Below are 57,409 nucleotides of genomic sequence, written 5' to 3'. Positions count from 1 at the left end.
CGCTCGCCCATACGAAACCTGTCATTGTCGTATCTCCGCTTGGAATCGGAAACAGGGAAGATCCAGCTCGCCTTGTGTTTGATGGAAAAGCAGGGGAAGGTGTTGTTGTTTCTATTGCTGATTTTGGGACTCATTTCAAATGGCTCATACAAGAAGTCGAAGCCTTTGAGCCGGAGGAAGCAGCACCTCATTTACCGGTTGCACGTGTGCTCTGGAAAATCAAGCCGAATTTTCGGGACGGCGTCAAAGCATGGATTAAGCAAGGCGGGGGTCATCATACAGTCGTATCCCTCAATTTAACGGTTGATCAAATTGTTCATTTTGCAAAGCTTGTGAGTGCAGAGTATGTGGTTTTATAGAAGGGTGAAAGGTCTTCTACTGAGTGCAGTAGAAGCACGGGATGAAATGAAAGCGGTTAATTAAGTGAGGGGGTCATCCACTTGGAGAAAAAAGTGTCAAGCAAATTTATCTTCTTTTTCGGGTCCTTTGCAGGCATCTTATTCGGATATGATATTGGTATTATTGCAGGGGCAGAAGGACATATTCAGCAAGAATTTCAGCTCAGCCCATTATGGCTTGGAATTGTCGTCTCTTCATTAATGGGTGGGGCGATTATCGGCTCCATTTTAAGCGGTCTGTTAGGGGATAAATTTGGCCGCAGAAAGCTTATTTTGGTCTCATCCGTTATCTTTTTTGTCGGAGCGATCGGATCAGCTATCGCACCAGAAGAGATTTCATTAACCATTGCACGTATCTTTTTAGGGACAGCCGTAGGAACAGCCTCATCTTTGGTGCCGGCATACATGTCTGAAATTGCTCCTGCTAAAATCCGCGGGAAATTGTCTGGGCTCAATCAGCTCATGATCGTAAGTGGACTATTGCTGAGCTATATTGTTGCATTTGTGTTTGAACCTGTTCCAGACAGCTGGCGCTGGATGCTCGGTAGTGCCGCTTTATTTGCCATCGTACTTTATATTGGTATGCTGAAGCTTCCTGAATCTCCGAGATATTTAATTAAACACGGAATGGCTCATAAAGCACGGGAAGTATTAGGATCACTGCGCTCTTCTGATGAGGAAATTGAAGCAGAGATGCAGGAAATTTTAGAAGTCGCGAAAGAAGAACGCTCTGGTATTCGCGAATTGTTCCAAAAGAAATTCAGAATGGCTCTTTTCATAGGGGTTGGGATGGCGACCCTTCAGCAAATTCAAGGGGCGAACTCCATTGTGTATTATGCAACGAGTATTGCTCGGAATGTAGGGCTTGCACCTCAGGTTGCCGCAGGTTTTACAGTCATTGTCGGTGTCATTTTTGTCGTCACCACCGTGATCTTTTTGCAATTTGTTGACCGGTTCGACCGCCGAGCGATTCTCACCGTAGGGGGAACGGGCATGGCCCTTTCTTTCTTTGCACCAGCCGCATTAGGTGCAGTTGGCGTGAGTGAAGGGATTTTAAACTGGGTGACATTGATTTCACTTTGCTGCTTTATCTTGTGCTACGCCTTCTCATGGGCACCGATCACGTGGATCATCATCGGCGAAATCTTCCCGCTTTCTGTCAGAGGTATCGGCGCAGGTATTTCATCTGCCTTTAACTGGACGGGATCGTTAGCCGTTGGACTCGTGTTCCCTATTCTGGCAGACCAATTCAGTTTTGGTGTCATTTTCTCCTCATTTGGTGTCATCTGCTTAATCGGACTATTGTTCACCCGCTTTGTACTAGTTGAAACAAAAGGAAGAAGTTTAGAGCAAATCGAAACCGATATGGCAGCACGAGTATAAAGAAAACCCTCGCATTCGTTGTCAGTCCTGCGTGCTGGTGCTCACGAATGTCGAATTCGCTCCGCGCCAGTACTCGTCCTTCCTAGGGCTGCAAAGGTTTTCTATCACGCTGAAAAGAAGACAAAGGGCTAAAATCAAGATCATTTTAGCCCTTTGTCAACAATCTGAAACCCACTATCCTATGGATAGTGGGTTTTTTACTCAAGCATCTGTTTTAGCTCATCTGGCAATAAATCAATCAATTGATCATAAGAAGATAAATCAAGCACTTCAAGCAGCGCATAATATTTTGCATAAACCTCACTCAGCTGATCAGGATGATTCGTTTCATATCGATTCAAATGCATTTGAGTCAGTTCAAGTGCAATGTCTAGCTTGTTTCGTTCGATTGGTTGTGTCGTATTGATCATATCGTTCACCTCGTGTTTGATGATGAGTGAAGGTTATGGGGCGGTACCGCAGCTAACCTTATATTCATTTTCCTCGACCTTTTTCGAATAGCAGACAGAAGGTGTCATCCCTGTTTCACTTTTCCAAGTCTGCCAGTAAACATCATAAAGCTGGCCATACTCAGGATCTTTGTACTTCGTTTTTTTCAAAATAGCAAAATAGCTTTGGTAAGGGTATCCTTCTTGGTAAATTGATTTCCGGATAGCGCCTTTTTCGGTTGAATTTGTGAAGATCATAGGTGATAGCATTGGAAGAGCAATGATGATGACAATAAATATCATGAATAAAAAGAGTTTATGTTTTGTTTTCATAGATGTCCTTTCTGCGCAAGATATCATTTGTATAATATGTTAAAAATGACCTTTTGTAAAGAAAGAGAAAACGAGATGAATAGTGGATTTTTTAAAAAATAGACAAGCATCTAATCACGAATGACGTTTCTTACATACGATAGAGTGTAAGTGAAAGACAAATTGAAGGGGTGTTGAGATGAGCCGGAATCGATTAGATGATTTTTTCTTTGGACCTCGCAGAGGAAACCATGGAGAAGATGAAACGGTTGTTTTCCCCACACGTCAAATTGTCAACACAAGAACGAATGAACAAACCATCAGAAAAATTCATCCAACGCATATCACAAACGTCAATAAAAACATCAAAAGAATTGAAAACTACTATCCTGTCACTGAGTCGACTCATAACGAGTATATCGTGAAAGAATACGATTGCGGCAGTGATATCAAAAACCCTTGCTGCCGTCCAGTGAAACGCTGTAAGTGGTAATGAAGGGGGCATCCTTTTATGGGATGCCTTTTTATTTTCAGGAGAAAAATTTTGATCAAAATCTCCTTTCAAGATAAAATTGGAAGTATCAATCATTCTGTTGGAGGCGATGTTCTGAATATTCGATTGTTAATTCCAGATGATGCTGAAGAATATGCCGCGTTGAGACTAGAAGCACTACGATTACATCCAGAGGACTTTGCGATGAGTTATGAAGAAGAGCAAATCGGTACAATAGAAAAATACGCAGCTCGTTTTGCTTCGGTACAATTTACGTGGACCTTTGGTGCCTTTGATCAAGGGAAGCTTGTGGGTATGGTCACGCTCATCCAAGAAAACTTACAGAAATTAAAGCACCGAGCGAATGTGGCGGCGATGTATGTTACAGCGGGTGCCCGCGGAAAAGGAGTAGGCAAGGCCTTGATAATGGAAGTTCTTTCATTCGCCGGAAAACGACACGACATCGAGCAAATGTATTTATCAGTCGTGACGACCAATCACTCAGCCAAACGCTTGTATCGCTCTATTGGATTTGAGTCATACGCACTTGAAGAAAAAGCACTAAAATGGCCTGATCATACATATGTAGATGAGGAAAAAATGGTTTTATTTTTATGATAGTCTGGAGGAGATAAAAGTGGATCAACAGACCATACGCATCATGTTAGCAGCAGGACCAAATAGTGAGCTGGAATCTTTTGCGCTGCGTGCAGCACTTGAAAACTTCGGCGTAAAAGTCGATATGCAATGGATCGGAAGACCAAATGACCTGATCAATGTGTTATCTGGAAAAAATAGAGGAGAAATCGATTACATTCTTCTATCGTTTCATGGGGAAGAAGGAGCATTTCTCATGCCAGAATTAGGGGAAGATGTATACGAAGATGGAGAGCCTAGAGGCGCTGCTTTTGGAGCGGATGAAATCAAGCAGTATGCTTCATTAAAAGGGGTTCACGTTATTTCTACAGGTTGCACACTAGGTGAGAAAAAATTAGCAGATGCCTTTTTAGAAGCAGGTGCCATGTCCTATATAGCGCCGGATGATTACATTGATGGAGATGCGGCATTTATCTTTGTATTGACCTTGCTTTATGAGCGCTTAAACAATACAAAGACGGTCAGAGCGGCTTTTGATCGAGCGAGTTCGATTGATGAAGAAACGAAATTATTTCAACTATATATGCAAAAATAATGTTAGGGCTGAGAAATCAAGCCCTTTTTCTATTCCTCTTTTAAATTGTGTCTAAAGTGTGACAAGTTTGTTTTATGAAAACTAAATTGGGTTCACGCAAAGTCTATCCTACAAACACACGTCATCAAGGCATGACGCCATCACGAGAGGGGAATTATTGTGTCAATGAAATGGAAAATCAGTCTCGTCCTATGCGGACTTGCAATCATCATCGGAATTGCTGCATTTTATCATAATCAGCAGGCAAGTGGGACGGAGAAGAAGAAGGTAGAACCAGATGCGAGCTATAAAGAAGTGGAAATAGTCACCCTCGTGAATGACGGGAGATACATGAGATATGCAGTCAACTATCCGGTGTTTCATCAAAAAAAGCTAGATCAAGAGATGAAAAGATTTGCAGAAACAGCGTTAGACAAATTCAAAACATCATTTAGCGAAGCGAGCGATGTCGATGAAGAGAATCGATACGAATTAAATATAGATTACGAGATTATTCATTATGCCAAGCAAACCGTTGCGATTAAATTCAATACATATGAATTGAAAGGCGGAGTAAAAGGCGCACATCAAACGAAGTTGTTCAATTTTGATTTCAAGAAACAGCATTTTTTATCAATAGATGATTTATTTTTATCAAAGAAAGAAAATCTGCAAAAACTGTCACATATGACATTTGATGAATTAAAAAAAGATCGCGCTCTTGCTGAAAATGAGCATTTGCTCAAACAAGGAACGTCTCCTGCGGCAGAGCATTATCAATATTTTGCCATCAAGGATCGTTTTATTGAATTCTACTTTCCAGCAGGGCAAATCGCACCAGACAAACAAGGCCCTCAAGTGCTGGCGATTAAAAAAACAGTGCTTAAAGGAATGTTAAAACCAGAATATATCAATAAAGAAAAGAACAAAAACGAGAAAAAAGAACCAATTCCAAAAAGAAAAATCGTAAAACTGCCAAAACAGTCAGCATTCAACCTAAATCAAAAAGCCATTGCCCTGACATTTGACGATGGACCAAATCCATCAACGACTTCAAAAATTTTAACAGCTTTAAAAGAAAACAAAGGACATGCGACATTTTTTGTATTAGGCAGCAGGGTTCAATATTACCCCGATATGCTAGGTGAGATCAGAAAGGGTGGGAATGAAATCGGAAATCATTCCTATAGCCATCCTTTACTCACAAGACTGCCATTAAAACAAGCCGTCAAACAAGTAGAAGAGACCCAGCAAATCATTGAAAAAGCTGGCGGGTTCACACCGACTCACTTTAGACCGCCATATGGAGGAACAAACGGGCAAATTAACGCGGCTGTCAACATGAAAGTCACGCTTTGGGACGTAGATCCTGAAGACTGGAAATATCGCAACAGCCAGTACGTCGCGAGTTACATTCTCACACATGCGTCTAGCGGAGAAACCGTCTTAATGCACGACATCTATGACACCTCGGCAAACGCAGCTGTCACGATTATCAAGGAATTAACCAAACAAGGATATCAATTATTAACAGTTTCAGAGCTTGAGCAGTGGAAGGAAGCCCGGGCGAAGAAAGGTGAATTGAATACGTAATGATCATGCGAATCTTAGTGGATTCGCATCTTTTTTTAAAGCCAATTATGAAAATAAAGGGAAATGATGTTAAAATGAGTGTGGAAAGGGAGGGCTTCGGATGGTATTGATGAGGTTGATCAGCCTATATATGCTGACAGCGTTTTGTTTGGGTTTTATCGTCAATTATGTACCTGGTTTGATGCTGCCCATTTATATTCTTGCGATGATCGGGCTCATTTTATGTCTCGTTCATATTGCGCTGCATTATATTCGTCGAATCAGATATATGTTGCTTCATGAAAAACGGTAAGAATTCTCTAATTGCTTTCTCTAAAAAACTTCCCTCTAAATGAGAGAAGTTTTTATTTTTTCGGTTTTTGATGTTCTAACAGTTGTATGATTTTCTCGTTTGACTCTTTCATTTGTCTTAATAAAGAAACGATATTCCCAGTAAACCCAATGAGGACAATAAGTAAAATGATGATGATCCACATGCTGTGGCCTCCAATCTGCCCACGAATGCTGTTTTGCCCCTTATCCATTATCTTATATCAAGGATACATTATAATGAATGTATTGAAATGAACAGTTCGTGCTATTTATTCGACAATTGATGTAAACAGAGAATGATTGGGGAGATTTCTTTGAAACGAGTAGACGTAGTATCAGCTATTATTTATGATGAGCAAGAAAATATGTTAATGGTCAAAAATGTAAAGGGATATTGGGAAGTTCCTGGTGGTGCTGTAGAAAAAGGAGAACACCTGCATCAAGCCGTGATCCGCGAGGTGAAAGAAGAGACAGGGTATGTTTGCAAAGTAAATGAACTTCATTCGGTTCGAGAAGCATACTTTCAAGACAAAAAGCATCATGCGCTGATGATCACCTTCTTTGCAGAAATCACCGGAGGACAAATGAGTATTCTCGATCCGGATGATGATATCGAAGAAGTAAAATGGGTCAGCAAGCAAACTTTTCAAAAGCTAAACCCCAAGCTATATAACTGGCTAAAATTAAACGAAGAACCACAAACTTTTTATCAATTTGAAGGGAATAGAACAGTTGGTTAACAAGCTGATATAGGTATGAAGGAGAGATATGGATGTTTTTATACTACGGCCCCACATGAGCTCCAGTAGAAAATCCGGGAGAAGAATTCATGAAAAGAATTTTCTTTCAGGAGGGTGAAGAGTATTGGAAACAAGGTAACGGGGAATCTTCCATTGAGATAGAAGAAGAGTGGGAATGTGAAAGTCTAGTTTTCTTTTATACGGAACCGTATGGTTTCTTGATCATGAGGTATCCAAATTTTTTGGTTCCTTTTAAAAAGGGAGAAAAAAATTGAAAATATCGAGCATTTGGTCGCAGGAGCACCATTGTATGTGCCGTCGTGCAGCTACATTAATCGGGATCAAGTATATCAAATCGTTCATCATTTTTTGACGACAAAAACGGTTCCTGATTTTGTTGAATGGGTCGAGTTGAGGGATATTGATTTTCAGAAGGATATGAAAAGTTAGGGGCGCAAGATGAAAGTGAGTACAGAAGAAAAATTACATAGTTTAGATGATACTATGCATTTACATGTAGGATATTATGAACATGGTTTTGATGATGAAGGCGTATTTTTTAAGAGTTTAGAAACAGGGAGATGGCTCTTGTTTTTTGATCAAAAAAGTTATGGGGTAACGCTTTTAAAGGAATATGAGAAATGGAATGATCTAGGGTTATTGATTGGAGAATATCTGATTGAAGATGACCAAATTAAGGAGGAAGGTCATAAGCTTTTTGAGCGTTTCTTAAAAGAAAACAGCATAGTGAAATAAATGAGGATAAAACATGACATAGTTTTCTTTTGTGTATGTGGGCTATATTGTGATGTTCAAATAAAAACAGACCCAACAAGGTCTGTTTTTATTAGTAGTTGGAAAAGTTCATTTCCCCTTCTCCCGCTTCCGTTTCTCCTTCTCCGCCCGGTAAAACTCATGAAACATCTTCATCAGCGCCCGCTTCTCAATACGAGACACATAGCTCCGCGATATCCCGAGCTCCTTCGCTATTTCCCGCTGCGTTTTTTCTTTCTTTAAATCAAGGCCGAACCGGCCGACGATCACTTCTTTTTCCCGGCCGTCGAGAATGTCGATATACTCCTTTACTTTTTCAAGCTCCATGTTGAGCTGAATCGTATCAATCACATCTTCATTTTCGGATTTTAAGACATCAATTAAAGAAATTTCATTGCCTTCTTTATCCTGACCAATGGGGTCATGCAAGGAGACATCCTTTTTTGTTTTTTTGAGCGCGCGTAAATGCATCAGAATTTCATTTTCAATACACCGTGCCGCATACGTTGCCAGCTTTGTTCCTTTTCCAGAGGAATAGCTTTCGATGGCTTTAATGAGTCCGATCGTCCCGATGGAGATGAGGTCTTCAGCGTCTTCCCCGGTATTTTCAAATTTCTTGACAATATGGGCGACGAGCCGAAGGTTATGTTCAATCAGCATATTTCTCGCGTGTTCATCGCCCTGTGCCATAAGGGCTAAGTATTTTTTTTCATCATCTCCCGAAAGGGGCTGTGGAAAGGCATTGTTTTTGACATAGGACACTAAGAACACCAATTCTTTGACCATCAATCCCATCGCTGTAAATACTCCTGCCACGATTTTCACCTCCACCATGTTTAGGCCACTGCCTATATCCTCAAATGTATGTGAAGGGGGGATTGTCTGTGTCTGTACGATGAAAAAATCATCTTTTTCGAAAAAAACGGGCTTCTGTTCGTCTGTTTTTGCTGCCTTGCTCATATGTTTGCGGTTTCTTTGCGGTGCTTGGCGGTCAAGAAGCGTGCTAAAATATGTAATATTAGACCGAAAAGGAAGGGGTTTTTTCGGAACATGGGGAAGGTTCTTTCTTCACATGTAGGTATGAAAATTAATGAATGGTATCGAATGATACGGCAGTTCAGTGTTCCAGATGCGGAAATCCTGAAAGCAGAAGTAGAAGCGGAAATTGAACGGATGGAAGAGGACCAGCATTTACTGATTTATTATCAGCTCATGTGTTTTCGGCACCAGATCATGCTTGACTATATACACCCTTCAAAATATCAACCTTTCTCAGTATCTAATCTTGTCGATAAAATCGAAAACTCCAATCATGAGTTATCTGATATGCTGCATTATTACCATGCATTTTTTCGTGGCATGCATGAGTTTAGTCAAAAAGAATATTTAGAAGCCGTCAAATATTACCGAGTGGCAGAAAAACAGCTGTCTATGGTATTTGATGATATTGAGCAGGCTGAGTTTCATTTTAAAGTAGCAGAAGCCTACTATATTATGAAGCAAACGCATGTCTCGATGCATCATATTTTAAAGGCGCTAGAAATATACGATCAGCATGATGCTTATTCTATTCGCATCATTCAGTGCCTGTTTGTGATCTCAGGAAACTACCAAGACTTAAAACGAAAAGATCGGGCACTGCCTCATTTAAAAAAGGCAAAACAGCTCGCATCACAAATTGATCACCCGCGGATATACAGTTCAGCGCTTTATAATTTAGGAAAATGTTATGGGGAGCTGGGCTACCTTGAGGAAGCACAACGCTATTTAACGGAATCGGCTGATATTGCCTGTAAAGAGCAGCTTCCCACGCTTCCGCATACGCTCTATACGCTCGCAAAACTGCTTTTTAGACAAAATGAACAAGAAGCAGCACGCCGCATATTAGAAGATGGAAAATTAGCTGCAAAGAAGCATGAAGACCAGCTGTTCTGTCATATGTTTGAGTATCTAGATGCTTTATATGTTCAAGGAATGAATGAAAAACAACTGCAAAAAACCATTGATTATTTGGAAAAACTTAGCCTATACTCTTATATAGAGGATATCTCACTAGAAATTGCGACAGCCTTAGAAGCCTCTCAACAATACCAGAAGTCCAACCAGTATTATCAGAAATTATTATGGGCTCAAAATCAAATTCAAGAAGGAGAGTGTCTGTATGAATTCTAAGCAACGTTCGACAGTTGAAGAGAGAAACCAAACGTGAAACAAAAAGCGGGCCCATATGGCCGGCTTTTTTTATGTAAAAAATGAAGTCAGGGAGGAGCAGGTATGATCATGAACCTTGAATGAATTCATCAGAAAGCGGGCAATTTAATCTGTAATGATGTTCTGTGGAGGCGGTCTGATGAAAGGGTTGCATATCTTTATGTGTGTATTGGTATTATGCGTTTTTGTTCCTAATGAAATAGAGGCACGAACATTAAAAAGAATCGACCTGGAAAAAACGGGACGAGCGTTTTGGGACATGAGAGAGGAACGGAAGAAGATTGCGATCACCTTTGATGATGGACCTCATCCAGTTTACACGAATCAAATATTGGATGTGCTGAAGCAGCATCAAGTAAATGCCAGCTTTTTTGTCGTAGGAAGCCGGGTTCACGCATATCCAAGGATCGCAGAACGGATTGTGGACGAAGGAAATGAGCTTGGCAATCACACGATGAATCATACGTATTTTGACCTGTTATCATCAAAGGAGATCAAGCAGGAGCTAAAAGAATCAGCGGCTCATATTGCTTCACTCCAGCCTGGCGGGCCCTTATTATTTCGTCCTCCTGGCGGCCGCTTGACGATGAAATCTTTCCGCATTTTGTCAAAGCAAGGATATGATGTGGTCATGTGGTCCTTTACGCAAGATCCGAAGGACTGGTCAAGACCAGGCGCGCATAAAATTGCGAGCCGCATTATTGCTCATATTCAAGGCGGCGATATCATTCTTTTGCATGATGGTGGGGGAAACCGGAAGCAGACGGTCGAAGCACTGAAACAAGTGATACCTGAATTAAAGGATCGAGGATATGAATTTGTCAAAGTGAGCGAACTGCTGCATCATGACAAAGCGTATGTACCAGTTCAACTGCAATAGGAAGTATTCGTCAAAAACAGTCATTCATTGAAACCAAAAGTCTTGTCGTTTACTATATGAAGAGGGCTTTTGGAGGTGAATGTTGTGAAGAAATATGTTGTCCTTTTCATCCTGCTTTGTGTCGCTGCTGGGTGCTCAAAGCCAGAACAAGAAAGTGTCATTGCATTTGGCGACAGCAATACAAAGGGATCAAACTGGGACTTCCGAGATTATCCAACATCTGAAAAATGGGTAAATCTCATGAAAAACGTCGAGCGCGGTCAAATTCAAGTGAAGAACGCAGGGATTGGCGGGCAGACGACTGAAGATGCGAAGCTTCGCTTTGAGCAGGATATTTTAAAGCAGAAACCAACTTACGTCCTCATCATGTTCGGTACGAATGATGCGGCGATTTTAGACGGGAAACATCCCCGAGTGACGAAAAAAAGATTTAAAGAAAATGTAACCTACTTCATTTCTGAAAGTAGAAAAGCAGGCGTTACCCCGATTCTCATGACTTGTGTACCTGTTGTAGAAGGCGGAAAAAAGGGCTTGTATTATTACTCTAGGTATAAGTCATCTTATTTTGCTGAGAGAGGCGGTGCAAGAGCTTGGCAAAATTCCTATAATGACATCACGAGAGAAATTGCCAAGGATCAGCAAGTACCGCTTGTCGACAACTGGAAAGCGTTCATCCGAGAAGCTGGTGAAGATAGTGACAATGCGCTGATTCAATCAGGTTTGATCGACCCTTCTGGCAATCATATGACGCCAAAAGGGGCAAGAATCATTTATAACGAAATCAAAGAGCGTGATGTCATCAAACATTTTTAAATGATGGCCATCTGCCTAAACAAGACCATCCATTTAGCATAGTCTAACAGTATATCTTCCTAGGAGGAGGTAACTGATATGTGGGGATGCCCTTATCCTTACCCTGCGTGTTCGCCTTATCCAGCTCAAGGAGCAGGAATCGGTTACGCTTTTCTTGTTGTGTTCCTTGTGGTCATTTTGGTCGTAGGTGGAGGGTTATGGTTTTGGAATGAACAGCCTTGCAAATAAGACACCTCTTCTTTACTTGAGAAGGGGTGTTTTTTACGGAAAATAGTAGTAAGCCTATAGCGCAAGTGATATAATATCAGTCACCTGAGTTTAAAAAAGGAGAGTGCTCGGGAGGCATGGTTCCTGTGATATGGAATTAAGAGGAAACAGAGAGCATATGCCCGAGCGAACGTCTTTTCATTTCTGTCTCAATTAATTCAATGAAGTCGCGATTTAAGTTCATTTCATTTGCTTTATAATACGATTCTATAAGTAAATCATCTGACAGCTTTTTCATACTAGAAACCCATATGATGGGAAAAACACCTCCCCCGAAAAAGTTGGCATAAAACTTGAGGAAAAGACATATCATCATAGGTTGATCGAATGTCTCTGAAGTACCTTTAATCTACCATGAATGGGAAACAAGAACAATCGTTCTGTTATCCACATGGTGAAGTGGATAACTTGTGGGTAGAGTGTTTATAATTGAATGAAAGCGTGATGAAATATAGGTGGATAATGTGTGTAAAATTATCCACACCTGTTGAAGGTCCTCATCATATGTCGAAAACTTTTTCATTGTATTCGATAGACAGACAAATTGTGATTTGATTCGACACAATCGCTGAAAAACCAATGGAAGAAAGGGTGCAAATTGTGCTAAAGAAGTATTTCTTACCGGATGAATTTGTGAAAAGCATTTTCCACATTTCACCGCAAAAACTAAAAGAACGAAATGTAAAAGGAATTATTACCGATTTAGATAACACACTAGTAGAATGGGATCGTCCAAGTGCGACGCCCCGCTTAATTGAATGGTTTCAAGAAATGAAGGATCACGGGATACAAGTGACGATTGTATCGAACAATAATGAAAAAAGGGTCAAGCTTTTTTCTGAACCAGTTCATATCCCGTTTATTTATAAAGCGAAAAAGCCGATGGGAAGAGCTTTTAATAAGGCCGTCGCTGATATGCAATTGAAAAAAGAAGATGTGGTGGTCATTGGGGATCAGCTCATGACCGATGTTCTAGGCGGGAATCGTCACGGCTTCCATACGATTTTGGTCGTCCCTGTTGCTGCCTCAGACGGATTTTTCACTAAGTTTAACAGGCAGATTGAACGCAGAATTTTAGGAGCCTTAAAGCGTAAGGGCCACATTCAGTGGGAGGAAGAGTAATAATGGAAAAGGTTGTTTGTATTGGCTGCGGTGTAGCCATTCAGACGGAAGATAAAGATCAATTAGGATATGCGCCGGCAGCATCTCTATTGAAAGAAGATGTGATCTGTCAGCGCTGTTTTAGGTTAAAGAACTACAATGAAATACAAGATGTTTCTTTAACAGAAGACGACTTTTTAAATATATTGCATAGTATCGGAGAGACAGATTCTCTGATTGTCAAGGTCGTTGATATTTTTGACTTTAACGGAAGCTGGATTAATGGACTGAGTCGTATTGTCGGTGGTAACCCGATTTTACTCGTCGGCAACAAAGTAGATATTTTACCGAAATCCGTGAAAAAAGATCGTTTGATTCATTGGATGAAACGAGAAGCGAAAGAAAACGGATTGAACCCGATCGATGTGTTCTTAATCAGTGCAAGCAGAGGTCAAGGCGTACCTGAGGTGATGGAAGCGATCGATCATTACCGCGAAGGAAGAAATGTCTATGTCGTCGGCTGTACGAATGTTGGGAAATCCACATTTATCAATCGAATCATCAAAGAAGTATCTGGCGAAGAGAATGTGATCACCACATCCCAATATCCAGGTACAACACTTGATGCCATTGAGATTCCGCTTGATGACGGATCTGCTCTATTTGATACACCGGGCATTATCAACCGTCATCAGATGGCGCACTATGTCAGCAAAAATGACTTGAAGATCTTAACACCGAAAAAGGAATTGAAACCGAGAACGTTCCAATTAAATGAAGCTCAAACGCTTTATTTTGGCGGACTGGCTCGATTTGACTATGTAAAAGGCGGCAGAACGTCATTTGTCTGCTATATGCCAAATGAGCTGAACATACACAGAACAAAGTTAGAGAATGCAGATGATTTATATGAAAAACATGCAGGGGAATTACTATCACCGCCATCAAAAGAGGGGATGGAAGATTTTCCAGCACTCGTTCCACATACCTTTACCATTGATCAGCCGAAAATGGATATCGTCTTCTCAGGCTTAGGGTGGATCACGGCAAATGATGCAGGTAAGCAAATTAAAGTCTATGCGCCAAAAGGCGTTCATGTGTTTATGAGACGTTCGTTAATTTAAATGTTCAGAGGGGGAGAGACCTTGAAACCTTTATACGGAGTAATCGGTAACCCTGTTGGCCATTCAATGTCTCCGGATATTCATAATGCAGCATTAAAGGATGCTGGAATTGATGGACATTATCATGGCTTTCAAGTAGAAAATGATGACCTGAAAGATGCGATTAGCGGTATGAAAGCCTTAGGAATCAGCGGCTTTAACGTCACTGTTCCGCACAAGGTAGACATCATGAAATACCTTGACAAAATTGATGTGACAGCTGAACGCCTGCGTGCTGTCAATACGGTGCGGCTTGAAGAAGGTCAGCTCGTCGGGTACAACACAGATGGAGAGGGCTTTCTTCATTCATTGCTTGAAGCCTTGAATCAGCCATTATCAGAGCTTTCATTTCTCCTAATTGGTGCTGGCGGAGCGGCAAGAGCGATTTATACGACAATCGCTGACTATGCACCGAAAAGCTTTGATATCACCAACCGCACCATTAAAAAAGCTGAGGCTTTAATTGAAAGTGCAGATGGGAACTTCACTTCTAGTGCCATTACATTAAAGACGGCGGAAGAGCAGCTTGGGGAATATGATGTCATCATCCATACAACCTCAATTGGTATGCACCCGAATGTTGAAGAAACCCCGATTTCTTTAGCGAACGCAAAAAAAACAGCGGTTGTTTGTGATATTGTGTATAATCCAATAGAAACAAAACTGCTCAGAGAAGCAGCCGGGTTAGGTTTGAAAACAGTAGATGGTGTCGGCATGTTTGTTGGACAAGCAGCTAGAGCCTTTGAACTGTGGACAGGCATCACGCCTGACGCAAGAAAAATGAAGTCAATTGTGATACAGAAATTAGGAGGAACACCATGTTAAAAGGGAAACAAAAACGTTTTTTACGTGCAAAAGCACATCATTTATCACCTATTTTTCAAGTAGGAAAAGGCGGGGTAAATGACAATATGATCAAGCAAATTTCCGAGGCGCTTGAAGTAAGAGAACTGTTAAAGGTCAGCGTATTACAAAACTGCGACGAGGACAAAACGGAAGTTGCGAAAGCACTTGTCAAAGGTACAAAAGCTGAACTTGTTCAAACGATCGGAAATGTGATTGTCCTTTATAAAGAATCAAAGGAAAATAAACAAATTAAGCTGCCGTAAAGGTGGATGTGATATGAAAAAAATAGGGTTGTTCGGCGGTACGTTTGATCCTCCTCATAATGGGCATTTGCTGATGGCAAATGAGGTGCGTTTTCAAGTAGGGCTTGATGAAATTTGGTTTATCCCAAATCACAAGCCTCCTCATAAAACAGACCGGAAGCGAGAAGATAGTCGTCACCGGGTGAAAATGGTGGATGCGGCGATCCAGTCAAATCCACATTTTCGATTGGAGCTCATTGAAATGGAGCGAGAGGGTCCATCTTATACAGTAGATACGGTGGAGCTTTTAAAGAAGCGTCATCCTGAAGATGAGTTCTTTTTTATGATTGGAGCGGACATGGTCGAGTATTTGCCAAAATGGCATCGAATTGATGATTTACTTCAGATGATTACTTTTATTGGGATGAAAAGACCGGGTTATACCGGAAATACGACATATCCTCTTTTATTTGCAGATGTTCCAGCTTTTGATGTATCATCGACATTGATTAGGCAACGAATCATGCAGGGAAAACCTGTCGATTATTTGATACCGAAAGCTGTTGAGCGTTATATAAAGGAGCATCACTTATATGAATCGTGAAGAAGCATTGAACTGTGTCAAAGAGCAGTTAACAGAGCATAGATATACACATACACTCGGGGTTATGGAGACGGCCATTTCATTAGCGGAACGGTTCGGTGCAGATGTGAAAAAAACAGAGATCGCCGCTATTTTTCATGATTATGCGAAATTTAGACCAAAAGATGAAATGAAGGGGATTATCCAGCAGGAACAGATGAACCCTCTATTGCTAGAATATTCGCCCGAGCTTTGGCATGCCCCGGTTGGTGCCTATTTGGTTAAAAAGGAAGCAGCTATTAACGACCAAGATATTTTAACGGCTATTGAATTTCATACATCAGGCAGACCAAACATGACGTTACTTGAAAAGGTTATTTATGTCGCTGATTATATCGAACCAGGACGTCATTTCCCTGGTGTTGAAGAAGTAAGAGAGTTAGCAGAGCAAGATTTGGATAGTGCACTGATTCAGTCACTAAAAAACACGATCAGCTTTTTATTGAAAAAGAATCAGCCAGTCTATCCAGATACGCTTGCGACTTACAACTCACTTGTGCATAAGAACAATTAAGGAGGAATTTGGATGGATTCATCATCAATTTTAAACGTCGCGGCAGGAGCATGCGATGATAAACGGGCTGAGGATATTATTGCCCTTAATATGCAAGGAATCTCACTTGTTGCCGATTATTTTCTCATTTGTCACGGGAACTCTGATAAACAAGTGCAGGCCATTGCAAGAGAAGTGAAACATCTTGCAGAGGAAAGTGGAATCGAAGTGAAGAAGATGGAGGGCTTTGATGAAGCAAGATGGGTATTGATTGATCTTGGTGATGTCATTGCTCATGTGTTCCACAAAGAAGAAAGAGGATACTACAACTTAGAGAAGCTATGGGGAGATGCGCCGAGAGAAACGCTTTCACTTGGCATTAACTCATGATTTATCAAGGGTTTGCAGGTCCAGTTCCACAGCCAACATCAATAATGGCAGCATTCGGTTTGATATTCTGCTGGATCCACTGAACCCATTCATCATAAGGTGCATGTGTCATGAGCTCGTCATACACGAAGAAATGCTGGCTTTCGCGCAGCAAAAAGCACAGGCGAAAAAGCAGTCCATTCAATTTTTACATCAAGATATGAGAGAGCTGACGGGTTTTGAGCAAGTCTTTCAAGCGGCGGTTATATGCTGTGATTCCTTGAATTACTTAAAAAACGAAAATGACGTCAAAAAAACCTTTAAAAACATGTTTCAGCTTTTAGAGGCAGATGGGGTTTTACTCTTTGATGTTCATACTCCTTATAAAATGGAAGATGTATTCCCAGGTTCGACTTATGCCGATCAAGATGAAGAAATCAGCTATATTTGGCAGAGTGATAAAGGGGATGACATGTATTCAATCATTCACGATTTAAGCTTTTTTGTAAAGGACGGAGACGTGTATCAGCGTTATGATGAGACACATGAACAGCGTACATTTCCATTTGAGACCTATGCGGCGTTCCTTGAGTCCGCTGGCTTTGAACAAATAGAAGTGACCGCTGATTTTACAAATGAAGCGCCCGGGGAATTCGCCGAAAGATATTTCATTTCAGCTAAGAAACCAAAAACCATCGTTTAATGGAACGATGGTTTTTTAAAACCCTTTTTTCGCTTGTTGCAGAGTTGATTAATTTCTGCGATCATCAGTAAACACACTTGGTGGATATTGATGCGCGACTGCTTCAAGATCTTCATCGAATTTTTCATGGGTGTTTTGAAAAAGGCGATGAAACATATCTTGAACACCTGCTTCAAGTGCTTTAATTCCTTCACCAGTGACGCCGCCTTTTACACACACTTTGTCTTGCAGTGTCGGAAGGGTATAGACTCTTTTTTCAATCAAACGGCCAAGCCCTACAAGCATATCTTCTGATAAGGTGGTGGCTTCTTCTTTAGAAATATCTGTTTCTTCAACGGCTGCTTCAATCATTTTCTGAACGAGAAAGCTGATAAAGGCAGGTCCGCAACTGACGATATCTGACGCCGCTCTTGTAATCGAATGATGAATTTCAATGGGTGTTGAAATGCAGGAAGCTAACTGTCTTAGTGCTGTTTTCGTCGCGACATTGCATGACGATCCAAATGTTAAAAGTGACGCACCTGATAAAGCGCGGTTCGTAATGCTTGGAATCAGCCTGGCGGTTTGACAAGGAACGATATCCTGAAGCTGTTCAGGATGAACCGGACTTGTAATGATGACAATGGTTTGGTGCTCTTTTAAAAGAGGGCTCAGCTCTTTTAAAAGAGGATAAATATCAAGCGGCTTGACACAAACAAAGATGAAATCTTTATCCATGACAGCTCCTGTAAGCTGTTTTGTTACTTCAAGCTCTGGGTGGTTCTTTTTTATATTGAACGCTTTTTCTATGGTCCGGTTTGTAATGGTGATGGATGAGGGATTGACTGCCTTTGATTCAATAAATGCCTCAGTAAGTATGGTACCCATGTTTCCTGTACCGATTATCCCGATATTCAAACGTTCTCCCTCCTTAGGCGCATAGGATCTGTTATCTTCTAAACAGTATGTTGAGCAATAGAAAAATATGATTGAAAGAAGCGTGAGCACGTGAAGCGACTCATTCCATTGAAAAAATACAGTCTTTATATCGGAGCTGGGCTCATGGGCGCGATCATCATCACTTTCTTCCTTTTGGCAGGAAATAAGGAGAGCGCTAGAGAGCCAAGTGTATTGAAGGGCGATCAAGACAAACAAGTCACATTAGAAGACAAAGAAGAAAAAACCGATAATGAATCATCCTCCATTTTTGTGGAAGTCAAAGGGGCTGTAAAAAAGCCAGGTGTTTATACGTTTCAATCTGATGCACGGGTAGAAGAAGCCATTCGAAGAGCAGGAGGTTTTACTAGTAAAGCAGACACGATTGAAATTAATCAAGCAGCAAAACTAGAAGACAGTATGATGATTTATGTCCGGAAGCAGGGAGAAGCAGAGAGAGAGGCACAAACAGCAGGTGTAGGTGCTCCATCGAGTAATGAAAAGAGTCAAGGTGTCAATGTGAATCAGGCTGATGCAACGGAATTGCAAACCATTAATGGGATAGGGCCAGCTAAAGCAGAAGCCATCATTACGTACAGAGAGGAACACGGAGAATTTCAACAAATTGAAGATTTGCGGAACATTTCAGGTTTTGGGGAGAAGACCATTGAACGGCTGAAAAATGAATTGACCGTTAAGTAGAATTGACGGTATAGAAGGAAGGCATGTACACTTAATACCAACCATCATTCTGGAGGGATCAGCTCGTGGAAAGAATTTCATGGAATCAATATTTTATGGCGCAAAGCCATTTGCTTGCTTTACGAAGCACTTGTGAGCGGTTAGCTGTTGGGGCGACCATCGTCAGAGACAAGCGTATCATTGCAGGGGGATATAATGGCTCAATTGCTGGTGATGTCCATTGTGCAGATGTGGGATGCTATGTCATTGATCATCACTGCGTTCGCACCATCCATGCGGAAATGAACGCTATTTTACAATGTGCCAAATTTGGTGCACCTACAGCCGATGCTGAAATATATGTCACACATTTTCCTTGTTTGCAGTGCTGTAAAGCCATTATTCAAGCAGGTATTCGAACCGTGTACTATGCAAAGGATTATAAAAATCACCCATACGCCATTGATTTATTTGAGCAGGCAGGCGTTCAAACGGAACAAGTTGAACTCGATGAAATGATCATTGACTTAAAAAATCAAGAAAAATTAGCCTTTGTTGCAGATTTAATTGGCAAACTAAGTGAATCAGGACTTAGTGAATCAGAAATTCGCGATATGCATGAGAAGGCGAATCAATTATTTACTTCCTATGTTTAATTATTTGCCGTTTGGGGCAATTTCAGCAGCAGTTGGAATTGCTCTGGCTGCATATCATCTTCAGATGTATTTCCTTCTCTTTCTTCTCATCATCTTACTTCTCAGCCTACTGAAAAAAATTCCTAAACTCTTTCTCATGATCAGCCTATGTGGAGCTATCTATACTCTTATTTTTATGGTTCATGAGTTTTTTGAAACGGATCAACCTGTTCAAGAAAAATTCTTTTCCGGCTCTGTTGTGATTGAAACGATTCCGAAAACAGATGGCAATCGTTTTTCGGCAACTGTGTCAACAGAAGATGACCGATTAGCCGCTTTCTATACCATTCAAACAGAGCGTGAAAAAGAGACGTTAAAAGACGTAGAGCCAAGTATGAGCTGTCATATGACAGGTGAAGTTCGGGCGCCTAAACACGCAACCATTCCTAACGGGTTTCAATACGATCAATTTCTAAAATCAAAAGGCATTCGCGCTATTTTCTTACCGCAGTCAATCAAAGGCTGTACAAAAAATGATCGTCCTTCCTATTATCTTCAAATGATGAGGCAAAAGGGCTTAAAATTTTTAGAAGATCATGTGCCGAAAAACTCTGTAGGTATTGTACAGGCTCTTATTTTTGGAGACCGAGAATTGATTGATCCTGACACGCTAAGAGACTATCAAATGCTCGGCATTATTCATCTGTTAGCGATCTCAGGGCTGCATGTGCAAACGCTTCTTGCCTGTTTATTTTGGTGTCTGCTTCGTGCCGGTGTGACAAGAGAGACAGCGCGTCTTCTTCTATTATGCTTTCTGCCTGTTTATGCTTGTTTGACAGGTGCTGCACCATCAGTTTTAAGAGCTTGCCTCATGGCAGGAATCTATTTAGTGATGACAAGCCTTCCAAAAGAAATGAAACAGCCTTCTGCTGTCGTATTAAGCGCAACGTTTTTATTCTTATTAGCGATTCATCCTTTATATCTATTCGATATCGGATTTCAGCTTTCATTCGTGGTAACGTTTTTTATTTTGTTATCGACCAGAATCTTATCACAAGCGAAAAGCGCAGTGATGCAGTTATTCCTTATCTCCTTTGTTGCACAGCTTGCCTCGCTTCCTGTTCTTTTATATCATTTTCAGCAATTTTCTTTGCTGAGCATCCCATTGAATATGATATTTGTCCCTTTTTATACAACAGTTGTCCTGCCTCTGTCCTTACTCTTTTATCTTTTGTCTATCATTTCTCTTCCGCTTGGACAAGTGTTGTTCCAGCTGCTTGATTCGGTCATCCAGTTAAGTCATCAGTTGTCAGCATATATGGCAGTTTTTGATGGGTTCAACTTGATTTTTATGAAATCGACTTGGTGGCATATTCTGCTTGAAGTGAGCGCCATTGTTTTTTTGCTATTTGTGATGGAGTGCAAAATGTCCGTGAAATCTTATGCCGTGCCGATTATATTACTCATTGGTGTCTTGAGTGCACACTATTTCACCCCGAATTTTCTCCAAAAAGGGGAGGTCACGATGCTGGATGTCGGACAAGGGGATAGTTTGTTTATTCAGCTCCCTTACCGAAAGGGACATCTACTTGTGGACACAGGTGGCAGACTTTCTTTTGATGATGAACCATGGAAAAAAAGACGTAAAGTGTCTACGATCGGTGATCAAACGCTAATCCCGTTTTTCCATTCAAAAGGTATAGCAAAACTTGATGTGCTGATTCTCACGCATGCAGATCAAGACCACATGGGAGAAGCGGTTCGTTTAATCAAGCGAAATAAAGTGAAGCGGCTGGCCATACCAAAAGGTTTTGCCCGAAGTCCAGAGGATGCAAAGCTGCTAAAAGAAGCAGCTGAAAAAGGGATTATAATTGATGAATTAGAAAGAGGAGATCAGCTCCAAGTTGGAGAGCATATATTTGAGGTTCTTCACCCTTCGCAAGACACGGTGACAAGTAAGAACAATGATTCACTTGTTCTAACTTTTACTCTTGGCGGGAAACGCTTTCTGTTCACTGGAGACCTTGAACATGAAGGGGAACGAGATATTATAGAAGCCTATCCCCACCTGCGAGCAGATGTCTTAAAGGTTGGGCATCATGGGAGCAAAGGGTCAACAAGTGATGAGTGGCTTCGGCATCTGGAGCCGTCGCATGCTCTCATTTCGGCTGGTGAACGCAATCGTTATCAGCATCCTCATCAGGAAGTCTTGAAAAAACTAAAGGATCATCAAACGAAGGTGTACCGCACAGATCGAGATGGGAGTGTGACCTTTGAATTTCTTGAGGAGAAAGGAACGTTTTACACGCATCCTCCATATGATATCTTACAAAATCAATAAAAAAAACTGCCAAAACGGCAGTCATGTAACATTCATGAAGTTAAGATCCAACGAGGTGTATAATGGTTGCCAAAATAAACATTGAGGCGAAAAATCCGAATGTGACGATAAAACCAACGGCTGAGTCGGTCACATCATTCCGCTTGCTTTGAACATTTTTTTCAAATTCATTCATTTTCATCCCTCCTGGCTAATTTTAGTATACTTGAACTCATTTGGAATTGCTAGAAGGTAAAGTAACCGTTTTCCATTTTCATGATCATTTTATGAATATCGTCTGAAGCAAGCTGACCCGGGAGCTTGCACCAGACGTTTACTATAAATGAGGAGGCGGTACTTTCAGCTTCCTCTTTACTAATGTCTTCGCACACTTTAGGATAGAGGAGGAAGTGAAAGAGAGGGATTCAATTTATGGTTTTTGAGGTTTGGAACAATTTAAAAAGAGGGGATATCCATCCCGTTTATTGCTTATATGGAAAAGAAACGTATTTACTGCAAGAAACAGCAGCTAAATTAAGACAAGCTGTAGTAGACGAAGAGACAAAGGATTTTAATTTCTCAGTCTTTGATATGGAAGAGGTGCCGCTTGAACAGGCTGTGACAGATGCAGAAACCTTTCCGTTCATGGGAGAAAGGCGTCTCGTTTTGATCAAGAACCCTTATTTTCTTACAGCGGAAAAGAAAAAAGAGAAGATTGAGCATGAGCTTTCTCTGTTAGAAGCTTATTTAGAAAAACCGGCGCCTTATACCATTCTCGTCTTATTAGCACCATATGAAAAGCTGGATGAACGGAAGAAAATCACCAAATTGTTAAAAAAGAAAGCGGCTATGGTTGAGGCAAAAGAGTTAAACCCAAAAGAAACAACGGATTTCACCATTACACTGGTGAAAACAGAAGGAAAGACGATGACATCTGAAGCGGCTGAGCAGCTTGTGATGCTGTGCGGCGGAAGCCTATCCTCATTGTTTCAAGAGGTCAGGAAGCTGAGTACATATATTGGAGAGCGAGAAGAAATTGAATTAGCGGATGTCAATCAGCTCGTTGCAAGGAGCTTAGAGCAGAATATTTTCGAATTAATTAACCAAATTGTCAACAGACGCCGCTCTCAGGCCATGCAGATGTTTTATGATTTGCTGAAACAAAATGAGGAACCCATTAAAATATTAGCACTTATATCCACTCAATTTCGTTTGATTTTGCAGACGAAGTATTTCGCTCAGCAAGGATATGGGCAAAAACAAATTGCTTCAAATCTAAAAGTCCACCCATTCCGCGTCAAACTTGCTATGGATCAGGCAAGGCTGTTTTCAGAAGAAGAGCTGAAGCAGATTGTCAAAGAGCTATCAACGATCGATTATGAAATGAAAACGGGTAAAAAGGACAAGCAGCTATTGCTAGAATTGTTTCTGCTTCGCCTATTAGGCGCTTGAACATAAAAAAACGACCTTCTAAAAAGAGGGTCGTTTTTGTTTAGATGTATAATTGTCAGTCTGTCCTAATGGCTGAGCCGGTCAGGACGGACGTACAGTTAAACAGTTGCCTCATTACTGAGGCGTTGCAAGCATTATGCAGAAAGTCCGTTTACTTGTTTAGCAAGTCTTGACTTGTAACGCGCAGCTGCGTTTTTGTGTACAAGACCAGTTTTAACGGCTTTGTCAATGCGTTTTGCAGCAGAAGAAAGAGCAGCTTTTGCTTGCTCAGCATCGTTGTTAGCTACAGAAACTTCAACTTGTTTAATCGCAGTACGCATCGCAGACTTGATTGTTACGTTGTGTGCACGGCGTTCGTTATTCGTTTTTGTACGTTTGATCGCTGATTTAATATTTGGCATGTGTTTCACCTCCTAAGATACAACCTAAACACAATTGTCTTAAGGTTAAATCTTCACAATAGAACAAGTTGTATTCTATCAAACACACCTTTAGAATGCAATATAAATGTAAAGTATTTTTCATTGATGAAGCGCTCGAATGTTTCTTTCAAGAGATGGAAAGACTACTGTTAATTACTTGGTGGAAGGAGTCTTTTTATGGAGAAACAGAAACTTGATTTAAGTGCTTATCAAATTCGGACAGACTTGGCTGTTGAAACAAAAGAGATACTAGAACAAGAGAACGATCCGAATGTTGTCAAAAAGGATGGAATTGAAGGGATTGTCGAAAAGGAAAAAGAGGAGCACGGCATCCGTATACGCACGGTGGAGATCACGAAAGAAGGGGAGGCGCTGACCAGCAAAAAGGCAGGAACATACTTGACACTTGAGGCTCAGGGCATTCGGGAGAAAGATTCTGAGATGCAGGAAAAAGTTGTCGAAGTCTTTGCCCATCATTTTGCTCAGTTTTTAAAAGATCGAGGCATTCAGACTGATGCGAGCTGTCTTGTAGTAGGACTAGGAAACTGGAATGTCACGCCAGATGCGCTAGGTCCGCTCACGGTTGAAAGTCTGCTTGTGACCCGTCATCTTTTTGAATTGCAGCCGGAAAATGTACAGGAAGGCTACCGCCCAGTGTCTTCTTTATCACCGGGAGTGATGGGACTGACTGGTATTGAAACAAGCGACATTATACAAGGCGTGATCGAGCGGTCCAAACCCGATTTTGTCATTGCAATCGATGCCCTTGCTGCTCGTGCAGTGGAACGGGTGAATACCACAATTCAAATCTCTGATACAGGTATCCATCCCGGTTCAGGTGTAGGGAATAAGCGAAAAGAATTAAGCAAAGAAACGTTGGGAATTCCAGTGATTGCGATTGGCGTTCCGACAGTGGTAGATGCAGTCACCATTGCAAGTGACACAATTGATTATGTCTTAAAGCATTTTGGTAGAGAACTGAAAGATGACCGGCCGTCCCGCTCTCTTGTGCCGGCTGGTTTGACGTTTGGGAAGAAAAAAGTACTAAACGAAGAAGATTTACCAGATGAAGAAACACGTCAATCATTCTTAGGTATTGTAGGAACTCTTCCAGAAGAAGAGAAACGGCAACTGATCCATGAAGTGCTTGCACCGCTAGGGCAAAATTTAATGGTGACGCCTAAGGAAGTGGATACATTCATTGATGATATGGCAAACGTGCTCGCCAATGGATTAAACACAGCGCTTCATCAAAAAATCTCTCAAGATAACATGGGTTCTTATAATCATTAATTAGTTCTACTTTCTCTAGCTCGCTCATAGTGTAATTACTAGAAAGCGTGCTGGAGGGAGTAAATCATGAAAAAAAGACCCCGCCGTCCTCGACAGTTGGTCGTTGCGATTAATGGAACAAAAGTAGTGAAAAGCATTTTCTTATTTATAGCCTCGCTTGTTGTAGTGTTTGTGATGTCAGGGGCGTTAACATCTTTAAAGCCGGAGCTGAGGCCACAAGCCTCGCTATATGGTGTAGCAGATGAGCTTTCCGGGGCGTTTTTCGCCACATTAATGGGCATGGAAAACCAATATTTCGCCTCAGCCGTCCCGAAAGATCAAAAAGGGTTTCATTTCTCTGGACTGTCACTCAAGCTTGCGACTAGTATCAATTTAGAAGACCCACGTAGTTTTCTAGGGAGAGAACTTCCAGGCTTTGAACATTTTGATACAAAAATCATCTTAGCGGGTGAAGGAACAGACTATACCAACATGCCAATGGAATCGCCGCCGCCAAGTGAAGTCATTCAAGATGAAAAAGAAGCAAATTTGGCAGAGCTGGACAAGCTCGACAAAGATGTGCCGAAAAAGCCTGCGAAAGAGCCGGACCGGTCGACAGGAAAACGAAAAGCTGTGTACATTTACCATACACATAATACGGAATCATATTTACCATTTTTAAAAGGAGAAACGAATCCAAACAATGCACGGCACTCAAAAGTGAATGTCACCCTTGTCGGTGACATGTTCGGAAAGGCGCTAGATCAGCAAGGAATCGGGAATACGGTCGATAAAACAGAAGTTGAAAAACGGCTTCTCCAAAAAGGGTTAAAGTATCCCCAGTCTTATAATGAATCAAGACTGGTCGTAAAAGAAGCCTTAGCGAAAAATGATGACCTCGAATATTTAATTGATATCCACCGTGATTCAAGAAGAAAGAAAGACACCACTGTCGAGATCAAAGGAAAGAAATATGCGAGAATTGCGTTTGTTGTGGGGAAGAAGAATCAAAGCTATGAGAAAAACCTTAAGCTTGCGACGGAGTTCCACCATTTGATGGAGAAAAAATATAAAGGGCTCAGTGTCGGTGTGTTTGCCAAAGGCGAAATTGGTGATAATGGAATTTATAATCAAGATTTATCCGACAAAGCCCTTCTTTTAGAATTTGGCGGAGTGGATAATAATATGGAAGAATTGAAAAATGCATCCAATGCAGCAGCTGATGTCTTCAGTGATATATTCTGGGATGCGGAAAAAGTAGACGGCAAAGCAAAGGATGAGAAAAAACGCTCTTAAGGTGGTGACGGTGCATGGGATCATTTATTGGAAAAACCATTATTTTAGGACTGGTCTTGCTATTTGGCGTCTTTTTAGGAATGCAGCAGGCAAATAATGGCATGCTGCAAATGAAGGGTTACCATGACCCGCAATTAAAAGGCGCTTTCTCTATCCAAATGAACGACGAAGAAGAACGAGAAGCCTCTATCTTAGGAACGGCTGTTACAGAAAAGGATCTTGCCGAAAAACAAAAGCAGCTTGAGGAAATAGAGAGCTTTAATGCCTTCTCCAAGGCAGGAAAGGCGTTGTCTGATGGCATGACACATGCAGCTCGTTCTCTTTATGATTGGGTAAATGGGAAATAAATAAATCTACACCATATGACTAAAGCCGCTAATCAATGAGCGGCTTTTCTTGATTTCGATTGAATCTTTACAGCCCTATTGATATAATCTAACCTAGCGCAACCCGCGTTTTATAGTAGGAGTGATAGATTGTGACAGATAAAGAAAAACGATTAGAACGGCAATCAAGAATTCGAAATTTCTCCATTATCGCCCATATTGACCATGGGAAATCCACATTGGCCGACCGTATTTTAGAAAAAACAGCGGCGATTACGCAGCGAGAAATGAAAGAACAATTACTTGATTCCATGGACTTAGAGCGTGAACGCGGCATAACGATTAAATTAAACTCTGTCCAGCTGAAATATAAGGCGAAGGATGGAGAAGAATATATTATGCACCTGATTGATACACCAGGGCATGTCGACTTCACCTATGAGGTATCTCGAAGCCTTGCTGCCTGTGAAGGTGCGATTCTCGTAGTAGATGCAGCACAAGGAATTGAAGCACAGACACTTGCGAACGTTTATTTGGCTCTTGATAACAACTTAGAAATTCTTCCGATTATCAATAAAATTGATCTGCCAAGTGCAGAGCCTGAGCGTGTAAGAGGAGAAATTGAAGATGTCATCGGGTTGGATGCGTCTGAAGCTGTTCTCACCTCTGCTAAGGCGGGTATTGGGATCGAAGATATTTTAGAACAAATCGTCGAAAAGGTGCCAGCACCTGCTGGAGACCCAGAAGCACCGCTTCAAGCTCTTATATTTGATTCTCTCTACGATGCGTATCGCGGCGTTATTGCGTACATACGAATTGTGGAAGGAACCGTCAGACCAGGTCAGAAAATCAAAATGATGGCGACGGGCAAAGAATTTGAAGTGCTTGAAGTCGGCGTATTCACACCAAAAGCCATGCCGACAGATGAACTCACTGTTGGAGATGTTGGCTACTTAACAGCAGCGATTAAAAATGTTGGCGATACACGTGTGGGGGATACGATCACAAGTGCGGAGAACCCAGCGAAAGAAGCACTGCCAGGATACAGAAAGCTGAACCCAATGGTTTACTGCGGTCTTTATCCGATTGACACAGCGAAATATAACGACTTACGTGAAGCGCTAGAAAAGCTTGAATTAAATGATTCTTCACTTCAATATGAGGCAGAGACGTCCCAAGCACTTGGCTTCGGTTTCCGCTGCGGCTTTCTTGGAATGCTTCATATGGAAATCATCCAAGAACGGATTGAACGTGAATTTAAAATCGATCTCATTACGACAGCACCAAGTGTTATTTATGATGTGTATATGACAGACGGAGAAAAAATCATCGTCGATAACCCATCCAATCTACCTGATCCGCAAAAGATTGAGAAAATTGAAGAACCATACGTGAAAGCAACAATGATGGTGCCGAATGACTATGTAGGCTCTGTCATGGAGCTTTGCCAAGGAAAGCGTGGGCATTTCATTGATATGCAATACCTTGATGCAAACCGAGTGAGCATTGTGTACGAAATTCCTTTGGCGGAGATCGTGTATGAATTCTTTGATATGCTCAAGTCCAACACAAAAGGCTATGCGTCCTTTGACTATGAGTTGATTGGCTATCGTCCGTCTACTCTAGTGAAAATGGACATCATGCTGAATGGTGAAAAAATCGATGCCCTTTCCTTTATTGTTCACCGCGATTACGCCTATGAACGAGGCAAGATCATCGTAGAAAAGCTGAAAGAACTCATTCCACGCCAGCATTTTGAAGTACCAGTTCAAGCAGCGATTGGACAAAAAATCGTGGCTCGTTCTACCATTAAAGCAATGCGTAAAAACGTACTTGCTAAATGTTATGGCGGAGACATTTCCCGGAAAAGAAAGCTTCTTGAGAAGCAAAAAGAAGGGAAAAAGCGCATGAAACAAGTGGGCTCTGTTGAAGTCCCGCAAGAAGCATTTATGGCTGTGCTGAAGATGGACGACAGCACACCGAAAAAATAACAACCTCCTCAAGGCAACCTGCTTTACAATGTCAGCCTTGGCGTTTATAGTCGAAAACAAACAAAGGTGCCGCAGCGATAAACTGCGGCTCTTTACCTGTAAAGAAGGTGTCATCAAATGAAAGCAGCATACATTCACATTCCATTTTGTGAGCACATTTGCCACTATTGTGATTTTAATAAATTTTTCATTAAAACGCAGCCAGTCGATGAATACTTAGCGGCTCTTGAAAAAGAGATGCAGCACACGATCGAGCAAAAGGGCGAGCAAGAACTAAAGACGATCTTTATTGGCGGGGGAACTCCGACATCATTGACCGTCAGCCAGCTAGACCAGCTTATGAACAGTATTCACCGTGTGTTAAAGCCGGCAAAAAACCTGGTTGAATTTGCAGTTGAAGCGAATCCAGATGAATTATCACTCGAGAAGCTGCATGTGTTAAAAGAAGCCGGTGTCAATCGGCTAAGTTTTGGCGTCCAAACCTTTGAAGATGATTTACTCAAAAAAATCGGACGAGTTCATCAAAAGAAAGATGTTCTCACGTCTTTCGAGCGAGCAAGAGATGTTGGATTTGACAACATAAGCCTTGACCTCATGTTTGGCTTGCCGCATCAAGAAAAGCATCATGTGATGAATTCACTTGAGACAGCTTTCTCATTAGGAGCAGAGCATTATTCTGTCTACTCACTGATTGTGGAGCCGAAAACGGTGTTTTACAACTTAATGCAAAAAGGAAAACTGCATTTACCGCCGCAAGAACGTGAGGCTGAAATGTATGAGCTTGTGATGGATGAAATGGAGCGCCACGGATTACATCAATACGAAATCAGCAATTACGCCAAACCTGCCTTTGAAAGCCAGCATAACCTGACCTATTGGAGCAATGAAGACTACTTCGGTTTCGGTGCAGGGGCACACGGGTATGTAGATGGCATCCGAAATGTGAACGCAGGACCAGTGAAGCATTACTTGGAACTGATTGAGCAAACTGGGTTCCCATATAAAGAAACTCATCAAGTCACAAAAACAGAGCAGATAGAAGAAGAAATGTTTTTAGGCCTCCGAAAAATCGAAGGGGTGAAAAGTGCCGACTTCCAAGCCAAATATGGTGCTTCACCAGAAGCTCTCTTTCCCTCGGTTCTTGAAGAATTAGAAGAAAAAGGTCTCATTGTAAAAGATGAAATTGGAATTCGTTTAACAAGAAAAGGGAAATTGTTAGGAAATGAAGTATTTCAAGCGTTTCTCGGTGAGTTATAATTGACATTTTAATTTGAGTTTGGTAATTTTGTTTATACAATTAGCACTCGTTGAAAGAGAGTGCTAACAGGGGTGATGATGATGTTAACAAATCGTCAGCTTTTGATTCTGCAAGTCATCATTAATGACTTTATTCGTTCGGCGCAGCCAGTTGGGTCAAGGACTCTTTCTAAAAAAGAGGACATCACATTCAGCTCTGCAACGATTAGAAACGAAATGGCTGATTTGGAGGAACTTGGTTTTATCGAAAAGACTCATTCTTCATCAGGAAGAATTCCTTCAGAAAAAGGATATCGTTATTATGTAGATCATTTGCTCTCTCCGCGAAAACTGTCGTCTAAAGATCTTGTGCTTATCCAGTCGGCTTTTCAGGAGAAAATTTTTGAGCTGGAAAAAACAGTTCAAAAATCGGCGGAAATTTTATCAGATCTCACAAACTATACATCGATCGTGCTTGGTCCAAAGCTGAGTGAAAATCGATTAAAGCAAATTCAGCTTGTCCCCGTTCAGCCAAACAAAGCAGTAGCGATCATGATTACAGACAGCGGACATGTTGAAAACAAAACCATTACCTTCTCTGAGCATCTCGATGTCTCCGATATTGAGAAGCTGATGAATATTTTGAATAGCCGCTTAGCCGGCGTTCCAATGGACCAGTTGAAGGACAGGATGTATAAAGAAGTGGTCATGCTTCTGCGCACACATTTAAAAGATTATGATCACATTTTAGATGCGCTTGGCAACACATTTACATCGACACAAAATGAATCAAAACTTTTCTTTGGCGGGAAGATTAATATGTTGAATCAGCCTGAATTTCATGACATCGACCGCATTCGCTCACTCATGATGCTGATTGAGCAAAAGAATGATGTCATGCAGCTATTTCATCCAAATCAGCAAGGTATCACCATTAAAATCGGTTCGGAAAACAATTTAGAAGCAATGGAGAACTGCAGTTTGATCACAGCGACTTATTCGATTGATCAAAAATCACTCGGCTCCATTGCCGTCATCGGACCAACCCGCATGGATTACGGGCGAGTCGTTAGTCTTTTGCATCATGTATCAAAAGACTTGTCAAACGCACTTTCCAATTTGTATGATGAGTAGGGTGATAAAAAGATAGGGGCACAGCCCCTTCGTATTCTTGAATCTTTTGAGGGAGGTGAACACAATGTCAGAAGAAAAACAGACACCTGAGCAAGAAGCAGAGGTTGAAGCACAAGAAGAAGCAGTTCAAGCAGATACTGAGGAAGTAGCGCATGATGAACAGTCTGCCTTCCAAGAGAAAATCGATGAATTGCAGCAACTTCTAGATGAAAAAGAAAACAAGATTCTGCGTGTTCAAGCAGATTTTGAAAACTATAAACGCCGTGCTCGAACTGAAGTGGAGACCGTGCAAAAATATCGTTCTCAACATGTTGTCAGCGATCTTCTCCCAGCTCTTGACAACTTTGAAAGAGCACTTGGAATTGATCCAGACAATGAGCAGGCGAAAAGCTTGTTAGAAGGAATGCAAATGGTTTACCGCCAGCTGGTAGAAGCGTTGAAAAATGAAGGCGTTGAACCAATTGAAGCTGTCGGCAAAGAGTTCGATCCAAACCTTCATCAAGCCGTCATGCAAGTTGAAGATGAAAACGTCGATTCAAACATCGTAGTAGAAGAATTGCAAAAGGGCTATAAACTCAAAGACCGAGTTATTCGTCCATCAATGGTAAAAGTAAATCAATAACTACATAATGGGAGGTCATCGATTATGAGTAAAATCATTGGGATTGACTTAGGAACAACAAACTCATGTGTTGCAGTACTTGAAGGCGGAGAGCCAAAAGTCATTGCAAACGCTGAAGGAGCACGTACAACACCATCTGTTGTCGCTTTTAAAAATGGAGAGCGCCAAGTGGGTGAAGTAGCGAAACGCCAATCAATTACAAACCCGAACACAATCATGTCTGTTAAAAGACATATGGGTACAGATTATAAAGTAGAAGTTGAAGGCAAGAACTATACACCGCAGGAGATCTCTGCAATCATTCTTCAACACCTTAAATCTTACGCTGAAGGCTACCTTGGCGAAGAAGTAACAAAAGCTGTTATCACAGTTCCTGCTTACTTCAACGATGCAGAACGTCAAGCTACAAAAGATGCTGGTAAAATTGCTGGTCTTGAAGTAGAACGTATCATCAACGAACCAACAGCAGCTGCACTTGCTTATGGTTTAGATAAAACAGATGAAGATCAAACGATCCTTGTATACGACCTTGGCGGCGGTACATTTGACGTATCAGTCCTTGAGCTTGGAGACGGCGTCTTTGAAGTACGCTCAACTGCTGGGGACAACCGTCTAGGTGGAGACGATTTTGACCAAGTGATCATTGATCACTTAGTAGCTGAATTCAAAAAAGAAAATGGCATTGACCTTTCAAAAGATAAAATGGCGCTTCAGCGTTTAAAAGATGCTGCTGAAAAAGCGAAAAAAGATCTTTCTGGTGTATCTTCTTCACAAATCTCACTGCCATTTATCACAGCAGGAGATGCAGGTCCTCTTCACCTTGAATTAACGCTAACACGTGCTAAATTCGAAGAGCTTTCTGCAGATCTTGTAGAGCGTACAATGACACCTGTACGTCAATCATTGAAAGATGCTGGTTTATCTGCTAACGAGATTGATAAAGTCATCCTTGTTGGTGGATCAACTCGTATTCCTGCAGTACAAGAAGCAATCAAAAAAGAAACAGGCAAAGAGCCTCATAAAGGTGTAAACCCTGATGAAGTGGTTGCTCTTGGTGCAGCGATTCAAGGTGGAGTCATCACAGGAGATGTCAAAGACGTTGTTCTACTTGACGTTACACCACTTTCTTTAGGTATTGAAACAATGGGCGGCGTATTCACAAAGCTGATTGAACGTAATACAACAATTCCAACAAGCAAATCTCAAGTATTCTCAACGGCTGCTGACAACCAAACAGCGGTAGACATCCATGTCCTGCAAGGTGAGCGCCCAATGGCAGCAGACAACAAAACATTAGGTCGTTTCCAATTGACTGATATTCCGCCAGCACCACGCGGCGTACCACAAATCGAAGTATCTTTTGATATCGATAAAAACGGTATTGTCAACGTACGTGCGAAAGATATGGGTACAGGCAAAGAGCAAAACATCACAATCAAATCTTCTTCAGGTCTTTCTGATGATGAGATCGAAAAAATGGTCAAAGAAGCAGAAGAAAATGCTGAAGCAGATGCGAAGAAAAAAGAAGAAATCGAAGTGCGCAATGAAGCAGATCAATTAGTGTTTACAACTGAAAAAACATTAAAAGATCTAGAAGGCAAAATCGATGAAGAGCAAGTGAAAAAAGCAAACGATGCGAAAGATGCACTAAAGGCTGCGATCGAAAAAGGCGAGCTTGAAGACATCAAAGCGAAAAAAGATGAGCTGCAAACAATCGTTCAAGAACTAACGACAAAGCTCTATGAAGAAGCTGCAAAACAAGCACAAGCTCAGCAAGAAGGCGCTGAAGGTGCTCAAAAAGCAGATGACAATGTAGTGGATGCAGAATACGAAGAAGTAAACGACGATCAAGAGAAAAAATAATCACCTTTACTTTTGAAAAAGACTGCTGAAACGTACTCGTCAGAAAGTCAAAGTCAGGATCTCTTGGCTTTGACTTTTTTTCTTTCCAACGATGAAAGCAATTGAAAAAGGTCAAATCAAAATGATACAATCGTACTTATGTGAGAAAATCGGGAGTGTGAAGAGATGAGTAAGCGTGATTACTATGAAGTGCTTGGCGTGAGTAAGAGCGCCTCAAAAGACGAGATCAAAAAGGCATACCGCAAGCTTTCAAAAAAGTATCACCCTGATATTAATAAAGAAGCTGGATCAGATGAGAAATTCAAAGAAGTAAAAGAAGCCTATGAAACCCTTTCTGACGATCAAAAACGTTCGCAGTATGATCAGTTCGGTCATACCGATCCAAACCAAGGCTTTGGCGGCGGCGGTTTTGGCGGCGGAGGAGACTTTGGCGGCTTCGGCGGCTTTGATGACATCTTCTCTAGTATTTTTGGCGGTGGAGCCAGAAGAAGAGATCCAAATGCACCGCGTCAAGGAGCAGACTTGCAATATACAATGACGCTTTCATTTGAAGAAGCAGCATTTGGGAAAGAAGCAACGATTGAAATCCCTCGCGAGGAATCATGTGAAACATGTCATGGTTCAGGGGCAAAGCCTGGGACAGAAGCGAAGACTTGTTCACATTGCGGCGGCTCTGGTCAATTAAATGTTGAGCAGTCAACTCCGTTTGGTAAAGTGGTCAACCGCAGAGTATGTAACTACTGTAGCGGAACAGGAAAACAAATCGATCACAAATGTTCTACATGCGGCGGCTCTGGTAAAGTGCGTAAGCGTAAGAAAATCAATGTGACGATCCCAGCTGGTGTTGACGATGGTCAGCAGCTCAGAGTGTCTGGTCAAGGGGAACCAGGTGTAAATGGAGGACCTCCAGGCGATCTATTTGTAGTGTTCCATGTGCGTTCGCATGAATTCTTTGAACGTGACGGAGATGATATTTACTGCGAAATGCCGTTAACCTTTGCACAGGCTGCATTAGGTGACGAAATTGAAGTGCCGACACTACACGGTAAAGTGAAATTAAAAGTCCCTGCTGGCACGCAAACTGGCACAAAGTTTAGACTCAAAGGAAAAGGTGTGAAAAATGTACGCGGCTATGGCCAAGGCGATCAGCATATCGTTGTACGAGTCGTCACACCAACAAATTTAACGGACAATCAAAAAGATATTATTAGAAAATTTGCTGAAGTGAGCGGAAATAAACCGGACGAACAAGAAATGAGCTTCTTCGATAAGGTAAAACGCGCATTTAAAGGCGAGTAAGACGGATAAGGAGTTGGTAGTATTGAAGTGGTCAGAAATTAGCGTCCATACAACAAATGAAGCGGTGGAACCAATCACCAATATTTTGCATGAAGCAGGTGCGAGTGGTGTCGTGATTGAGGACCCGCTTGATTTAGTCAAGGAACGTGAAAATGTATACGGTGAGATCTACCAGCTCGATCCGAATGACTATCCTGAAGAAGGGGTCATCGTCAAAGCCTATCTTCCAATGAACAGCTTTTTAATGGAAACGGTAGATGAGATCAAAGAAGCCATCAACAATCTTCTTCTATACGATATTGACCTTGGACGAAATACGCTGTCTATCTGTGAAGTAAATGAAGAAGAATGGGCCACCGCATGGAAGAAATACTATCACCCTGTGAAAATCTCCGAAAAATTCACCATCGTTCCAACATGGGAAGAATATACACCGGTTCATTCTGATGAACTGATTATTGAAATGGACCCAGGAATGGCATTTGGAACAGGGACACATCCAACAACCGTTCTTTGTATTCAGGCGCTTGAGCGCTATGTGAAGGAAAACGATACGGTGATTGATGTTGGAACAGGCTCTGGGATTTTAAGTGTGGCAGCAGCGATGGTTGGTGCAAAGGACATTCAAGCCTTTGATCTCGACACCGTTGCGGTTGAAAGTGCAAAGCAAAACATTGAGCTAAATGGTGTAAGCGAACAAGTGACGGTCAAGCAAAACAACTTACTTGATGGGATTTCAGGTGAACGAGATGTGATCGTCGCTAACATTCTCGCAGAAGTGATTTTGCGCTTTACAGATCAAGCCTATGACTTATTGAAGAAAGATGGCTATTTCATTACATCAGGCATCATTGGACAAAAGAAATTACAAGTCAAAACAGCATTAGAAGAAGCAGGTTTTGACATTGTTGAAGTGCTGTCAATGGAAGATTGGGTCAGCATTATAGCGAAAAAATAAAGCGAGTAGGTGTCAGGACACGTATGCAACGATATTTTATCGACCTCACGAAAGAAGAAGTGATCGCAAAGGGATCTATCGTCATCAATGGTGAAGATGTACATCACCTTTCCAACGTCATGCGCATGAAAGCAGGGCAGGAAATCCTTTGCTTAACGACAGACGGCTTTGAAGCGCTCAGTAAAATTGATACAATAACAAAGGAAGAAGTCATTTGTCACGTTGAAGGCTGGACAAATCAGGACAGAGAGCTTCCGGTAAGAGTAACAATTGCGAGCGGTCTCCCAAAAGGAGATAAGCTTGAGCTGATTATCCAAAAAGGCACAGAGCTTGGCGCAAGCGCATTTATCCCGTTTCAAGCGGCTCGTTCTATTACAAAACTTGACCAAAAGAAGTCACATAAAAAACGAGAGCGCTGGGAGAAAATCGCGAAAGAAGCCGCTGAACAGTCCTACCGGAATATCATTCCTCGTGTTGATCCAGTATCAACATTTAAAGAGCTGACTCAATTAGCTGGTGAATTCGATAAATGTGTCGTTGCATACGAAGAATCATCGAAAGAAGGAGAGCAAAGCCGCTTTCAAACTGTGCTCCAACAGATGAAAGGCGGACAAACCTTGCTAGTGGTTTTTGGCCCTGAAGGCGGTTTGGCAGAAAAGGAGATTGAATCGCTTGAAACGCTTGGTGCAGTCATTTGCGGGCTCGGACCACGCATTTTAAGAACAGAAACAGCTCCTCTTTACGCGCTTTCTGCTATATCTTATCAAACAGAGTTATTAAGAGGTGAATCATGATGGGAACAGTAGCGTTCCATACACTTGGCTGTAAGGTCAATCACTATGAAACAGAAGCGATCTGGCAGCTGTTTAAAGAAGCAGGCTATGAAAGAAAAGAGTACGAATCAAAAGCAGACGTATATGTCATTAATACATGTACGGTCACGAATACTGGCGATAAAAAAAGCCGCCAAGTCATTAGAAGAGCCATTCGTCATAACCCGGATGGTGTCATTTGTGTAACAGGCTGTTATGCGCAAACATCTCCAGCAGAAATCATGGCGATTCCTGGTGTTGATATTGTCGTGGGAACACAAGACAGACATAAATTACTCGGTTACATTGAAGAATATCGCAGAGAAAGACAGCCGATTAATGGGGTTGGCAATATTATGAAAGCACGTGTGTTTGAAGAACTCGATGTTCCTGCTTTTACAGACAGAACACGTGCGTCATTAAAAATCCAAGAAGGCTGTAACAATTTCTGTACATTCTGCATTATTCCTTGGGCTCGTGGACTTCTTCGTTCTCGTGATCCAGAAGAGGTCATCAACCAAGCGCAGCAACTTGTGGATGCCGGCTATAAAGAAATTGTATTAACAGGTATTCACACAGGCGGATACGGAGAAGACTTAAAGGATTATAACTTTGCAAAGCTTCTGAAAGAATTAGATCAACGTGTCAGCGGCTTAAAACGAATTCGTATTTCATCTATCGAAGCAAGTCAAATTACAGATGAAGTGATAGAAGTGCTTGATCAGTCAGATAAGATTGTCAGACACCTTCACATCCCGCTTCAATCTGGCTCTAATACAGTGCTGAAAAGAATGCGCCGTAAATATACGATGGAATTCTTTGCAGAGCGTTTAACAAAGCTGAAAAAAGCATTGCCAGGTCTTGCTGTCACCTCTGATGTGATTGTAGGATTCCCTGGAGAAACAGAAGAAGAGTTTTTGGAAACATACAATTTCGTCAAAGACCATCAATTCTCTGAACTGCACGTATTCCCTTACAGCAAACGTACAGGTACGCCAGCTGCAAGAATGGAAGATCAAGTGGATGAAAATGTGAAAAACGAACGTGTCCACCGCTTGATCGCTCTTTCTGACCAGCTTGCGAAAGAATACGCATCAGCTTATGAAGGAGATGTCCTAGAGATTATTCCGGAAGAATCCTTCAAAGAACAAGAAGGAAAGCACAATCTTTATGTGGGCTATACAGATAACTATATGAAGGTTGTTTTTGAAGGAACAGAGGACATGATCGGCCGTTTGGTCAAAGTGAAAATTACGAAAGCGGGTTATCCTTATAACGAAGGACAATTCGTTCGTATAAGCGATGAAGTACAAACAGACAAAGTGAGAATGACCTCATAATCAATAAAACACCGGCTGCCAAAAGGGCAAGCCGGTGTTTTATTTTGGTTGATTCGGTAAAAGACATAAAATCAATGTGTGAAATGGACGGATGAATGGGAAGAAAAGCAAAGAGCTTGCCACATTAAACAGCAGGCTGAAGTGCGCAATTTGCTGGGCTGGAGCGTTTGCAAGAAGGGCGACGAATTCTGTCATCATGGCGAGAAATGGGAGACATAAAAGCACTCCGAGCACATTAAACAAAACGTGTGCATAAGCCGTTTGACGTGCTGCATAGCCGCCAGATATGGCAGCCATTACGGCTGTAATACAAGTCCCAATATTGGACCCTAACACAAAGCTGATGCCTTCCTGAAGCCCAACCGTTCCTTCATTCATAAATCCCATTAAAATGCCGATACAGACGGAGCTCGAATGAACAATCGCTGTGAAAATAGTGCCAGAAAGCAGCGCCGTCCAGTCAGAATGCTGCATCATTTCGAGAAAGCGCAGTGTCTCAGGCTGACTTGTCATCATACCTGCAATTTTAGAAAAGCCTTGAATACAAAAAAAGATCATCCCGAGTCCAAATATACTTTTTCCTGCATGCCTAAAAGATTTTTTGCCTAACATCATGCATATCAGACCAGCTAGGATTAAGACCCACATGAAAACATCCATTTTAATGGCGATAAATTCTGTTGTAAACGTAGAGCCAATATTGGTACCAAGAATCATTGGAATGGATTTTTTAAAAGAGAGAATACCTGTACTGACAAAGCCAATCACGATGACCATAAACGCTGAACTGCTTTGAAGAATCCCTGTAAATACGATGCTGACTAAGAATGCTTTTACCGGATGATCTGTAAAGAGAAGAAGTGATTTCTCAATACGAGACGACGCAAGCGCCATTAATCCTTTTCTCAGCAAACCCATTGACCATAAAAAAATGAAAATAAGTGCACAAAAATAAATGATCGCCATCATAGAAAAGTCCTCCTCTTACCAATGAATATATGGACTTGTCTACCTGCTCATGACGAAAATATATTTCCAAATCACTTAGTTGACCTCGCACTAGGCTTATATTATAATATCTAGGTACATGTTTTGCATGTATATCTTTTTTTAATGCAGTCGATTGGTGTATTCGGAGGGAGGGAAAGAGAATGTCAAAAACGGTCGTTAGAAAAAACGAATCGCTTGAAGATGCTCTTCGTCGCTTTAAACGCAGTGTATCCAAAACTGGAACATTGCAAGAAGCAAGAAAGCGTGAATTTTATGAAAAGCCTAGCGTAAAGCGCAAGAAAAAGTCTGAAGCTGCTAGAAAACGTAAATTCTAAAGAGGGTGGATTTTATGAGTCTTCTTGAGCAATTAAATTCTGATATGAAGCTTTTTATGAAAAACCGTGAGAAAGACAAGCTTGTTGTCATTCGGATGGTTAAGGCTTCGCTCCAAAATGAAGCAATTAAGCTTAAGAAAGACAGTTTGACCGGCGATGAGGAACTAACCGTCCTTTCCCGCGAGATTAAGCAACGTAAAGACTCCCTCCATGAATTTTCGAAAGCTAATCGCTTAGATTTAGTAGATAAAGTTCAAAAAGAGATTGACATCTTAGACGTTTATTTACCTGAACAGCTTTCTGAAGAAGAACTGCAAACGATCGTGAAAGAAACGATCGCTGAAACAGGTGCATCATCGAAGACTGATATGGGTAAAGTCATGAGCGCTATTATGCCAAAAGTAAAAGGTAAAGCTGATGGAGCTGTCATTAACAGACTTGTCAGCGAACAGCTGTCTCAATAAAAAAGTATCCTTCTATTGTTAGAAGGGTACTTTTTTTATACCTTCATCATTGTGTCATATAAAAATGAAACCTATGATACATTTGTAACGTATGTAAAGGAACGGTAAAATGGAAGATAGAGAGGAGGGATCACCAAATAGATGAAAAAAATAAAAATTTCTATTGCTCTCTTCAGTTGTTTTATAATATGCTTATTATTAGGGGTTCAATTGACCGCGAAATCAGTAGATCAAAAAGTTCATGTTATCCCAATTGAAGATACAGTAGAAAAAGGACTTTCTCAATTTATTGAACGATCATTTGAGCAGGCAAAGTCCGAACGAGCGAAACATATCATTCTAGACATCAATACACCAGGTGGTGCAGTCGATGCGGCGCTTGAGATCGCAGATACCATTCGTGCGTCTGATATTCCTGTGACAGCGTTTGTGAATCATAGAGCGCTTTCTGCTGGGGCATTCCTTGCACTAAATGCCGACGATATTTATATGACCCCAAATGGAAAGATGGGGGCTGCTGCGATCATTGATGGAGAAGGCAATGCTGCCGACCAAAAATCTGAATCGCTATGGCTTGCTGAAATGAGTGACGCTGCCGAAAAGCAGGGGCGTGATCCAAAGTATGCACTTGCAATGGCAGATGTAGATATAGACGCAAAAGAAGCTGGTGCACCAAAAGGAGAATTGCTCACCTTCAACACAGACCGTGCGCTTCAATTCGGTTATACAGAAGGGGAAGCGAAAAATATGGATGACTTGCTTCAGAAGCTGAAGTTAGCCGACGCTTCTGTTCAATACGATGAAGTGAGCTTTGCTGAAAAGGTTGCGCGCTTTCTCACGCACCCAATCGTCATTCCAATCCTTTTATCCATCGCAAGCTTAGGGTTAATTGTTGAGCTCTATTCTCCTGGCTTTGGGATTCCAGGCACGATGGGAGTGACAGCGCTTCTTTTATTCTTTTATGGTCATCTCGTGGCTGGTTTTGCAGGATATGAGACGTTGTTCCTGTTTTTAGCAGGGATATTGCTCATGATTCTGGAATTGTTTTTGCCGGGGGGAATCGTAGGTGTCATTGGACTGATCTGTGTGGTTGTCAGCTTATTTTTAGCAGCTGGAAGCTTTACAGAAATGGCGATTTCCATCTTGATTGCCACTGCTGTTTCAATCATAGCAGTTATTATATTGACAAAGGTGTTGGGGAAACGTATGAAATTTTTCAAAAAGTTCATTTTAACCGATTCAACTAATAAGGAAAGCGGTTATGTCTCAAATGAAACAAGAGAAGATCTTGTTGGGCAAATCGCGGTGACAGCAACCGCACTTCGTCCGTCAGGTACAATAGTATTTGGAGATGAGCGCATTGATGTTGTATCAGAAGGTGCATTCATCGATAAGGATGAACAAGTAAAAATTGTGAAAGCGGAAGGCTCACGCATTGTCGTGAGGAAAGTATAGATAACTGATTTTATAGGAGGAATAAAATGGATCCATCTACTTTACTATTATTTGTGATTATCGCAGCAGGTCTGATCGTTCTATCGATCTTCTTCACCTTTGTACCGGTGATGCTGTGGATTTCTGCCCTAGCGGCTGGCGTAAAGGTAAGCATTTTTACACTTGTAGGAATGAGACTTCGCCGCGTCATTCCAAACCGAGTGGTCAACCCGCTCATCAAAGCACATAAAGCAGGTCTTGATGTGACGATTAACCAATTAGAAAGTCACTACCTTGCAGGTGGTAACGTTGACCGTGTTGTAAATGCATTGATCGCGGCTCAACGTGCGAATATCGAATTGAACTTTGCACGCTGTGCAGCGATCGACCTAGCAGGCCGCGACGTACTTGAAGCTGTACAAATGAGTGTAAACCCTAAAGTCATTGAAACACCATTTATCTCTGGTGTGGCAATGGACGGGATTGAAGTAAAAGCAAAAGCACGTATTACAGTTCGTGCAAACATCGAACGACTTGTCGGTGGTGCAGGGGAAGAAACAATCATTGCTCGTGTAGGTGAAGGGATTGTCTCTACAATCGGTTCATCAAATAATCATAAAAAGGTTCTAGAAAACCCAGATATGATTTCTCAAACGGTTCTTGGTAAAGGATTAGATTCAGGTACTGCGTTTGAAATTCTCTCGATTGATATTGCCGATGTGGATATCGGTAAGAACATCGGGGCAATTCTGCAAACAGACCAAGCAGAAGCAGATAAAAACATTGCACAGGCAAAAGCGGAAGAACGCCGCGCAATGGCTGTTGCCCAGGAGCAAGAAATGCGTGCAAGAGTTGAAGAAATGCGCGCGAAAGTTGTAGAAGCAGAGGCTGAAGTACCACTTGCCATGGCTGAAGCATTACGTGAAGGTAATATTGGAGTCATGGACTACATGAATATTAAGAATATCGATGCTGATACGGACATGAGAGATTCATTTGGTAAAATGACAAAAGGTCCATCTGATAATGAAAACAAATAAGCATCCTCTCACGCTTTAAGGAGGGAGCCCAATGGACATTCTATTTGAAAATCCGTTACTAATTGCGATTATCATCGGTATCATCTCTGCTGTCTTTGGGAAAATCGGCAAACAAGAGGAGAACGAACAAAAGAATCAGCAAAACAAGCCAGCTCCTCAGCGTAAGCAGATGCCCCAAAAGCAAACAAAACAAACAAGTCCAGATCCAGTCGTGACGGATCAGATGGACGATTTCGGCGATGTACATGATCATGGCGGGATGAAGAAAAAAACATCTCAATCCTTACAGGACCGCTATACCGATACACTTGCCGAAATGGAAGAAAGAAAAAGCGAGCTGAATAGAGAATTCCAATCGCTTGAAAGAGAACTGACAAGGCCAAAGGCTGCTTCTGCCGAAGTGAAGCCAAAGATCATTGAGAAGCTCAACCAAGATACAATTGTTCAGGGGATGATCCTTGGAGAAGTATTTGGAGAGCCGCGCGCGAAAAAGCCGCACAGAACGATGAAACGGCCATATAACAGATAAACAAAAAAGTCCCATATAAAGGGGCTTTTTTTGTTTGACCTGATGGAGATTTCTCGCAGTAAAAATGATGAAACGGCTGTTTTACGGGATTCATTAGCATGATCTGAACCGCTGAGGAATAGGATGATATAGAGACTTTCTCATCAGTCTCACCATCTTTCAGTTTGATCTCATACACATGGGGCGGGAAGGGGTTCTAATTGAATGGGAAAAAGAAAAAATCGACTTAAAGCATGGCTGACAAGAACACTTGAAATCCCTCCAGACGTCATGATGGATCTTCCCCGTATTACGATGGTTGGCAGACTCCACATTTACATAGAGAATCATAAAGGGCTTTTGCTTTTCAGTGATCAAGAAGTAAGGCTGATGCTCAAACAAGGACAATGCATTATTTCAGGGAAAGATTTTGTGATTAAAACGATTTTGCCAGAAGAGATCTTATTAGAAGGGAAAATCGATGAGGTCCGTTATATTGATTCTTAACTGACGGAGGGGAGAAGTGTGAAGAATAAATGGTTCGCCTATTTTATTGGCAGAGTGGAAGTGGAAATCAACGGAAACGGCATTGAGCGGCTCATCAATGAGTGCACGAGACAGGGGATCATAATGTTTCAAGTGAGCCGCCGTCAAGACAGCGTGCGCTTATTTATTCGCTTATCAGATGTACATGCCTTCAGAAAAGTACAAAGACATCATGAGGTAACATGTTCATTTCATCAAAAGAAGGGATTTCCGTTTCTTCTCCTATGGTCAAGGAAGAATATTGGGTTTACCCTTGGGATTGTGTTCTTTCTAGTGACGATATTGGCGCTTTCAAACATGGTGTGGAAAATTGATATTAAAGGAGCCAATCCAGAAACTGAACATCAGATGAGAAAGCATTTAGACGAGATTGGTGTGCAAAAAGGCCGTTTTCAGTTTCTAATGGGAACACCTGAAAAAATTCAAAAATCACTGACCGCCAATATTCAAAGCATAACATGGGTTGGCGTTGAACTAAACGGTACAACATTTCAAATGAAAGTTGTGGAAAAAAATGAGCCGGAAAAAGAGAAATATACGAGTCCTCAGCATATTGTGGCCAAGAAGAAGGCGGTCATCACGAGAATGTATGTGGAAAAAGGGGAGCCGCTTGCCGCAGTTGATGAACATGTGAAGAAAGGACAAATGCTCGTCTCTGGCCTCATCGGCAGCGAAGACCAGCAAAAAACGGTTGGTGCTAAAGCGGAAATTTATGGTGAAACGTGGTATCGTTCTGAAGTTTCTGTCCCTCTTCGAACATCTTTTGATGTCTTTACGGGTAAAATGAAGACAAAGCACAAGCTCTCCGCATTTGGAGGTTCAATGCCATTTTGGGGCTTTTCCTTTAAAAAGGATGATTTTAAGCAGCCAAAAACAGAAACTGAAGTTCACCCACTCCATTTCTTAAACTTCCAGCTCCCATTTTCCTATGAAAAAGAAACGACACGCGAAAGCGAAAAAATAAACCGGACATACACAAATAAAGAAGCGGTTCAAGCAGGGATTAAAATGGGTAAAAAAGAATTAGAAGAGAAGCTAGGTCAAACAGGAGAGGTGAAAAGTGAAAAAGTTTTGCACGAGTCAACAGGGAATGGTAAAGTTAAGTTAATCATCCTTTACCAAGTAATAGAAGATATTGTTCAACCAACACCTATTGTTCAGGGAGACTAGAGAATGACAGAACATTTACTTGAAATTCAACAAAAATTAGATAGCCCAAACGAAGCGATTGCTTTATTTGGAAATCAAGATGCTTATCTGAAACTGATGGAAAACGAGCTGAATGTCTCCATTATTACGCGCGGAGAAAAGGTGTATGTTTCTGGTCAGGAAGCATCAAGAGAAACAGCGAGCCGTCTGATGACATCTCTCTTACATCTCATCCAAAAAGGAATTGAGATTTCTGAACGGGATGTCGTCTATGCCATTAAAATGGCGCAAAAAGACAAGCTCAATTATTTTGAAAATATGTATGAAGATGAAATTACGAAAAATGCAAAAGGAAAGTCAATCAGGGTAAAAACCATTGGCCAGCGGGAATATGCTGCGGCGATGAAAAAAGATGACTTGGTCTTTGGAATTGGACCAGCTGGAACAGGGAAGACGTATTTGGCAGTCGTCAACGCGGTACATGCACTGAAAAATGGACATGTGAAACGGATTATCCTGACAAGACCAGCTGTTGAAGCAGGAGAAAGTCTTGGCTTTTTACCAGGTGATCTAAAGGAAAAAGTAGATCCTTATTTAAGACCACTATATGATGCCTTGCATGATGTGCTTGGCAGTGATCATACGGAACGTTTAATCGAGCGCGGTGTGATTGAAATAGCGCCTCTTGCCTATATGAGAGGACGGACACTCGATGATGCATTTGTTATTTTAGATGAAGCGCAGAATACAACGCCTGCCCAAATGAAAATGTTTTTGACGAGACTTGGGTTTGGCTCTAAAATGGTCATTACAGGAGATATTACACAGATTGACCTGCCGAAGGGCATGCAGTCTGGTCTTGCAGCTGCAAAGGACATGCTTGCAGAGATCAAGGGCATCTCATTTATTGAGCTAGACCAGACAGATGTGGTCAGACACCCGCTTGTGGCAAAGATCATCGGAGCATACGAAAAGCAAAAATGACCTTAGTGACCCGATCGTCTTCATCGGGTCATTTTGTTTCGATCGTGGTTTAAAGTAAAAAAGGAGGTACTTTCCTTGAGAAAGAATCAGAAAGACAGTAAGCGCAAAAGACTGCTGTCTAAAAAAGAACCTCAGAAAATGGAGCGCTCACGTTATTTAAATGTTTTGCTATACGCTGGTTTAGCAGCCATTCTATTCGTGGTGCTCTTCTTCCATGTAAAGCCTGAATCGCTCGACTTAGATTTATTTTCAGTGAGCGAACAGACCATCTATTCTCCATCAACCGTCGATGATCAAGAAGCGACAGAAGAAAAGAAGCAAGAAGCAACAGATCAAGTAGAGGATCAATATACACTCAAAAAAGCGTATTCTGACAATCGTGTTGACCTCATCTCCTCCCTTTTCGAAGCCATTAAAGAAGAGAAGAAAGCAGCTGATGAAAAAGAAAATCCGCCATCAGATAAAGAAATGGTCAAGCGTGTCAAAGAAAAACTCACATCAGATATGCAGGAGGCTGTTTCAGACCAATCCATCAAAGCACTGCTTCAGGCAAGTGACGAAAATCTCTCTTTTACTAAGGATTCCATCATCACAGTGGTGAATTCACTGATGAGTAAAGAAATCACAGCAGCGAAATTACAAGATGAGAAAAAACAAGTGAAAACAGAGCTTGAAAATAACTCAATTCCATCCAAATACTTAAATGCAGCGAAAGAAATCGGTGAATTTGCGATCATTCCAAACTATGTATTTGATCCAGTGGCGACAGAGAAGAAAAGGCAAGAAGCCGCTGATAATATTCAGCCGGTTCAAATTAAGCAAGGGCAAATCTTAGTCGAAGAAGGAGAACTTATCGACCGAGAAGTGTATCGTAAATTAGAACTGACAGGGCTCTTAAATAGCTCCAATTTGATTAAGCCTGTAAGCGGTCTTATGATATTGATTGGTCTATTCTTAGCAGCGATTATTCATTCACTTGAATCGAGGAAAAAATCGCTTGTTCATAAGAATAAGTCGTTGCTTCTCTACTCGCTCATTTTCACCATTATTTTAGTTATCATGGAAGTATTCAGTCTCTTCCAAGAAACAAAGTATACGACGATAGGTTATGTGGTGCCAGTGGCACTTGGCACGATGCTGATCAAGCTGCTTATCAATGAGCGGCTAGCGATCTTCTCTGGTCTTGTATTTGCTCTTTGCGGCAGTATGATGTTTAATCAAGGAGTAACCGGCGTCTTTAACTATGTGATCTGCGCTTATTACCTTGTGAGCGGGATGGCGGGCATTTTATTTTTGAGAAAGCATAATGCGCGTTCAAAAATATTGCAGGCAGGGCTTTCGGTCGCTTTGGTGAATGTCCTTGTGGTTCTATCCATAACGCTGATTCAAAACTCCTCACCATCAGGACTTGAAATCGGTGTGAACCTTATGATGGCGATTGTGTCAGGGTTTGCATCATCTATTTTGGTCATTGGGCTAATGCCAGTGTTTGAGAGTATGTTCGGCATTCTTTCAACAATGAAGCTGATTGAACTATCTAACCCAAACCATCCGCTCCTTAAAAAGATTTTAACAGAGACACCAGGTACATATCATCATAGTGTCATGGTGGCAAATTTAGCAGATGCTGCATGTGAAGCAGTCGGAGCAAACGGTCTTTTAGCAAGGGTTGGCGCTTATTATCATGACATTGGGAAAACGAAAAGACCGCAATACTTTATCGAAAACCAAATGAACATTGATAATCCGCATGACAAGCTTTCTCCTCAGCTAAGTAAAAATATCATTATTGCCCATACGACAGATGGAGCTGATATGCTGAGAGAAAAAAAGTTTCCTGAAGAGCTTGTCGATATTGCCGAACAGCATCACGGGAAGTCGCTGTTAAAGTTCTTTTACTATAAGGCAAAAGAGCGTGATGATCAGGTGACAGAAGAAGAATTCCGTTATCCTGGGCCAAAACCGCAATCAAAAGAAGCGGCGATTATTTCAGTAGCGGACAGCGTGGAAGCAGCGGTACGATCGATGCATAATCCAAATCCAGAGCGGATCGAAAAGCTCGTCAAAGGCATTATTTCCGATAAAATGCAGGATGGGCAATTCAGCGAATGTGATCTGACATTTAAAGAGTTAAATATTATTAGTCAAACGATTTGTACAACATTAAAGGGGATTTTCCATTCTCGGATTGAATATCCAGATGCCCCGAAGCAGAAGGTGAAGTAAATGACATTGTTAATCGATTTAATAGATGAAACAGGACAAGTATCAAAAGAGCAGCTTGAAGAAGTGGAAAAGCTTCTTCAGTTCGCTGCTGATGCCCTTGAGGTCAAAGATCAAGCGGAGGTATCAGTGACGATCGTCTCGAATGAAGAGATTCATCAAATTAATAAAGAATACCGCGGAAAAGACGCACCAACGGATGTGATCTCCTTTGCACTCGAAGAAGAAGGAGAAGGGGAAATTGAAATCATTGGTGCTGATGATATTCCGCCTGTACTCGGTGACATCATCATTAGTGTGGACCGTACGAAAGAGCAGGCAGAGGAATATGGACATTCCTTTATGAGAGAGCTTGGATTTCTCACCATTCATGGATTCCTGCATTTGCTCGGGTTTGATCATATGACAGAGGAAGATGAAAAAGAAATGTTCGCCAAACAGACAAAGATCTTGGATGATTATGGCCTTTCAAGATCTTCGTAAGAAAAGAAGGCCGCTTACCCGTTTTTTTCGGAGTTTTTATTATGCATTTAGAGGAATATGGCGAACTTTCTTGAATGAACGGAATTTTCGATTTCACACAGTCGCAGCCATCATCGTGGTGATCTGCGGCTTTTGGTTTCACATTGAACCATTCGAATGGATGATCGTTTTGCTTTTATGCGGGGGGATGTTTGCGCTTGAACTTGTCAATACAGCCATTGAACATACAGTGGACCTGATGACAGAAGAGAGGCACCCGCTTGCTGAGAAAGCGAAAGACGCCGCAGCAGGCGCTGTTTGCGTTTACGCCGCGATTTCGGTTATGATTGGGTTGATCATCTTCTTACCGAAGATCATGCAATAGAACAATATTACTATTTATTAACATTTTTAGAAATGGGCGTGAAAATGTCACGTGAATTATGTAAAATATAAATGTGACAGTGGGTCCATTTCTTCTGAAAGTGGGAACTAGGAATGAACAAACAAGAGTTGATTTCAGAAGCAGTTAAAGCAAGAGATTTTGCATATGTACCCTATTCAAAATTCAAAGTCGGTGCAGCATTGTTGTCGAACGATGGAAAAGTGTATGGCGGCTGCAACATTGAAAATGCAGCATATGGTATGTGTAATTGTGCGGAAAGAACAGCACTTTTTAAAGCCTATTCAGAAGGCATCACATCGTTTCAAATGCTAGCGGTAGTGGCTGATACAGACCGGCCTGTTTCGCCGTGCGGCGCATGCAGACAGGTTATTTCAGAGCTATGTGCACCTGACATGCCAGTGATTCTAACGAACTTAAAAGGACAAATATACGAAACAACAGTAAACGAACTATTGCCAGGCGCATTTTCACCGGAGGATTTAAATGACTAACGAAAGCTTCAAATCAGGATTTGTATCCATTATTGGAAGACCAAATGTAGGAAAATCAACCTTTCTTAATCGTGTGATTGGACAAAAGATCGCCATCATGAGTGATAAGCCCCAAACGACACGAAACAAAGTGCAAGGTGTCTTAACAACAAACACGTCACAAACGATCTTTATCGATACACCAGGGATTCATAAACCTAAGCATAAGCTTGGTGATTTTATGATGAAAGTGGCTACAAATACACTGAAGGAAGTCGACCTGATCTTGTTTATGATTAATGCAAAGGAAGGCTATGGCAAGGGTGATGAATTCATCATTGAACGACTCAAGCAAACATCTACACCGGTATTCCTAGTCGTCAATAAAATCGACCAAATTCACCCAGATGAGCTGTTCCTTTTAATTGATGAATACCGCACACGTTATCCATTTAAGGAAATTGTGCCAATTTCAGCTCTTGAAGGAAACAACATTGACACGCTTCTTCAGCAGATTGAAGGTTATCTTCCTGAGGGCCCGCAATTTTATCCAGCAGATCAAGTAACAGATCATCCAGAGCGGTTTATTATTTCTGAATTAATTCGTGAAAAAGTGCTGCATTTAACAAGAGAAGAGATCCCGCACAGTATTGCAGTGGCGATCGAATCCATTAAGCCAGATGAAAATGGTAAGATCCATGTGGCGGCGACCATTGTCGTAGAACGTGATTCACAAAAAGGGATTGTCATTGGGAAACGAGGCAGCTTATTAAAAGAAGTGGGACAAAAAGCGCGCAGAGATATTGAAGCACTTCTCGGTTCAAAAGTGTATCTGGAGCTTTGGGTAAAGGTTCAGAAGGACTGGCGTAATAAATCCACTCACCTTCGTGATTTCGGATTTAGAGAAGACGAATATTAAAAAATCGCTGCTGTTGTCATAAAATCTGACAATGGTGCGGTTCGATTAGTAAAAATTGTTTATCATGAAATGGAGGTAGCTTGGTCAAGATATAATTAATATGTTGGATGTAGCGTTGCTGCTTCTAATAAAGAAAGGTGGGGTTTTTATGTTGAATTTTACATGGAACGTATTTTCACAAACAGGAAGCGTTGACACGTATCTGCTTTTCAAAGAGTTAGAAAAGGAGAACCTGGAAAGACCCGATATACTTGAAGAAGAGATAGCACGATTTGATTTTCCAATCTTATAATTCTTGACCCCTCCAATGCTCGGAGTGTAGACAAATGCTCATTAAAAGTGAAGGAATCGTCCTTAGAACAACAGATTATGGCGAAACAAACAAAATTGTCACGCTGCTCACTAGAGAACATGGGAAAATTGGTGTGATGGCAAGAGGCGCAAAAAAATCAAACAGCCGCCTGTCAGCCATAAGCCAGCCGTTTTTATACGGAACCTTCCTGATCCAATCATCAACAGGACTTGGAACGCTCCAGCAAGGCGAAATGATTGAAAGTATGCGAACCATTCGGGAAGATTTATTCTTGACCGCATATGCCGCATATATGACAGAGTTACTCGATAAAGGCACAGAAGAAAAAAAGCCAAACCCTTATTTGTTTGAGCTCCTGCTTCAATCTTTGCGTCATTTGAATGAAGGCACAGATGCTGATATTATCTTATTTATCGTAGAGGTCAAAATGTTATCAGTGATGGGAATGAAGCCCGAACTGGATCAATGTGTCCACTGTGGTCAAAAAGAAGGGCAGTTTCATTTCTCGATTAGAGACAACGGCTTTATTTGCCAAAATTGCTTTTCTAAAGATCCGTATAAACTGCCCTTATCTCCAGCAGCTGCAAGGCTGCTCCGTTTATTTCATTATTTTGATTTATCAAGGCTCGGTCAGGTTGATGTGAAACCGCAGACAAAACAAGAAATTCGTCAAGTGCTCGATCACTACTATGAAGAGTATTCAGGCCTTTATTTGAAATCAAAAAAATTCATGAATCAGATGGAATCCATGAAAAAGCTCATGGGTGGGGAAAACAAAAGTTGACATCTTCCATGACTTTTTGTAAGATCATCTAAGATAAAATATGTTGCATTGACAGAAAGAAGTACTTGCGCAGAATCCATAAAAGCGACCTTAGGGCGGTGTGAGCTAAGGATGGAGGCGTAACGAAAGGCATTCTTGAGCAACGTAAAACAAAGCGGCTGGATGCTACGATACCAGCAAATAGGGTGGAACCGCGGGAAAAACTCTCGTCCCTATGTTTGCAAGGAGCCTTGCGAGCATAGAGACGGGAGTTTTTGTGTTCTTTTGCGGGGTTCTAGACCCATCCGCCATACATAGCGGATGGTGTAGAAAAGATGGAGGTGCGATCATTGAATATTCAAGACATGATTTTGACGTTGCAAAAGCATTGGTCAAATGAAGGCTGCGTATTAATGCAGGCGTATGACACAGAAAAAGGTGCCGGAACGATGAGTCCATACACGTTCCTCAGAAGCATTGGTCCAGAGCCATGGAAGGTAGCGTATGTAGAGCCTTCAAGACGCCCGGCTGATGGCAGATATGGAGAAAACCCAAATAGATTGTATCAGCATCATCAATTCCAAGTGATCATTAAGCCGTCACCTGACAATATTCAAGAACTGTATCTTGAATCTTTGAAAGCGCTTGGTATTGACCCGCTGAAACATGATATTCGTTTTGTAGAAGACAACTGGGAAAACCCATCTCTGGGCTGTGCAGGGCTAGGCTGGGAAGTATGGCTTGATGGGATGGAAATCACCCAATTCACGTATTTTCAGCAAGTCGGCGGCTTAGAATGTAAGCCCGTTTCCGTTGAAATCACATACGGTATTGAACGTCTTGCTTCCTACATCCAAGACAAAGAAAATGTCTTCGATCTTGAATGGACAGACGGATTCACGGTGAGAGATTTATTCTTAATGGCTGAATATGAGCACTCTGTTTATACATTTGAAACATCTAATACTGACATGCTGTTTGATTTATTTACAACCTATGAGAAGGAAGCGCATAGCCAAATGGACAAAGGGCTTGTTCACCCGGCATACGATTATGTGCTCAAATGCTCTCATACGTTTAACCTGCTCGATGCAAAGGGCGCAATTTCTGTTACTGAGCGAACTGGTTATATCGGAAGAGTGCGCCAGTTAGCAAGAAAAGTAGCCAAAACATATTATGAAGAACGAGAAAAATTGGGATTCCCTATGCTAAAAGAGGAGGCGGCTTCTCATGAATAAACAGGATGTATTACTCGAAATCGGCTTAGAAGAGATGCCGGCTCGTTTCATGCCAGAAAGCACAAAGCAGCTAGGAGAGAAAGTAAAAGCGTGGTTTGAAGCGCAAAACATTTCATTTGAAGATGTTGCTCTATTTAACTCACCAAGACGTCTTGCTGTACTTGTGAAAGGTGTCGCAGAAAAACAAGAAGACATCAAAGAAGAAGCAAAAGGTCCGGCTAAAAAGATCGCGCAAGATGCGGAAGGCAATTGGACAAAAGCAGCGGAAGGTTTTGCCCGCGGACAAGGTGCTTCAACAGATGATCTCTATTTTAAAGAGATCAAAGGAGTGGATTATGTCCATGTCCAGAAGTTTCAAGAAGGAAAGCAAGTCAAAGACCTTCTGCCAGCATTAGGTGAGATCGCCGCTTCATTAAGTTTTCCAAAGAACATGAGATGGGGGAGCAAAGATTTACGCTACATCCGTCCGATTAAATGGATTGTTTGTTTATTTGGAGAGGAGATTGTACCTGCTCACATTGCTGGGGTGAAAAGCGGCCGCGAGACAAGAGGACACCGTTTCCTTGGTAAGGCAGCCATCATCGACTCGCCTGCTTCTTATGAGCAAACATTGCGAGATCAATTTGTCATTGCAGATTCAGATAAAAGAAAACTATCCATTACCGAGCAGCTAAATGCTCTATCTTTAGAAAAAGGTTGGGTGATTCCTGTTGATCCTGAGCTTCTAGAAGAGGTCAACAATCTTGTAGAATACCCAACGGTACTATCTGGTTCCTTTGAAGAAGAATTCCTTGCATTGCCGGAAGAAGTATTGGTAACTACAATGAAAGAGCATCAGCGCTATTTCCCTGTGAAAAATGAGCAAGGGGAATTATTGCCTCACTTCATTACGGTGAGAAATGGAAACAGTGAGGCGCTTGAAAATGTCGCAAGAGGGAACGAAAAAGTACTTCGTGCACGTTTATCAGATGCTGCCTTCTTCTATAAAGAAGACGAAAAACTAGTCATTGAAGACAATATTAAGAAGCTTGATAAGGTTGTATTCCATGAGAAACTTGGCACAATTGGCGACAAGCTAAAGAGAGTGACAGACATTGCGACGCGTCTAGCAGCGCATGTCGGTGCAGATGACGAAACGTCAGAGCGTGTGGCAAGAGCTGCAAGTATTTCGAAGTTTGACCTTGTGACTCAAATGGTCTATGAATTCCCAGAATTACAAGGAATCATGGGCGAGAAATATGCAAAAGCACTTGGCGAACATGAAGAAGTGGCAAAGAGCATCAATGAGCACTATATGCCGCGCTTTGCTGGTGATGAGGCGCCTTCCACTTTAATTGGTGCGATTGTGGCAGTAGCCGATAAGCTGGATTCTATTTGTTCCTTCTTCTCAATTGATGTCATTCCAACGGGCTCTCAAGATCCTTATGGACTAAGAAGACAAGCGAGCGGTATCGTTCAAATTCTGCTTGATCGTCATTGGAACATTTCATTCAAAGAGCTTTTGGCACTTGCTCAAGTAGAAGCAGCACATGAAACGGCTCTCATTGAATTTTTAACACACCGTTTAAAATATGTCCTCCAAGCAGAACATATCCGTCATGATGTTGTCGATGCAGTACTGGATGTTGAAAATATTGAACCTTATGCAGTCGTGAAAAAAGCAGCTGTTCTTGAAGAGAGCGTGAAACAAGAGAGCTTCAAAGAAACAGCAGAAGCATTAGGACGCGTCATTTCAATCAGTAAAAAAGGGGAAGACGCAGAAATTCAGCCTGAGCTGTTTGAAAATGAGCATGAGCAAAAGCTATATGAGGCGTATCAGCAAGTAGAGACAGCTGTCAAGGAACATGTAGCAGCAGGGCAATACAGCGCAGCACTTGAGGCGCTTGATACGTTAAAAACACCGATTGTTCATTATTTCGATCATACAATGGTTCATGCAGATGATGAAAAGCTGAAGCGAAATCGTTTGGCGCAAATGGTCAAACTAGCAAAAGTCATTCAATCATTTGCGAATATGAACAATTTAATTGTAAAATAAATACCTAAGAACGGTTGCCTTTTTTGAAGGGCAATCGTTTTTTACTCATTTAATTCACGGTTTTTGAGTGGATTTTTGTTTCATTCGGACAAAGATGCGCTATAATATGATGAGTTATGAAAATGATATACATAAAGTAAAGATTCGCTCTCTCTATTTAAAGGTGGTGAGTACAATCGAGTTAAATAAACGGCAAGAGCAGATTTTACAGATTGTCAAAGAGAATGGTCCGATCACTGGAGAGCATATCGCCGATCGGCTGAACTTAACTAGGGCGACCCTCAGACCGGATTTAGCCATATTAACGATGTCAGGCTTTTTAGAAGCAAGACCAAGGGTCGGCTACTTTTTCACAGGAAAAACAGGTACGCAGCTTCTAGCAGATAAGCTGAAAAAACTTCAAGTGAAAGATTTTCAATCCATTCCAGTGGTGATACATGAGAATGTTTCAGTTTATGATGCGATTTGTACGATGTTTTTAGAAGATGTGGGCACATTATTCGTTGTGGACGATCACTCTATTTTAACAGGCGTGTTGTCAAGGAAAGACCTTCTTCGCGCAAGTATTGGAAAACAGGAGCTTCCATCTATTCCTGTCCATATTATTATGACAAGAATGCCGAACATCACCGTTTGCCGCAAGGAAGATTTCATTATGGGTGTGGCGAAGCACTTGATTGAAAAGCAGATAGACGCACTTCCTGTTATAAAAGATACGGATAAAGGCTTTGAAGTGGTCGGCAGAATTACGAAAACAAACATGACGAAAATACTTGTTAACTTATCGGAGAATGAAATAATCTAATTACAGAAGACTGCGAGGGGATGTTATGAGTAATCGCGTAATTTTTGTGGTATCAGATTCAGTAGGAGAAACGGCAGAGCTCGTAGTCAAAGCGGCACTTAGCCAATTTGATGGCGGCTCATCAGACCATTCAAATATCAGAAGAATCCCATATGTAGAAGATGTCGGTACGATTAAAGAAGTCATTTCACTGGCGAAAGCAGATAACGGAATCGTCTGCTTTACTCTTGTTGTGCCAGAAATGCGTCAATTCTTAATTGATGAAGCAGAAGCAAACGGAGTCGTTTATTATGACATCATCGGACCACTAATCGATAAAATGGAGACTGCTTATGGAAATGAAGCGAAACATGAGCCGGGGCGTGTACGTCAATTAGATGAGGACTATTTTAAAAAGGTTGAAGCCATTGAGTTCGCAGTGAAGTATGATGACGGCAGAGACCCAAGAGGCATTCTAAAGGCTGATATTGTGCTCATCGGTGTATCACGCACATCTAAGACACCACTATCTCAATACTTGGCGCATAAACGGCTGAAGGTAGCAAACGTTCCAATTGTTCCTGAAGTAGATCCGCCAGAGGAGTTATTTTCAGTTGATCCAAAGAAATGTATCGGTCTGAAAATCAGTCCAGACAAACTAAATCATATTCGTAAAGAGCGTTTGAAATCTCTAGGTTTAAATGATCGCGCGATTTATGCGAACATTGAACGGATTAAAGAAGAGCTAGAGTATTTTGAAAAAGTGGTGGACCGCATTAACTGTCAAGTTGTTGATGTATCGAATAAAGCAGTTGAAGAAACGGCAAATGTCATTCATCAAATGCTGACCAAAAGAGGTTCCGAATAAACTCAGGATGCTCCTCCTGGGTTTTTCCTATGGTGGGAAACGGGTAAATAAAAACAATGGCATATTTGCTGCATTTGTATTATAATAAAAAATTGTGATAAAATGATTGATTTTAGGTTTAAGTTAAGTCAAGAACGAATAAACTAATATTGGCAGAAGTCAAGTGATTCTGAACATAACTTTTCGATAAAATGAGTTTTACTGTTGTTTGCTATATGGGGGAAAAGTATGGTCTTTTTGCTTCTCTAAAGCAGGAATAAGGTGGAGGGATGGAGAATTAGTCACCTGAATGAACATAAACAAGAGAGGACGATTTATGTCGATGCAGATGCTTGTCCTGTAAAAGACGAAATCCTTTCTGTCGCATCTCAATTTCAAATACCTGTGACATTCATTGCTTCATATGAGCATTTTCAAACCAAAAGATCTCCACTTGAAGATTGGCGGTTTGTAGATACACATAAGGAAGCAGCGGATTTAGTCATTGCGAACTCAGCTGCCGCGCATGATATTGTCGTCACCCAAGACATTGGTCTTGCCTCATTACTGCTTCCAAGACAGGTCATTGTACTGTCTGAAAGAGGACGGATGTACACGAACGAAACAATTGATTTTGATTTGGAACGCAGACATGTTTCCAGTAAACAGCGAAGAAAAGGTGTATATGGAAAAGGTCCCAAAAAGCTTTTAGAAGAGGATAAAAAGCGATTTATTACGCAACTACAAAAAATCCTGTCGAATCATGAAGGATTTTTGAATTAAAAGGCGAATAATGTACGACGGAGTGTTATTAGGATGAGCAAACGTATACCAGATGAACTTTTGGAGCAAATCCAAAAAAACGCAGACATTGTCGAAGTGATTGGAGAATACGTACAGCTTAGAAAGCAAGGTCGAAATTACTTCGGTCTTTGTCCATTCCATGGTGAAAATACTCCTTCATTCTCTGTTTCAGCAGATAAGCAAATCTTCCATTGTTTTGGCTGTGGTGCAGGAGGTAATGTATTTTCGTTCCTCAGACAAATGGAAGGCTACTCATTTATTGAAGCCGTTTCACATGTTGCTGATAAGTACCATATTGATTTGCCTGATCATGTAGCAAATGCTCAGATCAGCTCCTCACAGCAAGAGGGCACTGCAGATCATAAAATGATTGAAGCGCATGAGCTTCTTAAGAAATTTTACCACCATTTGCTGGTAAATACAAAGGAAGGTCAAAACGCACTCGATTATTTACGGGCGAGAGGCTTTACAGATGAAACAATTGCCAAGTTTGAGATCGGATATGCTCTTGACTCTTGGGATTTCGTGACCAAGTTTTTAGAAAAACGAGGGTTTGATCCTGTGATGATGGAGAAGGCCGGTCTTTTGATTCAACGTGAAAACGGAACAGGCTTTTTTGACCGCTTTAGGGATCGTGTGATGTTTCCCATTCATGATCATCATGGGACAGTCGTCGCTTTTTCCGGAAGATCGCTTGGTGATCAGCAGCCTAAGTATATGAATAGTCCTGAAACGCCACTTTTTCATAAAAGTAAGCTGCTTTATCACTTTCATGACGCGCGT

Annotated in this window: 67 protein-coding genes and 1 pseudogene (2 of these 68 only partly in view); 59 read left to right on the top strand and 9 right to left on the bottom strand. The window is 41.5% G+C overall.

Features of this window, described 5'->3' with window-relative positions:
* Together araA and MHI33_RS14370 are read left to right on the top strand one after the other, a co-directional pair.
* On the top strand, positions 1–359 hold the end of the coding sequence (gene araA, locus MHI33_RS14375) for an L-arabinose isomerase (protein WP_340912122.1). Its footprint begins 1,063 nt before the window's first position; the window shows 359 of its 1,422 coding nt (coding positions 1,064–1,422); the start codon falls outside the window, past its left edge; the stop codon is at positions 357–359.
* An 81-nt stretch (positions 360–440) separates the two neighbouring features.
* The gene (locus tag MHI33_RS14370; protein WP_065098466.1) at positions 441–1,781 is read left to right on the top strand and encodes a sugar porter family MFS transporter; all 1,341 of its coding nucleotides are present in this window, start codon (positions 441–443) and stop codon (positions 1,779–1,781) included.
* A gap of 197 nt (positions 1,782–1,978) precedes the next feature.
* Here the strand turns inward: MHI33_RS14370 and MHI33_RS14365 are convergent, their stop codons facing one another.
* Positions 1,979–2,191 carry a hypothetical protein gene (locus MHI33_RS14365; RefSeq protein WP_065098465.1) on the bottom strand — a complete coding sequence of 71 codons (213 nt, stop codon included), beginning with the start codon at positions 2,189–2,191 and terminating at the stop codon, positions 1,979–1,981.
* Positions 2,192–2,224: 33 nt separating this feature from the next.
* On the bottom strand, positions 2,225–2,542 hold the full coding sequence (locus tag MHI33_RS14360) for a hypothetical protein (RefSeq protein ID WP_106066933.1): 318 nt from the start codon (positions 2,540–2,542) through the stop codon (positions 2,225–2,227).
* Between the two features lie 178 nt (positions 2,543–2,720).
* Here MHI33_RS14360 and MHI33_RS14355 point away from each other — a divergent pair, with 178 nt between their 5' ends.
* From MHI33_RS14355 to MHI33_RS14335, 5 genes are all read left to right on the top strand, one after another.
* Positions 2,721–3,014 (top strand): CotD family spore coat protein, encoded by a 294-nt coding sequence (locus MHI33_RS14355; RefSeq protein ID WP_003216648.1) that lies wholly within the window; start codon positions 2,721–2,723, stop codon positions 3,012–3,014.
* Between the two features lie 51 nt (positions 3,015–3,065).
* A complete protein-coding gene (locus tag MHI33_RS14350) occupies positions 3,066–3,632 on the top strand; it encodes a GNAT family N-acetyltransferase (protein ID WP_223252821.1) in 567 nt (188 codons plus the stop codon).
* A gap of 43 nt (positions 3,633–3,675) precedes the next feature.
* The gene (locus tag MHI33_RS14345) at positions 3,676–4,206 is read left to right on the top strand and encodes a delta-aminolevulinic acid dehydratase (RefSeq protein ID WP_221450641.1); all 531 of its coding nucleotides are present in this window, start codon (positions 3,676–3,678) and stop codon (positions 4,204–4,206) included.
* 159 nt (positions 4,207–4,365) lie between these two features.
* On the top strand, positions 4,366–5,778 hold the full coding sequence (locus MHI33_RS14340; protein WP_106066934.1) for a polysaccharide deacetylase family protein: 1,413 nt from the start codon (positions 4,366–4,368) through the stop codon (positions 5,776–5,778).
* 100 nt (positions 5,779–5,878) lie between these two features.
* Positions 5,879–6,070 (top strand): hypothetical protein, encoded by a 192-nt coding sequence (locus tag MHI33_RS14335; protein ID WP_003217441.1) that lies wholly within the window; start codon positions 5,879–5,881, stop codon positions 6,068–6,070.
* 52 nt (positions 6,071–6,122) lie between these two features.
* Here MHI33_RS14335 and MHI33_RS14330 read toward each other — a convergent pair whose 3' ends face one another.
* The gene (locus tag MHI33_RS14330; protein ID WP_003217310.1) at positions 6,123–6,254 is read right to left on the bottom strand and encodes a hypothetical protein; all 132 of its coding nucleotides are present in this window, start codon (positions 6,252–6,254) and stop codon (positions 6,123–6,125) included.
* Between the two features lie 150 nt (positions 6,255–6,404).
* Between MHI33_RS14330 and MHI33_RS14325 the strand changes: the two genes are divergently transcribed.
* From MHI33_RS14325 to MHI33_RS14315, 3 genes and pseudogenes are all read left to right on the top strand, one after another.
* Positions 6,405–6,830, top strand: a complete 426-nt coding sequence (locus tag MHI33_RS14325) for an NUDIX hydrolase (RefSeq protein ID WP_065098461.1) — start codon at positions 6,405–6,407, stop codon at positions 6,828–6,830.
* A gap of 89 nt (positions 6,831–6,919) precedes the next feature.
* Positions 6,920–7,280: pseudogene (locus MHI33_RS14320) on the top strand (Imm1 family immunity protein).
* A gap of 9 nt (positions 7,281–7,289) precedes the next feature.
* Entirely contained in the window at positions 7,290–7,586 is a 297-nt protein-coding gene (locus MHI33_RS14315; RefSeq protein ID WP_223252822.1) for a DUF3986 family protein, read from the top strand.
* 108 nt (positions 7,587–7,694) lie between these two features.
* Here MHI33_RS14315 and sigK read toward each other — a convergent pair whose 3' ends face one another.
* Entirely contained in the window at positions 7,695–8,423 is a 729-nt protein-coding gene (gene sigK / locus MHI33_RS14310; protein WP_034738387.1) for an RNA polymerase sporulation sigma factor SigK, read from the bottom strand.
* A 231-nt stretch (positions 8,424–8,654) separates the two neighbouring features.
* Here sigK and MHI33_RS14305 point away from each other — a divergent pair, with 231 nt between their 5' ends.
* The 4 genes from MHI33_RS14305 (at position 8,655) to MHI33_RS14290 (ending at position 11,736) form a co-directional block, all read left to right on the top strand.
* Complete coding sequence (locus tag MHI33_RS14305; protein WP_044139447.1) at positions 8,655–9,776, top strand: response regulator aspartate phosphatase; 1,122 nt, start codon at positions 8,655–8,657, stop codon at positions 9,774–9,776.
* Between the two features lie 178 nt (positions 9,777–9,954).
* Complete coding sequence (locus MHI33_RS14300) at positions 9,955–10,695, top strand: polysaccharide deacetylase family protein (protein WP_065098460.1); 741 nt, start codon at positions 9,955–9,957, stop codon at positions 10,693–10,695.
* A gap of 84 nt (positions 10,696–10,779) precedes the next feature.
* A complete protein-coding gene (locus tag MHI33_RS14295) occupies positions 10,780–11,508 on the top strand; it encodes an SGNH/GDSL hydrolase family protein (RefSeq protein WP_223252823.1) in 729 nt (242 codons plus the stop codon).
* 78 nt (positions 11,509–11,586) lie between these two features.
* Positions 11,587–11,736: a hypothetical protein gene (locus tag MHI33_RS14290; RefSeq protein WP_003217499.1), complete on the top strand. Its 150-nt coding sequence runs from the start codon at positions 11,587–11,589 to the stop codon at positions 11,734–11,736.
* Between the two features lie 136 nt (positions 11,737–11,872).
* Here the strand turns inward: MHI33_RS14290 and MHI33_RS14285 are convergent, their stop codons facing one another.
* The gene (locus MHI33_RS14285) at positions 11,873–12,013 is read right to left on the bottom strand and encodes a sporulation histidine kinase inhibitor Sda (RefSeq protein WP_003217327.1); all 141 of its coding nucleotides are present in this window, start codon (positions 12,011–12,013) and stop codon (positions 11,873–11,875) included.
* A gap of 362 nt (positions 12,014–12,375) precedes the next feature.
* On the opposite strand from MHI33_RS14285, the gene MHI33_RS14280 reads away from it, so the two are divergent.
* From MHI33_RS14280 to MHI33_RS14245, 8 genes are read left to right on the top strand one after another with little or no spacing between them, the layout of a single operon-like run.
* Entirely contained in the window at positions 12,376–12,897 is a 522-nt protein-coding gene (locus MHI33_RS14280) for a YqeG family HAD IIIA-type phosphatase (RefSeq protein ID WP_044139602.1), read from the top strand.
* A 2-nt stretch (positions 12,898–12,899) separates the two neighbouring features.
* Entirely contained in the window at positions 12,900–14,000 is a 1,101-nt protein-coding gene (gene yqeH, locus MHI33_RS14275) for a ribosome biogenesis GTPase YqeH (protein WP_065098458.1), read from the top strand.
* A 21-nt stretch (positions 14,001–14,021) separates the two neighbouring features.
* On the top strand, positions 14,022–14,864 hold the full coding sequence (gene aroE, locus MHI33_RS14270) for a shikimate dehydrogenase (protein WP_340912104.1): 843 nt from the start codon (positions 14,022–14,024) through the stop codon (positions 14,862–14,864).
* Positions 14,858–15,148: a ribosome assembly RNA-binding protein YhbY gene (gene yhbY / locus MHI33_RS14265; RefSeq protein WP_044139442.1), complete on the top strand. Its 291-nt coding sequence runs from the start codon at positions 14,858–14,860 to the stop codon at positions 15,146–15,148. Before aroE ends, yhbY begins: the two co-directional genes overlap by 7 nt.
* Positions 15,149–15,161: 13 nt before the next feature.
* Positions 15,162–15,731 carry a nicotinate-nucleotide adenylyltransferase gene (locus MHI33_RS14260; protein ID WP_065098456.1) on the top strand — a complete coding sequence of 190 codons (570 nt, stop codon included), beginning with the start codon at positions 15,162–15,164 and terminating at the stop codon, positions 15,729–15,731.
* Positions 15,721–16,284, top strand: coding sequence for a bis(5'-nucleosyl)-tetraphosphatase (symmetrical) YqeK (yqeK, locus tag MHI33_RS14255; RefSeq protein WP_065098455.1), 564 nt, complete (start codon positions 15,721–15,723; stop codon positions 16,282–16,284). Before MHI33_RS14260 ends, yqeK begins: the two co-directional genes overlap by 11 nt.
* Before the next feature lie 12 nt (positions 16,285–16,296).
* Positions 16,297–16,653, top strand: coding sequence for a ribosome silencing factor (rsfS, locus tag MHI33_RS14250; RefSeq protein WP_003217467.1), 357 nt, complete (start codon positions 16,297–16,299; stop codon positions 16,651–16,653).
* Positions 16,637–17,335: a class I SAM-dependent methyltransferase gene (locus tag MHI33_RS14245; RefSeq protein WP_340912097.1), complete on the top strand. Its 699-nt coding sequence runs from the start codon at positions 16,637–16,639 to the stop codon at positions 17,333–17,335. Before rsfS ends, MHI33_RS14245 begins: the two co-directional genes overlap by 17 nt.
* A gap of 48 nt (positions 17,336–17,383) precedes the next feature.
* On the opposite strand, the gene comER is transcribed toward MHI33_RS14245, so the two are convergent.
* The gene (gene comER / locus MHI33_RS14240) at positions 17,384–18,232 is read right to left on the bottom strand and encodes a late competence protein ComER (protein WP_003217379.1); all 849 of its coding nucleotides are present in this window, start codon (positions 18,230–18,232) and stop codon (positions 17,384–17,386) included.
* Between the two features lie 90 nt (positions 18,233–18,322).
* Here comER and MHI33_RS14235 point away from each other — a divergent pair, with 90 nt between their 5' ends.
* The 3 genes from MHI33_RS14235 to MHI33_RS14225 all read left to right on the top strand — a co-directional run bounded on the left by MHI33_RS14235 (position 18,323) and on the right by MHI33_RS14225 (position 21,907).
* On the top strand, positions 18,323–18,952 hold the full coding sequence (locus tag MHI33_RS14235; RefSeq protein WP_340912095.1) for a helix-hairpin-helix domain-containing protein: 630 nt from the start codon (positions 18,323–18,325) through the stop codon (positions 18,950–18,952).
* Positions 18,953–19,017: 65 nt separating this feature from the next.
* Positions 19,018–19,587: a ComE operon protein 2 gene (locus MHI33_RS14230; protein WP_044139437.1), complete on the top strand. Its 570-nt coding sequence runs from the start codon at positions 19,018–19,020 to the stop codon at positions 19,585–19,587.
* On the top strand, positions 19,580–21,907 hold the full coding sequence (locus tag MHI33_RS14225; protein ID WP_340913843.1) for a DNA internalization-related competence protein ComEC/Rec2: 2,328 nt from the start codon (positions 19,580–19,582) through the stop codon (positions 21,905–21,907). The genes MHI33_RS14230 and MHI33_RS14225 overlap by 8 nt, the downstream gene beginning before the upstream one ends.
* A 40-nt stretch (positions 21,908–21,947) precedes the next feature.
* On the opposite strand, the gene MHI33_RS14220 is transcribed toward MHI33_RS14225, so the two are convergent.
* Entirely contained in the window at positions 21,948–22,082 is a 135-nt protein-coding gene (locus MHI33_RS14220) for a YqzM family protein (RefSeq protein ID WP_012010638.1), read from the bottom strand.
* Positions 22,083–22,318: 236 nt separating this feature from the next.
* Between MHI33_RS14220 and holA the strand changes: the two genes are divergently transcribed.
* The gene (gene holA / locus MHI33_RS14215) at positions 22,319–23,338 is read left to right on the top strand and encodes a DNA polymerase III subunit delta (RefSeq protein ID WP_044139435.1); all 1,020 of its coding nucleotides are present in this window, start codon (positions 22,319–22,321) and stop codon (positions 23,336–23,338) included.
* A gap of 134 nt (positions 23,339–23,472) precedes the next feature.
* On the opposite strand, the gene rpsT is transcribed toward holA, so the two are convergent.
* On the bottom strand, positions 23,473–23,739 hold the full coding sequence (gene rpsT / locus MHI33_RS14210; protein ID WP_003217506.1) for a 30S ribosomal protein S20: 267 nt from the start codon (positions 23,737–23,739) through the stop codon (positions 23,473–23,475).
* Positions 23,740–23,937: 198 nt separating this feature from the next.
* Here rpsT and gpr point away from each other — a divergent pair, with 198 nt between their 5' ends.
* The 12 genes from gpr to mtaB all read left to right on the top strand — a co-directional run bounded on the left by gpr (position 23,938) and on the right by mtaB (position 37,909).
* Positions 23,938–25,053: a GPR endopeptidase gene (gpr, locus tag MHI33_RS14205; protein ID WP_044139434.1), complete on the top strand. Its 1,116-nt coding sequence runs from the start codon at positions 23,938–23,940 to the stop codon at positions 25,051–25,053.
* A 66-nt stretch (positions 25,054–25,119) separates the two neighbouring features.
* Positions 25,120–26,328 carry a stage II sporulation protein P gene (locus MHI33_RS14200; protein WP_044139433.1) on the top strand — a complete coding sequence of 403 codons (1,209 nt, stop codon included), beginning with the start codon at positions 25,120–25,122 and terminating at the stop codon, positions 26,326–26,328.
* A gap of 14 nt (positions 26,329–26,342) precedes the next feature.
* Entirely contained in the window at positions 26,343–26,675 is a 333-nt protein-coding gene (locus MHI33_RS14195; protein WP_044139432.1) for a YqxA family protein, read from the top strand.
* 131 nt (positions 26,676–26,806) lie between these two features.
* On the top strand, positions 26,807–28,645 hold the full coding sequence (gene lepA, locus MHI33_RS14190) for a translation elongation factor 4 (protein ID WP_044139431.1): 1,839 nt from the start codon (positions 26,807–26,809) through the stop codon (positions 28,643–28,645).
* A gap of 117 nt (positions 28,646–28,762) precedes the next feature.
* Positions 28,763–29,902 carry a radical SAM family heme chaperone HemW gene (gene hemW, locus MHI33_RS14185; RefSeq protein WP_340912081.1) on the top strand — a complete coding sequence of 380 codons (1,140 nt, stop codon included), beginning with the start codon at positions 28,763–28,765 and terminating at the stop codon, positions 29,900–29,902.
* Positions 29,903–29,983: 81 nt separating this feature from the next.
* Positions 29,984–31,015: a heat-inducible transcriptional repressor HrcA gene (gene hrcA / locus MHI33_RS14180; protein ID WP_050943737.1), complete on the top strand. Its 1,032-nt coding sequence runs from the start codon at positions 29,984–29,986 to the stop codon at positions 31,013–31,015.
* Positions 31,016–31,079: 64 nt separating this feature from the next.
* Entirely contained in the window at positions 31,080–31,637 is a 558-nt protein-coding gene (gene grpE / locus MHI33_RS14175; protein ID WP_340912079.1) for a nucleotide exchange factor GrpE, read from the top strand.
* A 24-nt stretch (positions 31,638–31,661) separates the two neighbouring features.
* Entirely contained in the window at positions 31,662–33,500 is a 1,839-nt protein-coding gene (gene dnaK, locus MHI33_RS14170; RefSeq protein ID WP_065098446.1) for a molecular chaperone DnaK, read from the top strand.
* 165 nt (positions 33,501–33,665) lie between these two features.
* Positions 33,666–34,799, top strand: coding sequence for a molecular chaperone DnaJ (gene dnaJ / locus MHI33_RS14165; protein WP_003217525.1), 1,134 nt, complete (start codon positions 33,666–33,668; stop codon positions 34,797–34,799).
* 22 nt (positions 34,800–34,821) lie between these two features.
* Entirely contained in the window at positions 34,822–35,757 is a 936-nt protein-coding gene (gene prmA, locus MHI33_RS14160; RefSeq protein ID WP_003217481.1) for a 50S ribosomal protein L11 methyltransferase, read from the top strand.
* Between the two features lie 23 nt (positions 35,758–35,780).
* Complete coding sequence (locus MHI33_RS14155) at positions 35,781–36,551, top strand: 16S rRNA (uracil(1498)-N(3))-methyltransferase (protein WP_268507970.1); 771 nt, start codon at positions 35,781–35,783, stop codon at positions 36,549–36,551.
* Positions 36,551–37,909 carry a tRNA (N(6)-L-threonylcarbamoyladenosine(37)-C(2))-methylthiotransferase MtaB gene (mtaB, locus tag MHI33_RS14150; RefSeq protein ID WP_106065607.1) on the top strand — a complete coding sequence of 453 codons (1,359 nt, stop codon included), beginning with the start codon at positions 36,551–36,553 and terminating at the stop codon, positions 37,907–37,909. The genes MHI33_RS14155 and mtaB overlap by 1 nt, the downstream gene beginning before the upstream one ends.
* A gap of 39 nt (positions 37,910–37,948) precedes the next feature.
* Here mtaB and MHI33_RS14145 read toward each other — a convergent pair whose 3' ends face one another.
* Positions 37,949–38,878 (bottom strand): Na/Pi symporter, encoded by a 930-nt coding sequence (locus tag MHI33_RS14145; protein ID WP_340912075.1) that lies wholly within the window; start codon positions 38,876–38,878, stop codon positions 37,949–37,951.
* Positions 38,879–39,060: 182 nt separating this feature from the next.
* Between MHI33_RS14145 and rpsU the strand changes: the two genes are divergently transcribed.
* The 21 genes from rpsU to dnaG form a co-directional block, all read left to right on the top strand.
* The gene (gene rpsU, locus MHI33_RS14140; protein WP_003152957.1) at positions 39,061–39,234 is read left to right on the top strand and encodes a 30S ribosomal protein S21; all 174 of its coding nucleotides are present in this window, start codon (positions 39,061–39,063) and stop codon (positions 39,232–39,234) included.
* A 14-nt stretch (positions 39,235–39,248) separates the two neighbouring features.
* Complete coding sequence (locus MHI33_RS14135; protein ID WP_003217508.1) at positions 39,249–39,698, top strand: GatB/YqeY domain-containing protein; 450 nt, start codon at positions 39,249–39,251, stop codon at positions 39,696–39,698.
* A 141-nt stretch (positions 39,699–39,839) separates the two neighbouring features.
* Positions 39,840–41,153 carry an NfeD family protein gene (locus MHI33_RS14130; RefSeq protein ID WP_340912073.1) on the top strand — a complete coding sequence of 438 codons (1,314 nt, stop codon included), beginning with the start codon at positions 39,840–39,842 and terminating at the stop codon, positions 41,151–41,153.
* A 26-nt stretch (positions 41,154–41,179) separates the two neighbouring features.
* Positions 41,180–42,172, top strand: coding sequence for a flotillin-like protein FloA (floA, locus tag MHI33_RS14125; RefSeq protein WP_044139418.1), 993 nt, complete (start codon positions 41,180–41,182; stop codon positions 42,170–42,172).
* A 31-nt stretch (positions 42,173–42,203) separates the two neighbouring features.
* Positions 42,204–42,701: a hypothetical protein gene (locus MHI33_RS14120; protein WP_106032755.1), complete on the top strand. Its 498-nt coding sequence runs from the start codon at positions 42,204–42,206 to the stop codon at positions 42,699–42,701.
* A gap of 204 nt (positions 42,702–42,905) precedes the next feature.
* Positions 42,906–43,187, top strand: a complete 282-nt coding sequence (gene yqfC, locus MHI33_RS14115) for a sporulation protein YqfC (RefSeq protein ID WP_012010618.1) — start codon at positions 42,906–42,908, stop codon at positions 43,185–43,187.
* A gap of 18 nt (positions 43,188–43,205) precedes the next feature.
* Positions 43,206–44,396, top strand: coding sequence for a sporulation protein YqfD (yqfD, locus tag MHI33_RS14110; RefSeq protein ID WP_340912067.1), 1,191 nt, complete (start codon positions 43,206–43,208; stop codon positions 44,394–44,396).
* 3 nt (positions 44,397–44,399) lie between these two features.
* On the top strand, positions 44,400–45,359 hold the full coding sequence (locus tag MHI33_RS14105) for a PhoH family protein (RefSeq protein ID WP_226803674.1): 960 nt from the start codon (positions 44,400–44,402) through the stop codon (positions 45,357–45,359).
* A gap of 114 nt (positions 45,360–45,473) precedes the next feature.
* Positions 45,474–47,585, top strand: coding sequence for an HD family phosphohydrolase (locus tag MHI33_RS14100; protein ID WP_374726557.1), 2,112 nt, complete (start codon positions 45,474–45,476; stop codon positions 47,583–47,585).
* A complete protein-coding gene (gene ybeY, locus MHI33_RS14095) occupies positions 47,586–48,065 on the top strand; it encodes an rRNA maturation RNase YbeY (protein WP_012010615.1) in 480 nt (159 codons plus the stop codon).
* Complete coding sequence (locus MHI33_RS14090) at positions 48,043–48,429, top strand: diacylglycerol kinase family protein (protein WP_340912065.1); 387 nt, start codon at positions 48,043–48,045, stop codon at positions 48,427–48,429. Before ybeY ends, MHI33_RS14090 begins: the two co-directional genes overlap by 23 nt.
* 113 nt (positions 48,430–48,542) lie before the next feature.
* Positions 48,543–48,941 (top strand): cytidine deaminase, encoded by a 399-nt coding sequence (locus MHI33_RS14085; RefSeq protein WP_003217296.1) that lies wholly within the window; start codon positions 48,543–48,545, stop codon positions 48,939–48,941.
* On the top strand, positions 48,934–49,839 hold the full coding sequence (era, locus tag MHI33_RS14080; RefSeq protein ID WP_044139412.1) for a GTPase Era: 906 nt from the start codon (positions 48,934–48,936) through the stop codon (positions 49,837–49,839). Before MHI33_RS14085 ends, era begins: the two co-directional genes overlap by 8 nt.
* A gap of 148 nt (positions 49,840–49,987) precedes the next feature.
* Positions 49,988–50,131, top strand: coding sequence for a YqzL family protein (locus MHI33_RS14075; protein ID WP_065098441.1), 144 nt, complete (start codon positions 49,988–49,990; stop codon positions 50,129–50,131).
* Between the two features lie 34 nt (positions 50,132–50,165).
* Entirely contained in the window at positions 50,166–50,936 is a 771-nt protein-coding gene (gene recO / locus MHI33_RS14070; RefSeq protein WP_034661344.1) for a DNA repair protein RecO, read from the top strand.
* 329 nt (positions 50,937–51,265) lie between these two features.
* Complete coding sequence (glyQ, locus tag MHI33_RS14065; RefSeq protein WP_003217487.1) at positions 51,266–52,153, top strand: glycine--tRNA ligase subunit alpha; 888 nt, start codon at positions 51,266–51,268, stop codon at positions 52,151–52,153.
* Positions 52,146–54,191, top strand: coding sequence for a glycine--tRNA ligase subunit beta (gene glyS, locus MHI33_RS14060; protein WP_340912061.1), 2,046 nt, complete (start codon positions 52,146–52,148; stop codon positions 54,189–54,191). Before glyQ ends, glyS begins: the two co-directional genes overlap by 8 nt.
* A 166-nt stretch (positions 54,192–54,357) precedes the next feature.
* The gene (locus MHI33_RS14055; protein ID WP_034620854.1) at positions 54,358–54,996 is read left to right on the top strand and encodes a helix-turn-helix transcriptional regulator; all 639 of its coding nucleotides are present in this window, start codon (positions 54,358–54,360) and stop codon (positions 54,994–54,996) included.
* Positions 54,997–55,021: 25 nt separating this feature from the next.
* Positions 55,022–55,843, top strand: a complete 822-nt coding sequence (locus MHI33_RS14050; protein ID WP_044139409.1) for a pyruvate, water dikinase regulatory protein — start codon at positions 55,022–55,024, stop codon at positions 55,841–55,843.
* A gap of 261 nt (positions 55,844–56,104) precedes the next feature.
* On the top strand, positions 56,105–56,605 hold the full coding sequence (locus MHI33_RS14045; RefSeq protein ID WP_044139408.1) for a YaiI/YqxD family protein: 501 nt from the start codon (positions 56,105–56,107) through the stop codon (positions 56,603–56,605).
* Between the two features lie 33 nt (positions 56,606–56,638).
* Positions 56,639–57,409, top strand: the start of a protein-coding gene (gene dnaG, locus MHI33_RS14040; RefSeq protein ID WP_340912056.1) for a DNA primase. 1,059 nt of this gene lie beyond the right edge of the window; the window shows 771 of its 1,830 coding nt (coding positions 1–771); the start codon lies at positions 56,639–56,641; the stop codon falls past the right edge of the window.

Source organism: Bacillus sp. FSL K6-2971 (assembly GCF_038006405.1).
Lineage (GTDB): Bacteria > Bacillota > Bacilli > Bacillales > Bacillaceae > Bacillus > Bacillus pumilus.
Note: the sequence above shows the minus strand (reverse complement) of the source record. Positions and strands in the feature narration are given on the sequence as shown.

Coding starts and splice junctions, on each gene's coding strand:
- MHI33_RS14365 (WP_065098465.1), bottom strand. CDS start 2,191: ATGATCAATACGACACAACCAATCGAACGAAACAAGCTAGACATTGCA.
- MHI33_RS14360 (WP_106066933.1), bottom strand. CDS start 2,542: ATGAAAACAAAACATAAACTCTTTTTATTCATGATATTTATTGTCATC.
- MHI33_RS14355 (WP_003216648.1), top strand. CDS start 2,721: ATGAGCCGGAATCGATTAGATGATTTTTTCTTTGGACCTCGCAGAGGA.
- MHI33_RS14345 (WP_221450641.1), top strand. CDS start 3,676: ATGTTAGCAGCAGGACCAAATAGTGAGCTGGAATCTTTTGCGCTGCGT.
- MHI33_RS14335 (WP_003217441.1), top strand. CDS start 5,879: ATGGTATTGATGAGGTTGATCAGCCTATATATGCTGACAGCGTTTTGT.
- MHI33_RS14330 (WP_003217310.1), bottom strand. CDS start 6,254: ATGTGGATCATCATCATTTTACTTATTGTCCTCATTGGGTTTACTGGG.
- MHI33_RS14315 (WP_223252822.1), top strand. CDS start 7,290: ATGAAAGTGAGTACAGAAGAAAAATTACATAGTTTAGATGATACTATG.
- MHI33_RS14305 (WP_044139447.1), top strand. CDS start 8,655: ATGGGGAAGGTTCTTTCTTCACATGTAGGTATGAAAATTAATGAATGG.
- MHI33_RS14300 (WP_065098460.1), top strand. CDS start 9,955: ATGAAAGGGTTGCATATCTTTATGTGTGTATTGGTATTATGCGTTTTT.
- MHI33_RS14290 (WP_003217499.1), top strand. CDS start 11,587: ATGTGGGGATGCCCTTATCCTTACCCTGCGTGTTCGCCTTATCCAGCT.
- MHI33_RS14285 (WP_003217327.1), bottom strand. CDS start 12,013: ATGAAAAAGCTGTCAGATGATTTACTTATAGAATCGTATTATAAAGCA.
- yqeH (WP_065098458.1), top strand. CDS start 12,900: ATGGAAAAGGTTGTTTGTATTGGCTGCGGTGTAGCCATTCAGACGGAA.
- yhbY (WP_044139442.1), top strand. CDS start 14,858: ATGTTAAAAGGGAAACAAAAACGTTTTTTACGTGCAAAAGCACATCAT.
- MHI33_RS14260 (WP_065098456.1), top strand. CDS start 15,162: ATGAAAAAAATAGGGTTGTTCGGCGGTACGTTTGATCCTCCTCATAAT.
- yqeK (WP_065098455.1), top strand. CDS start 15,721: ATGAATCGTGAAGAAGCATTGAACTGTGTCAAAGAGCAGTTAACAGAG.
- rsfS (WP_003217467.1), top strand. CDS start 16,297: ATGGATTCATCATCAATTTTAAACGTCGCGGCAGGAGCATGCGATGAT.
- MHI33_RS14225 (WP_340913843.1), top strand. CDS start 19,580: ATGTTTAATTATTTGCCGTTTGGGGCAATTTCAGCAGCAGTTGGAATT.
- MHI33_RS14220 (WP_012010638.1), bottom strand. CDS start 22,082: ATGAATGAATTTGAAAAAAATGTTCAAAGCAAGCGGAATGATGTGACC.
- holA (WP_044139435.1), top strand. CDS start 22,319: ATGGTTTTTGAGGTTTGGAACAATTTAAAAAGAGGGGATATCCATCCC.
- rpsT (WP_003217506.1), bottom strand. CDS start 23,739: ATGCCAAATATTAAATCAGCGATCAAACGTACAAAAACGAATAACGAA.
- gpr (WP_044139434.1), top strand. CDS start 23,938: ATGGAGAAACAGAAACTTGATTTAAGTGCTTATCAAATTCGGACAGAC.
- MHI33_RS14200 (WP_044139433.1), top strand. CDS start 25,120: ATGAAAAAAAGACCCCGCCGTCCTCGACAGTTGGTCGTTGCGATTAAT.
- MHI33_RS14195 (WP_044139432.1), top strand. CDS start 26,343: ATGGGATCATTTATTGGAAAAACCATTATTTTAGGACTGGTCTTGCTA.
- hemW (WP_340912081.1), top strand. CDS start 28,763: ATGAAAGCAGCATACATTCACATTCCATTTTGTGAGCACATTTGCCAC.
- hrcA (WP_050943737.1), top strand. CDS start 29,984: ATGTTAACAAATCGTCAGCTTTTGATTCTGCAAGTCATCATTAATGAC.
- grpE (WP_340912079.1), top strand. CDS start 31,080: ATGTCAGAAGAAAAACAGACACCTGAGCAAGAAGCAGAGGTTGAAGCA.
- dnaK (WP_065098446.1), top strand. CDS start 31,662: ATGAGTAAAATCATTGGGATTGACTTAGGAACAACAAACTCATGTGTT.
- dnaJ (WP_003217525.1), top strand. CDS start 33,666: ATGAGTAAGCGTGATTACTATGAAGTGCTTGGCGTGAGTAAGAGCGCC.
- MHI33_RS14155 (WP_268507970.1), top strand. CDS start 35,781: ATGCAACGATATTTTATCGACCTCACGAAAGAAGAAGTGATCGCAAAG.
- mtaB (WP_106065607.1), top strand. CDS start 36,551: ATGGGAACAGTAGCGTTCCATACACTTGGCTGTAAGGTCAATCACTAT.
- MHI33_RS14145 (WP_340912075.1), bottom strand. CDS start 38,878: ATGATGGCGATCATTTATTTTTGTGCACTTATTTTCATTTTTTTATGG.
- rpsU (WP_003152957.1), top strand. CDS start 39,061: ATGTCAAAAACGGTCGTTAGAAAAAACGAATCGCTTGAAGATGCTCTT.
- MHI33_RS14135 (WP_003217508.1), top strand. CDS start 39,249: ATGAGTCTTCTTGAGCAATTAAATTCTGATATGAAGCTTTTTATGAAA.
- MHI33_RS14130 (WP_340912073.1), top strand. CDS start 39,840: ATGAAAAAAATAAAAATTTCTATTGCTCTCTTCAGTTGTTTTATAATA.
- floA (WP_044139418.1), top strand. CDS start 41,180: ATGGATCCATCTACTTTACTATTATTTGTGATTATCGCAGCAGGTCTG.
- MHI33_RS14120 (WP_106032755.1), top strand. CDS start 42,204: ATGGACATTCTATTTGAAAATCCGTTACTAATTGCGATTATCATCGGT.
- yqfC (WP_012010618.1), top strand. CDS start 42,906: ATGGGAAAAAGAAAAAATCGACTTAAAGCATGGCTGACAAGAACACTT.
- MHI33_RS14105 (WP_226803674.1), top strand. CDS start 44,400: ATGACAGAACATTTACTTGAAATTCAACAAAAATTAGATAGCCCAAAC.
- ybeY (WP_012010615.1), top strand. CDS start 47,586: ATGACATTGTTAATCGATTTAATAGATGAAACAGGACAAGTATCAAAA.
- MHI33_RS14090 (WP_340912065.1), top strand. CDS start 48,043: ATGGCCTTTCAAGATCTTCGTAAGAAAAGAAGGCCGCTTACCCGTTTT.
- MHI33_RS14085 (WP_003217296.1), top strand. CDS start 48,543: ATGAACAAACAAGAGTTGATTTCAGAAGCAGTTAAAGCAAGAGATTTT.
- era (WP_044139412.1), top strand. CDS start 48,934: ATGACTAACGAAAGCTTCAAATCAGGATTTGTATCCATTATTGGAAGA.
- MHI33_RS14075 (WP_065098441.1), top strand. CDS start 49,988: ATGTTGAATTTTACATGGAACGTATTTTCACAAACAGGAAGCGTTGAC.
- recO (WP_034661344.1), top strand. CDS start 50,166: ATGCTCATTAAAAGTGAAGGAATCGTCCTTAGAACAACAGATTATGGC.
- glyS (WP_340912061.1), top strand. CDS start 52,146: ATGAATAAACAGGATGTATTACTCGAAATCGGCTTAGAAGAGATGCCG.
- MHI33_RS14050 (WP_044139409.1), top strand. CDS start 55,022: ATGAGTAATCGCGTAATTTTTGTGGTATCAGATTCAGTAGGAGAAACG.